The sequence below is a fragment of the Mesorhizobium sp. M0019 genome (assembly GCF_040323975.1).
Lineage (GTDB): Bacteria > Pseudomonadota > Alphaproteobacteria > Rhizobiales > Rhizobiaceae > Mesorhizobium.
This window is the reverse complement of the sequence record NZ_JAMYVK010000021.1, coordinates 1-53,087: the sequence shown is the minus strand read 5'-3', so window position 1 is coordinate 53,087 and position 53,087 is coordinate 1. Positions and strand designations below refer to the sequence as shown.

63 protein-coding genes and 1 tRNA gene (1 of these 64 running past the window's edge) are annotated in these 53,087 nt (G+C 63.0%); 36 read left to right on the top strand and 28 right to left on the bottom strand.

What is annotated here, in order from left to right:
- Positions 1-37, top strand: partial view of a hypothetical protein gene (locus tag NKK47_RS16900; protein WP_352577659.1) — the final stretch only. The gene continues 287 nt to the left of window position 1, outside the view; the window shows 37 of its 324 coding nt (coding positions 288-324); its start codon lies off the left edge, out of view; its stop codon occupies positions 35-37.
- Positions 38-76: 39 nt separating this feature from the next.
- Here NKK47_RS16900 and NKK47_RS16895 read toward each other — a convergent pair whose 3' ends face one another.
- The gene (locus NKK47_RS16895) at positions 77-292 is read right to left on the bottom strand and encodes a hypothetical protein (RefSeq protein ID WP_352577658.1); all 216 of its coding nucleotides are present in this window, start codon (positions 290-292) and stop codon (positions 77-79) included.
- A 17-nt stretch (positions 293-309) separates the two neighbouring features.
- On the bottom strand, positions 310-549 hold the full coding sequence (locus NKK47_RS16890) for a SpoIIAA family protein (protein ID WP_352577691.1): 240 nt from the start codon (positions 547-549) through the stop codon (positions 310-312).
- Between the two features lie 10 nt (positions 550-559).
- Here NKK47_RS16890 and NKK47_RS16885 point away from each other — a divergent pair, with 10 nt between their 5' ends.
- Complete coding sequence (locus NKK47_RS16885) at positions 560-775, top strand: hypothetical protein (protein WP_352577657.1); 216 nt, start codon at positions 560-562, stop codon at positions 773-775.
- Here the strand turns inward: NKK47_RS16885 and NKK47_RS16880 are convergent.
- Positions 767-1,960, bottom strand: coding sequence for a DUF3182 family protein (locus NKK47_RS16880; RefSeq protein WP_352577656.1), 1,194 nt, complete (start codon positions 1,958-1,960; stop codon positions 767-769). The two genes, NKK47_RS16885 and NKK47_RS16880, sit on opposite strands and share 9 nt — an antisense overlap.
- 154 nt (positions 1,961-2,114) lie before the next feature.
- Between NKK47_RS16880 and NKK47_RS16875 the strand changes: the two genes are divergently transcribed.
- Positions 2,115-2,582, top strand: coding sequence for a YbhB/YbcL family Raf kinase inhibitor-like protein (locus NKK47_RS16875; protein ID WP_352577655.1), 468 nt, complete (start codon positions 2,115-2,117; stop codon positions 2,580-2,582).
- Positions 2,583-2,735: 153 nt separating this feature from the next.
- On the opposite strand, the gene cyoD is transcribed toward NKK47_RS16875, so the two are convergent.
- The 4 genes from cyoD to cyoA are packed head-to-tail and all read right to left on the bottom strand — an operon-like array spanning position 2,736 to position 6,740.
- Positions 2,736-3,164, bottom strand: a complete 429-nt coding sequence (gene cyoD, locus NKK47_RS16870; protein ID WP_352577654.1) for a cytochrome o ubiquinol oxidase subunit IV — start codon at positions 3,162-3,164, stop codon at positions 2,736-2,738.
- Complete coding sequence (gene cyoC / locus NKK47_RS16865; protein ID WP_352455884.1) at positions 3,161-3,811, bottom strand: cytochrome o ubiquinol oxidase subunit III; 651 nt, start codon at positions 3,809-3,811, stop codon at positions 3,161-3,163. Before cyoC ends, cyoD begins: the two co-directional genes overlap by 4 nt.
- Positions 3,808-5,814 carry a cytochrome o ubiquinol oxidase subunit I gene (gene cyoB / locus NKK47_RS16860; protein WP_352577653.1) on the bottom strand — a complete coding sequence of 669 codons (2,007 nt, stop codon included), beginning with the start codon at positions 5,812-5,814 and terminating at the stop codon, positions 3,808-3,810. Before cyoB ends, cyoC begins: the two co-directional genes overlap by 4 nt.
- A gap of 2 nt (positions 5,815-5,816) precedes the next feature.
- Positions 5,817-6,740 (bottom strand): ubiquinol oxidase subunit II, encoded by a 924-nt coding sequence (gene cyoA / locus NKK47_RS16855; RefSeq protein ID WP_352577652.1) that lies wholly within the window; start codon positions 6,738-6,740, stop codon positions 5,817-5,819.
- A 611-nt stretch (positions 6,741-7,351) separates the two neighbouring features.
- On the opposite strand from cyoA, the gene NKK47_RS16850 reads away from it, so the two are divergent.
- From NKK47_RS16850 to NKK47_RS16800, 11 genes are all read left to right on the top strand, one after another.
- Positions 7,352-8,494, top strand: coding sequence for an extracellular solute-binding protein (locus NKK47_RS16850; protein ID WP_352577651.1), 1,143 nt, complete (start codon positions 7,352-7,354; stop codon positions 8,492-8,494).
- On the top strand, positions 8,494-9,345 hold the full coding sequence (locus NKK47_RS16845; protein WP_352577650.1) for an IclR family transcriptional regulator: 852 nt from the start codon (positions 8,494-8,496) through the stop codon (positions 9,343-9,345). The genes NKK47_RS16850 and NKK47_RS16845 overlap by 1 nt, the downstream gene beginning before the upstream one ends.
- Before the next feature lie 23 nt (positions 9,346-9,368).
- Positions 9,369-10,400: a sugar ABC transporter substrate-binding protein gene (locus NKK47_RS16840; protein ID WP_352577649.1), complete on the top strand. Its 1,032-nt coding sequence runs from the start codon at positions 9,369-9,371 to the stop codon at positions 10,398-10,400.
- 138 nt (positions 10,401-10,538) lie between these two features.
- A complete protein-coding gene (locus NKK47_RS16835; protein WP_352577648.1) occupies positions 10,539-11,522 on the top strand; it encodes an ABC transporter permease in 984 nt (327 codons plus the stop codon).
- Entirely contained in the window at positions 11,512-13,044 is a 1,533-nt protein-coding gene (locus tag NKK47_RS16830) for a sugar ABC transporter ATP-binding protein (RefSeq protein ID WP_352577647.1), read from the top strand. The genes NKK47_RS16835 and NKK47_RS16830 overlap by 11 nt, the downstream gene beginning before the upstream one ends.
- A gap of 30 nt (positions 13,045-13,074) precedes the next feature.
- On the top strand, positions 13,075-14,070 hold the full coding sequence (locus NKK47_RS16825) for an ABC transporter permease (RefSeq protein ID WP_023677039.1): 996 nt from the start codon (positions 13,075-13,077) through the stop codon (positions 14,068-14,070).
- A 1-nt stretch (position 14,071) separates the two neighbouring features.
- The gene (locus tag NKK47_RS16820; RefSeq protein WP_023677038.1) at positions 14,072-14,857 is read left to right on the top strand and encodes an SDR family NAD(P)-dependent oxidoreductase; all 786 of its coding nucleotides are present in this window, start codon (positions 14,072-14,074) and stop codon (positions 14,855-14,857) included.
- Between the two features lie 18 nt (positions 14,858-14,875).
- The gene (locus tag NKK47_RS16815) at positions 14,876-16,081 is read left to right on the top strand and encodes a CaiB/BaiF CoA transferase family protein (RefSeq protein WP_352577646.1); all 1,206 of its coding nucleotides are present in this window, start codon (positions 14,876-14,878) and stop codon (positions 16,079-16,081) included.
- Positions 16,082-16,083: 2 nt separating this feature from the next.
- On the top strand, positions 16,084-16,869 hold the full coding sequence (locus NKK47_RS16810) for an enoyl-CoA hydratase/isomerase family protein (protein WP_352577645.1): 786 nt from the start codon (positions 16,084-16,086) through the stop codon (positions 16,867-16,869).
- Positions 16,866-18,641 carry a CoA-transferase gene (locus NKK47_RS16805; protein ID WP_352577644.1) on the top strand — a complete coding sequence of 592 codons (1,776 nt, stop codon included), beginning with the start codon at positions 16,866-16,868 and terminating at the stop codon, positions 18,639-18,641. The genes NKK47_RS16810 and NKK47_RS16805 overlap by 4 nt, the downstream gene beginning before the upstream one ends.
- 13 nt (positions 18,642-18,654) lie before the next feature.
- On the top strand, positions 18,655-19,488 hold the full coding sequence (locus NKK47_RS16800) for an SMP-30/gluconolactonase/LRE family protein (protein ID WP_352577643.1): 834 nt from the start codon (positions 18,655-18,657) through the stop codon (positions 19,486-19,488).
- Between the two features lie 26 nt (positions 19,489-19,514).
- Here NKK47_RS16800 and NKK47_RS16795 read toward each other — a convergent pair whose 3' ends face one another.
- The gene (locus NKK47_RS16795) at positions 19,515-19,844 is read right to left on the bottom strand and encodes a hypothetical protein (RefSeq protein ID WP_352577642.1); all 330 of its coding nucleotides are present in this window, start codon (positions 19,842-19,844) and stop codon (positions 19,515-19,517) included.
- A 155-nt stretch (positions 19,845-19,999) separates the two neighbouring features.
- A complete protein-coding gene (locus tag NKK47_RS16790) occupies positions 20,000-20,518 on the bottom strand; it encodes an EF-hand domain-containing protein (protein WP_352577641.1) in 519 nt (172 codons plus the stop codon).
- A 176-nt stretch (positions 20,519-20,694) separates the two neighbouring features.
- Between NKK47_RS16790 and NKK47_RS16785 the strand changes: the two genes are divergently transcribed.
- A complete protein-coding gene (locus tag NKK47_RS16785; protein WP_352577640.1) occupies positions 20,695-20,961 on the top strand; it encodes a DUF3606 domain-containing protein in 267 nt (88 codons plus the stop codon).
- A 35-nt stretch (positions 20,962-20,996) separates the two neighbouring features.
- Here the strand turns inward: NKK47_RS16785 and NKK47_RS16780 are convergent, their stop codons facing one another.
- Together NKK47_RS16780 and NKK47_RS16775 are read right to left on the bottom strand one after the other, a co-directional pair.
- The gene (locus NKK47_RS16780; protein ID WP_502905005.1) at positions 20,997-21,545 is read right to left on the bottom strand and encodes a DNA-3-methyladenine glycosylase; all 549 of its coding nucleotides are present in this window, start codon (positions 21,543-21,545) and stop codon (positions 20,997-20,999) included.
- A 105-nt stretch (positions 21,546-21,650) separates the two neighbouring features.
- The gene (locus NKK47_RS16775; protein WP_352577639.1) at positions 21,651-21,980 is read right to left on the bottom strand and encodes a hypothetical protein; all 330 of its coding nucleotides are present in this window, start codon (positions 21,978-21,980) and stop codon (positions 21,651-21,653) included.
- Positions 21,981-22,146: 166 nt separating this feature from the next.
- Between NKK47_RS16775 and NKK47_RS16770 the strand changes: the two genes are divergently transcribed.
- Positions 22,147-22,674 (top strand): metallophosphoesterase, encoded by a 528-nt coding sequence (locus tag NKK47_RS16770; RefSeq protein ID WP_352577638.1) that lies wholly within the window; start codon positions 22,147-22,149, stop codon positions 22,672-22,674.
- 50 nt (positions 22,675-22,724) lie between these two features.
- Positions 22,725-23,924 carry a cytochrome P450 gene (locus tag NKK47_RS16765; protein WP_352577637.1) on the top strand — a complete coding sequence of 400 codons (1,200 nt, stop codon included), beginning with the start codon at positions 22,725-22,727 and terminating at the stop codon, positions 23,922-23,924.
- Positions 23,925-24,509: 585 nt separating this feature from the next.
- Here the strand turns inward: NKK47_RS16765 and NKK47_RS16760 are convergent.
- The 7 genes from NKK47_RS16760 to NKK47_RS16730 all read right to left on the bottom strand — a co-directional run bounded on the left by NKK47_RS16760 (position 24,510) and on the right by NKK47_RS16730 (position 30,288).
- Entirely contained in the window at positions 24,510-24,743 is a 234-nt protein-coding gene (locus tag NKK47_RS16760; RefSeq protein WP_023677026.1) for a hypothetical protein, read from the bottom strand.
- Between the two features lie 38 nt (positions 24,744-24,781).
- Complete coding sequence (locus NKK47_RS16755; RefSeq protein ID WP_352474763.1) at positions 24,782-24,991, bottom strand: hypothetical protein; 210 nt, start codon at positions 24,989-24,991, stop codon at positions 24,782-24,784.
- The gene (locus NKK47_RS16750; RefSeq protein WP_352577636.1) at positions 24,984-26,255 is read right to left on the bottom strand and encodes a DUF2332 domain-containing protein; all 1,272 of its coding nucleotides are present in this window, start codon (positions 26,253-26,255) and stop codon (positions 24,984-24,986) included. Before NKK47_RS16750 ends, NKK47_RS16755 begins: the two co-directional genes overlap by 8 nt.
- A gap of 472 nt (positions 26,256-26,727) precedes the next feature.
- A complete protein-coding gene (locus tag NKK47_RS16745) occupies positions 26,728-27,957 on the bottom strand; it encodes an RDD family protein (protein WP_352577635.1) in 1,230 nt (409 codons plus the stop codon).
- A gap of 389 nt (positions 27,958-28,346) precedes the next feature.
- Positions 28,347-29,093 carry a hypothetical protein gene (locus NKK47_RS16740; RefSeq protein ID WP_352577634.1) on the bottom strand — a complete coding sequence of 249 codons (747 nt, stop codon included), beginning with the start codon at positions 29,091-29,093 and terminating at the stop codon, positions 28,347-28,349.
- Complete coding sequence (locus NKK47_RS16735; RefSeq protein ID WP_352577633.1) at positions 29,090-29,467, bottom strand: hypothetical protein; 378 nt, start codon at positions 29,465-29,467, stop codon at positions 29,090-29,092. Before NKK47_RS16735 ends, NKK47_RS16740 begins: the two co-directional genes overlap by 4 nt.
- Positions 29,464-30,288 carry a ParA family protein gene (locus NKK47_RS16730; RefSeq protein ID WP_352577632.1) on the bottom strand — a complete coding sequence of 275 codons (825 nt, stop codon included), beginning with the start codon at positions 30,286-30,288 and terminating at the stop codon, positions 29,464-29,466. The genes NKK47_RS16735 and NKK47_RS16730 overlap by 4 nt, the downstream gene beginning before the upstream one ends.
- A 182-nt stretch (positions 30,289-30,470) precedes the next feature.
- On the opposite strand from NKK47_RS16730, the gene NKK47_RS16725 reads away from it, so the two are divergent.
- The gene (locus NKK47_RS16725) at positions 30,471-31,244 is read left to right on the top strand and encodes a recombinase family protein (RefSeq protein WP_352577631.1); all 774 of its coding nucleotides are present in this window, start codon (positions 30,471-30,473) and stop codon (positions 31,242-31,244) included.
- A 991-nt stretch (positions 31,245-32,235) separates the two neighbouring features.
- Positions 32,236-32,904: a hypothetical protein gene (locus tag NKK47_RS16720; protein ID WP_352577630.1), complete on the top strand. Its 669-nt coding sequence runs from the start codon at positions 32,236-32,238 to the stop codon at positions 32,902-32,904.
- A gap of 82 nt (positions 32,905-32,986) precedes the next feature.
- Here the strand turns inward: NKK47_RS16720 and NKK47_RS16715 are convergent, their stop codons facing one another.
- The 3 genes from NKK47_RS16715 to NKK47_RS16705 form a co-directional block, all read right to left on the bottom strand.
- Entirely contained in the window at positions 32,987-34,840 is a 1,854-nt protein-coding gene (locus NKK47_RS16715; RefSeq protein ID WP_352577629.1) for a site-specific integrase, read from the bottom strand.
- 99 nt (positions 34,841-34,939) lie between these two features.
- Positions 34,940-35,016, bottom strand: a tRNA-Arg gene (locus NKK47_RS16710).
- Positions 35,017-35,180: 164 nt separating this feature from the next.
- A complete protein-coding gene (locus NKK47_RS16705) occupies positions 35,181-36,101 on the bottom strand; it encodes a zinc-binding dehydrogenase (RefSeq protein ID WP_352577628.1) in 921 nt (306 codons plus the stop codon).
- Positions 36,102-36,303: 202 nt separating this feature from the next.
- On the opposite strand from NKK47_RS16705, the gene NKK47_RS16700 reads away from it, so the two are divergent.
- Positions 36,304-37,110: an AraC family transcriptional regulator gene (locus NKK47_RS16700; RefSeq protein ID WP_352577627.1), complete on the top strand. Its 807-nt coding sequence runs from the start codon at positions 36,304-36,306 to the stop codon at positions 37,108-37,110.
- Between the two features lie 33 nt (positions 37,111-37,143).
- Here the strand turns inward: NKK47_RS16700 and NKK47_RS16695 are convergent, their stop codons facing one another.
- Positions 37,144-38,034: a D-alanyl-D-alanine carboxypeptidase family protein gene (locus tag NKK47_RS16695; protein ID WP_352577626.1), complete on the bottom strand. Its 891-nt coding sequence runs from the start codon at positions 38,032-38,034 to the stop codon at positions 37,144-37,146.
- A 237-nt stretch (positions 38,035-38,271) separates the two neighbouring features.
- On the opposite strand from NKK47_RS16695, the gene NKK47_RS16690 reads away from it, so the two are divergent.
- From NKK47_RS16690 to NKK47_RS16675, 4 genes are all read left to right on the top strand, one after another.
- Positions 38,272-39,378, top strand: a complete 1,107-nt coding sequence (locus NKK47_RS16690) for a hypothetical protein (RefSeq protein WP_352577625.1) — start codon at positions 38,272-38,274, stop codon at positions 39,376-39,378.
- Between the two features lie 76 nt (positions 39,379-39,454).
- Entirely contained in the window at positions 39,455-40,075 is a 621-nt protein-coding gene (locus NKK47_RS16685) for a nucleoside triphosphate hydrolase (RefSeq protein WP_352568551.1), read from the top strand.
- Between the two features lie 70 nt (positions 40,076-40,145).
- Positions 40,146-40,406, top strand: coding sequence for a hypothetical protein (locus tag NKK47_RS16680; RefSeq protein WP_352568550.1), 261 nt, complete (start codon positions 40,146-40,148; stop codon positions 40,404-40,406).
- Positions 40,393-40,521 carry a hypothetical protein gene (locus NKK47_RS16675; protein WP_302893450.1) on the top strand — a complete coding sequence of 43 codons (129 nt, stop codon included), beginning with the start codon at positions 40,393-40,395 and terminating at the stop codon, positions 40,519-40,521. Before NKK47_RS16680 ends, NKK47_RS16675 begins: the two co-directional genes overlap by 14 nt.
- A gap of 21 nt (positions 40,522-40,542) precedes the next feature.
- On the opposite strand, the gene NKK47_RS16670 is transcribed toward NKK47_RS16675, so the two are convergent.
- The 3 genes from NKK47_RS16670 to NKK47_RS16660 form a co-directional block, all read right to left on the bottom strand.
- Positions 40,543-41,247: a glutathione S-transferase family protein gene (locus tag NKK47_RS16670; protein ID WP_352577624.1), complete on the bottom strand. Its 705-nt coding sequence runs from the start codon at positions 41,245-41,247 to the stop codon at positions 40,543-40,545.
- A gap of 136 nt (positions 41,248-41,383) precedes the next feature.
- On the bottom strand, positions 41,384-42,592 hold the full coding sequence (locus tag NKK47_RS16665) for a beta-ketoacyl-[acyl-carrier-protein] synthase family protein (RefSeq protein ID WP_023677014.1): 1,209 nt from the start codon (positions 42,590-42,592) through the stop codon (positions 41,384-41,386).
- A gap of 4 nt (positions 42,593-42,596) precedes the next feature.
- Positions 42,597-42,851, bottom strand: coding sequence for an acyl carrier protein (locus tag NKK47_RS16660; protein ID WP_023677013.1), 255 nt, complete (start codon positions 42,849-42,851; stop codon positions 42,597-42,599).
- 202 nt (positions 42,852-43,053) lie between these two features.
- Here NKK47_RS16660 and NKK47_RS16655 point away from each other — a divergent pair, with 202 nt between their 5' ends.
- Genes NKK47_RS16655 through NKK47_RS16640 form a run of 4 tightly spaced genes read left to right on the top strand, consistent with a single transcriptional unit; the run spans position 43,054 to position 44,836 of the window.
- Positions 43,054-43,896, top strand: a complete 843-nt coding sequence (locus NKK47_RS16655) for an urease accessory protein UreD (protein ID WP_352577623.1) — start codon at positions 43,054-43,056, stop codon at positions 43,894-43,896.
- A gap of 28 nt (positions 43,897-43,924) precedes the next feature.
- On the top strand, positions 43,925-44,227 hold the full coding sequence (locus tag NKK47_RS16650) for an urease subunit gamma (RefSeq protein WP_352577622.1): 303 nt from the start codon (positions 43,925-43,927) through the stop codon (positions 44,225-44,227).
- Between the two features lie 19 nt (positions 44,228-44,246).
- On the top strand, positions 44,247-44,501 hold the full coding sequence (locus NKK47_RS16645) for a DUF1272 domain-containing protein (protein ID WP_352577621.1): 255 nt from the start codon (positions 44,247-44,249) through the stop codon (positions 44,499-44,501).
- Between the two features lie 29 nt (positions 44,502-44,530).
- On the top strand, positions 44,531-44,836 hold the full coding sequence (locus NKK47_RS16640) for an urease subunit beta (RefSeq protein WP_352577620.1): 306 nt from the start codon (positions 44,531-44,533) through the stop codon (positions 44,834-44,836).
- A 26-nt stretch (positions 44,837-44,862) separates the two neighbouring features.
- Here the strand turns inward: NKK47_RS16640 and NKK47_RS16635 are convergent, their stop codons facing one another.
- Complete coding sequence (locus NKK47_RS16635; protein WP_352577619.1) at positions 44,863-45,357, bottom strand: hypothetical protein; 495 nt, start codon at positions 45,355-45,357, stop codon at positions 44,863-44,865.
- Positions 45,358-45,483: 126 nt separating this feature from the next.
- Positions 45,484-45,867: a hypothetical protein gene (locus NKK47_RS16630; protein WP_023677006.1), complete on the bottom strand. Its 384-nt coding sequence runs from the start codon at positions 45,865-45,867 to the stop codon at positions 45,484-45,486.
- 179 nt (positions 45,868-46,046) lie between these two features.
- Here NKK47_RS16630 and ureC point away from each other — a divergent pair, with 179 nt between their 5' ends.
- The 7 genes from ureC to NKK47_RS16595 all read left to right on the top strand — a co-directional run bounded on the left by ureC (position 46,047) and on the right by NKK47_RS16595 (position 51,647).
- Positions 46,047-47,759 carry an urease subunit alpha gene (gene ureC / locus NKK47_RS16625; RefSeq protein ID WP_502905004.1) on the top strand — a complete coding sequence of 571 codons (1,713 nt, stop codon included), beginning with the start codon at positions 46,047-46,049 and terminating at the stop codon, positions 47,757-47,759.
- A gap of 47 nt (positions 47,760-47,806) precedes the next feature.
- On the top strand, positions 47,807-48,400 hold the full coding sequence (locus NKK47_RS16620; RefSeq protein WP_023677004.1) for a hypothetical protein: 594 nt from the start codon (positions 47,807-47,809) through the stop codon (positions 48,398-48,400).
- Positions 48,401-48,457: 57 nt separating this feature from the next.
- Positions 48,458-49,042 (top strand): urease accessory protein UreE, encoded by a 585-nt coding sequence (locus NKK47_RS16615; protein WP_352577618.1) that lies wholly within the window; start codon positions 48,458-48,460, stop codon positions 49,040-49,042.
- Positions 49,035-49,724, top strand: coding sequence for an urease accessory protein UreF (locus NKK47_RS16610; protein ID WP_352577617.1), 690 nt, complete (start codon positions 49,035-49,037; stop codon positions 49,722-49,724). Before NKK47_RS16615 ends, NKK47_RS16610 begins: the two co-directional genes overlap by 8 nt.
- Entirely contained in the window at positions 49,721-50,161 is a 441-nt protein-coding gene (locus NKK47_RS16605; protein WP_352577616.1) for a DUF3995 domain-containing protein, read from the top strand. Before NKK47_RS16610 ends, NKK47_RS16605 begins: the two co-directional genes overlap by 4 nt.
- The gene (ureG, locus tag NKK47_RS16600; protein WP_352577615.1) at positions 50,158-50,799 is read left to right on the top strand and encodes an urease accessory protein UreG; all 642 of its coding nucleotides are present in this window, start codon (positions 50,158-50,160) and stop codon (positions 50,797-50,799) included. The genes NKK47_RS16605 and ureG overlap by 4 nt, the downstream gene beginning before the upstream one ends.
- Before the next feature lie 80 nt (positions 50,800-50,879).
- Complete coding sequence (locus NKK47_RS16595) at positions 50,880-51,647, top strand: class II aldolase and adducin N-terminal domain-containing protein (RefSeq protein ID WP_352577614.1); 768 nt, start codon at positions 50,880-50,882, stop codon at positions 51,645-51,647.
- Between the two features lie 22 nt (positions 51,648-51,669).
- On the opposite strand, the gene NKK47_RS16590 is transcribed toward NKK47_RS16595, so the two are convergent.
- Positions 51,670-52,302, bottom strand: coding sequence for an HAD family hydrolase (locus tag NKK47_RS16590; RefSeq protein ID WP_023676998.1), 633 nt, complete (start codon positions 52,300-52,302; stop codon positions 51,670-51,672).
- Positions 52,303-52,664: 362 nt separating this feature from the next.
- Between NKK47_RS16590 and NKK47_RS16585 the strand changes: the two genes are divergently transcribed.
- A partial coding sequence (locus tag NKK47_RS16585; RefSeq protein WP_352577613.1) for a helix-turn-helix domain-containing protein occupies positions 52,665-53,087 on the top strand: 423 nt, incomplete at its 3' end.

Sequence of the window (53,087 nt, the reverse complement as noted above, 5' to 3'; positions counted from 1 at the left end):
CAAAGCCCGCAAGTTGGGGGTCAAGGCCTCGTCGTAGATCCGCGACCGGTCCTCGGTGACGTCCGTCAGGCTGTCATCACAAACCGTCCTTGGTCGGAGGCCACCCTGACCGAACCGTCTCAGGGATGTTGTCCGACGTCAGATCGCCCCGATTGAGCTTTTCGATCGCTTCATCGGCTTCGCTTTCGTCGAGACCGGAAAGCGGCAACCCGCCGACCACGACGGCTTCGTCGCTCTCGCTGTCATAGACCTCCCAGAGGCCGTCTGAATCCTGTCGTTTGTCGAACGGCATGGCACTCCCCAACACCGCTATTGTACGCCTGCCACCCATTTCAGGGCCTGGGCTTTTTCGTCCTCCGGGAACACCCGCGCCTCGATTTGCGGAAACAGCGCGTCCGTCATTTCCGTAGCTGCCTTGATCCACTGCTTGTCGGAAATCACGGCGGCACGTTTGAAGCGGTGGAGCTCGCCAAGTTTGCTCAGCCCATACTGCAGGTCGCGCCGCAAGGCGCCAGCCGTTATGTCCTCGAAATCGGTAAGATCGGTCAGGACGCTCCTTATGGTCGCTCAGTTTCGCTTCGATTGCCGGGATGACTCTGTCGTAGTCGTCCGCCGTCACAGTGCCGGTGACACGAAAGGCGGCGACGTTCTGGGGAGCGGAAATCATCTCGATCATTTTTTCCTCCGGTTTCTGACTGGCTGGCTGCCTGAAACAAACTCGGGCCATTCGCGGATGTTCCTTGCCAAAGGCGTGTTTCACTTCGACCTAAAATGACGATCGGCCGGCTTCCCCGACCGGCCCTCGGATCACCTGGGTGACGACGGTGTAACGCGTGATTTGGCCCTCCTCGGGGTCCTCTCCGTCGAAGTGGATTTCTGCATTCAGCGGCAGCTGCGCGGTGTTGCCGAACTGCTTGACGGCGGAGACATGCACAATCTGCACGTCGGGGTCACGCGTCATGGCGTCCATTGCCGCAAGCTCGGCCGTGCTGCTGCCGCCGATCCGCCAACTGGCTTCCAGCACTCCCGATCGCCAGATGCCCGAGGAATCGACACCTTGGCCGATGTCGTAGTTGCGCCGTGAGGCGAAAAATCCGGGATAGCCATCCATCGCCGCGTCGTAGGTCCTCGCCTGCGCCACAGCCAAACTTAGCGCCGGAGAAAGCTGCAGCCTGTCGAGCGCCTCCCATCCGCCGCGCACGACGACCAGATCGGATCCGCCGTAAACGGGCTGTCCGGCATTGTCGGCCGTCATCCGCTGCACGCCATAATAGGCGACCGATGTTCCGTCGATCGCCGTTCTGCCAATGCTCAGCGTGACGATGTCGCGAAGCTCCGTTTCGAGAACAAGGCCGTATTCCCTCAGGTCGGAGGATGGATATCGATCCAGCAGCCTTTCGATATCGGCGACGGTCGCGGCGGTGTGCTGGTCGCGGCCCCTCGAAGCGCGCGGTGGCTTGAACCGGACCAGCCCGAGCTCCAGCAGACGTTCCGCTGCGCGCAGCGCGTCATCGCGTGAAAATGCGGTATAGCCGGGCAGTACGGCCGCGCCGACGGCTCTGCCGAAGCCGGCTGGCCATTCTTTTGGCCGTGCCGCCGACCCGTCCACCAGCTCGTGGGTTATGGCCTTGGTGGTTGCGAGGCGCCAGGGCACCACACCGCCGAAGAGGTCGTCCGGCCCGTTTATGCCCAGTTGGAGCGCATCGACGGCAAGCAGGCTGTCGTCCGGCACGAAATACAGTCGGCCACTGTCACCGCCGCCGTCACTCAGGCCCTGGCGGAAGGCAAAGCCCTTCAACGCCGCAATCGTGCGCGCAACGGCAGCGACGGTTTCCCGCTCGTGGGTATAGATTGTCTCGCCGCCCGGCACGGAGAACGCGATCACAACACCTTTTGCCCCGCTTGGTTGCTTACCGCTTAGCCCGGTCATGTCGCGCCCTTCGTCCATTGCCGAGCCCATTGCCGGTTCCGCGGCGATGCGTCCGAACCGAAAAACCCGTTCACGCGGCGAATGTTCCGGCCAACGGCCGGCTGCGGGTTCGACCAGGTGGCTGCCCGGAACATCGGCGGCTCGCGGTTGTTATGCGGGAACCTCAGCCAGGGAGATCGAGACCATGACCTTCACGCTCAAAAGCCCTGCCTTTGCAGATGGCAAAAAAATACCGCCGCGCTATTCCCGCGACGGCGGCAACGTTTCACCACCATTGGAGTGGACGGACGCCCCGCAAGGAACCAAAAGCTTCGCCCTGGCCGTCGAGGACCCCGACGCCCCTTCGGTCACGTTCCGCCACTGGGCGGTCTACGACATCGACGCACAGCGCAATTTTCTTCCCGAAGCAACGACCGCCGGCACCAAGACCGAGAGCCTCGGACACGGCGTCAACGATTTCGGCAATCCTCATTATGACGGTCCCCAGCCGCCGACTGGGCATGGGCTTCATCATTACCATTTCCGGCTTCTTGCGCTCGACGTCGAGACGCTGGGTCTCGGCGAGAAGGCTGCCGTGGACGACGTGCTGAAGGAGGCCGCGCCGCACGTCCTGGGAGAGGCAGAGCTCGTTGGCACATTCGAACGGGCTTGAGACCGGAGCTCGCTGTCGCATGAACTGCGGCGAACGGCCGGAATAATCGCTAAAGCGCGTCGCGTTCGATCGGCCTCATGCGACGCGCTTTAGATTCTTGTTTTTACGCATGTCGTTATCACAAAACCGCTGCACACTTTTGCGCGACATGCATCAGCGGTTCATGTTCATGATCGCGTTCATCGGCATCAAATTGTGGTCGAGGTTGGCCATGATCCAGATCGAGCCGCCAATCACCAGAACTACGATCAGCACGCCGAAGGCAAGCGCCAGGGCGTTGTTGGTGTTGTCCGGCCCCGTCGTGATGTGCAGGAAGAAGACGAGATGCACGCCCATCTGGGCGATCGCCAGCACGACCAGCGCCACCGGAATGCCGGGTGCCCATATCAGGTTGGTTCCGAGCAACCAGAACGAGGCGATGGTCAACAGCGTTGCCAGCCCGAGGCCGATCACATAGCCGCGTAGCCCGGATCCGACTTCGGTGTCGCCGAGGTATTCGTCACCCGGCGCCGTATCGATGTCGTAGCGCTCCAGCCCATCGGCGTCGCGCCGTTGCGCGTGGCGATCGTCCGCATTGCTCATCGACTTGCTCCCAGGAGATAGACCACCGTGAACAGGGCGACCCAGATGATGTCGAGGGCGTGCCAGAACAGGCTGAAGCACATGAAACGCCGAAGAATATCGTCGCGGAACCCCTTGGCGAAGATCTGCGCCATCATCGTGAGCAGCCACAGCAGCCCCGCCGTGACGTGAAGGCCATGGCATCCAACCAGCGTGAAGAACGCCGACAGGAAAGCGCTGCGCGTCGGTCCGGCACCGCTGGCAACCATATGCGCGAACTCGCGCAACTCGAGCAGGATGAAGGTGGCGCCGAGCACGAAGGTGACAGCCATCGCGACATAGAACCAGGAGCTTCGCCGCGCTGTCACGGCGAGGCTGGCGAGACCGCAGGTGAAGCTCGACAACAGCAAAGCCGCCGTCTCGATCGCAACGTTGCGCAGGTCGAACAGCTCGGCCCCGCTCGGCCCGCCCGCCGTCTTGCCCGCCAGCACGGCATAGGCGGCAAAGAAGGCCGAGAACATCACGATGTCGCTCAGAAGGAAGATCCAGAAGCCGTAGCCGACGACGATCCGGATCGGTGCCGGGCCGCCGTCGCCGTGGCCGGGTGCATGGCCGTGCCCGCCATGGAGGCGGTAAGGGTCACGCTCTCTGACGTCGATCGCGGTCATGGCCTTGGTCCCGTGTAAGTGACCAGCGCCTCGCGGCGGGCACTTCGGTTGGCGCGGTCGATCCGGGCGACTTCGGCGGCGGGAATGACGTATTCGGGGATGTCGCGCCACGCGAATACGACGAAGGTGGCCAAAGCACCGAGCGCGCCGAGCGCCACCATCCACCAGATGTGCCAGATGAGGGCAAAACCCATCACGGTCGCAAAGAAGGCGCAGATGAACCCGGTGGGACTGTTGCGCGGCATCTCGATCGGCTCGTAGTCAGGCTCGTCGCGCAGCCGGTTTTGCTCGCGTGCCCGCTGCTTGATGCTCCAGTAGGGCTCTTCGCCCTCGACATGCGGAAGCGCGGCGAAGTTGAAGACCGGCGGCGGCGAGGGCGTGGCCCATTCCAGCGAGCGGCCGTCCCAGGGATCTCCGGTGGCGTCGCGAAGCGCCGCGCGCTGCCGGATGCTGACGACGAGCTGTACGATCTGCGCGACCACGCCGGCGGTAGTGATTAACATGCCGACGCCGGCAGCCAGCACCCAGGGATGCCATGCCGGCACGTCGAAATGCTGCATGCGGCGGGTCATGCCGAGCAGGCCGACAGCGTAGAGCGGCACGAAGGTGGCGTAGAAGCCGATCAGCGTCAGCCAGAAGGCCAGCTTGCCCCAGCCCTCGTGCAGCCGGAAGCCGAATGCCTTGGGAAACCAGTAGGTATATCCCGCGAAGGCGCCGAACAGCACACCGCCGATAATAACGTTGTGGAAATGCGCCACCAGGAACAGGCTGTTGTGAAGCAGGAAATCGGCCGGCGGCACGGCCAGCAACACGCCCGTCATGCCGCCGATGACGAACGTCACCATAAAGCCCAGCGACCACAGCATTGGGGTCGCGAAGCGGATGCGGCCGCCATACATGGTGAACATCCAGTTGTAGATCTTCACGCCGGTACCGACAGCGATGATGCTGGTGGCGATGCCGAACGCGGCGTTGACGTCGGCCCCGGCGCCCATGGTGAAGAAGTGGTGCAGCCACACCATGAAGGAGACGATGCAGATGAAGAGCGTCGCGGCCACCATCGAGCGGTAGCCGAACAGCGGCTTGCTGGAGAAGGTGGAGATGACCTCCGAGAAGATGCCGAACGCCGGCAGGACGAGGATATAGACCTCGGGATGGCCCCAGGCCCAGATCAGGTTCACGAACATCAGCATGTTGCCGCCGGCTTCATTGGTGAAGAAATGAAAGCCGAAATAGCGGTCGAGCGTCAGCATCGCGAGCGTGGCGGTGAGGATCGGGAAGGCGGCGACGATGAGCAGGCTGGCGGCGAGTGAGGTCCAGCAGAACATCGACATCCTGAGGTAGCTCATGCCGGGCGCCCGCATCTTCAGGATCGTGGTGACGAAATTGATCCCGGTGAGCAGCGTTCCGACGCCCGCTATCTGCACCGCCCACAGATAATAGTCGACGCCGACGCCCGGTGAGTAGGCGGTCTCGCTGAGCGGCGGGTAGGGCAGCCATCCGGTACGGGCGAATTCTCCGATCACCAGCGAGATGTTGACCAGCAGCGCGCCGGTGGCGGTGAGCCAGAAGCTCACCGAGTTGAGCGTCGGAAAGGCAACGTCGCGGACGCCGAGCTGCAGCGGCACGACCAGGTTCATCAGTCCGATGACGAACGGCATCGCCCCGAAAAAGATCATGATGGTGCCGTGGGCGGAAAAGACCTGGTTGAAGTGATCGGGCGGCAGATAGCCGGGCGCCTGGAAGGCGAGGGCTTGCTGGGACCGCATCATGACGGCGTCGCTGAAGCCGCGCAGCAGCATCAGCAGCGCCAGCAGCGTGTACATGACGCCGATCCGCTTATGATCGACGCTGGTGATCCATTCGCGCCACAGATAGGGGAAATGGCCGGCCAGGAAGACCCAGGCCAGCACGCCGAGGATTGCCAGGGCGACGACCGCCGAGGCGATCATCGGCAGAGGCTGATCGAACGGAATGACGTCCCAGCTCAATTTTCCGAGCATTGTCAGCCTCCTGCCTTGGGCGATACGCTCGGCCCGGGGCGACCGGCCTGGGGGCCGGGCGCGGGCGGAACGCCCTGCGTCGCGATTTCATGAAAAAGGTCCGGCTCCACCGAGCGATAGGTCGAAGGCGGCACGTCCAGGCTCTGTCTGGCCAGTTCCTGGTAGCTCGTCCTGTCGAGTGCTTGTCCCTCGTTTCGCGCCGAATTGACGAACGCGTCGAAGGCATCCGCTGCGACTGCATGCAGCACGAATTGCATGCCTGGAAAACCGTCACCGCTGAAATGGGCCGACCGCCCATAAAATTCGCCCGGCTGATCCGCCTGCAGGTGAAGCTGCGTCGTCATGCCGTTCATCGTATAGATCATGCCGCCGAGCTGAGGCACGAAGAACGCGTTCATGACGCTTGCCGAGGTAAGCGAGAAATGCACCGGCCTGCCCGCCGGCACCACGAGCTGGTTGATGCTCGCGACATTCTGCTCGGGGTAGATGAACAGCCATTTCCAGTCGAGCGAGACGACCTGCACCTCAAGCGGCTTTTGCTGCGAATCCAGCGGCTTCATTGGATCGAGGTCATGCGACCCGATCCAGATGATGCCGCTCAGAAACAGGATGACGAGGATGGGGATCGACCAGACCACCAGTTCGATTCGTCCGGAATAGGCCCATTCCGGCAGGTACCGCGCTCTTGTGTTGGTTTCCCGGAACCACCAGGCAAAGCCGAGCGTCGCCACGATCGTCGGGATGACGATGGCCAGCATGATAGCAACCGAATTGAGCAGGATCGTTCGCTGCGCCGCCCCCACCGGCCCTTGCGGATCGAGCACGCCGCCCTGGCAGCCGGCAAGCAGCCCGACCAGCAAAATCGTCGCGCCGAGGCAGCCAAGACGGATGGCGGCACAGTTTCGAACGGTCACCCTCAGCAGCATGAGATCTCGCCGTTTCCTGAAAACCGATTGGAACGTTGCAGGCAGCGTGGCTGCCAACCCCGGATGTGCGCGCCGGTGTGCTCCTGGCGACAGTTTCTTCACGCACGCGGCTCCGGCTGGCAGTACCGCATGCCGTGGATGTTGTCGTTAAGCGGTCGACCTGTCGAGAACCCCTCCAAATCCTAACAAACCAGAGCCAAATCCTGAAAAACCAGAGCCAAATCTTAAGAAACCAGCGACAGGACCCAGATCGAAGTTATCGCCAGAAACGTGGCGAATGCCAAGGCGGTAAACCGGTTCATGGCCGCGCCCACGGTTGGTCCATTTAGTCCGCTCCCTGCGACGTGGCTGCTGATTCCAGTGATGCTGCTCCAGATGGCTGCGCCAACCGAACGAATGTTCGTCGCGAAAGTTCCCCAAAAGCCAGATCCATCGCAGCTTTTGGTTGCAGGCCGGCGGCTACGCGATGCGCACCAAGGATGGTTGGGCGGCTTTCTCGCCAAACGGAAGCGAGGACTGGCTTGCGTATGTAAAAACTACTTGTCTAGGTGAAAATAGTTGCTACTAATCGGCTGGGCCGGCGCATGGCCGCCTCTGGGAGGAATTTCGGCATGACAAGGCTGCGCGGCCTCGCGTGGGATCACCGACGCTGCTGGGGTCCGCTCGACGCCAGCATCGGGCCGTATTGTGCCGCCAATCCCGGTCTTGAGATCGAATGGGACCGCCGCAGCCTCTACGAGTTCGGCGAGGGCGCGCTTGGTCCGGTGCTCGGCGCCTATGACCTTGTCGTGTTCGACCATCCGTTCATCGGCGATATTGCCGAAGGCGGGCTGATGGTGCCGTTCAATTTGTCGGCCGAGCAGCGCCGCGGCTTCGAACGGGATTCGGTTGGCGCGTCCTGGCAATCCTACGCAAGGGACGGGCTTCAATGGGCGTTGCCGATCGATGCTGCCTGTCAGGTTGCCTCGTATCGCCCCGATCTGCTGGAGCGCTACGGACCGCTGCCGCGCAGCCATGACGAGGTGCTGGAGCTCGGCCGGCGCGCCTTGAAGGACGGCAAATGGCTTGGGCTGCCGTTGGTGCCGACTGACGCCATGTGTCTGCTTTTGACCCTGGGTGAGCCCCGGGAAGACGGCGACGAGTTCATCGCCGGGGAAAAAATCGAGCGGGCCGTCGGGCAATTGCGCCAGCTTGCGGCGCTGTCGCATCCGAACTCGCCGAAATGGAACCCGATCCGTTGCTACGATCACATGATCGCGCATGACGACGTGGTCTACGTGCCGTTCGCCTTCGGCTATGTGAACTACGCCTCTAAGGCAGACAGGCCGCATCTGCGCTTCGCCGACGTGCCGACGCCGCGATCCGCCGGCGCCTTGCTCGGCGGCGCCGGCATCGGCGTCAGCGCCCAATCGCAACACAAGCAAGCCGCCATCGACTACGCGCTGTTTCTGTGCTCGCCCGGCTATCAGCGCGGCGACTATGTGAAATCCGGCGGACAGCCGGGATCGCTGGCGGCGTGGCAGGATACCGAGGTCAACGCTCTCTCGGGCGGCTTCTTCGCCTCGACGCTGGCGACGATCGAAGCCTCCTATCTGCGCCCGACCCATCCGGGCTTCATCAGCTTCTTCCGCCAATGCGCCCCTCATGCCGCGGCGGCGATCGCCGGCGAATTGCAGGCGGCCGAGCTCGCAGACCGGCTGAACCGGCTCTATCGCGAGACCAGGCATGGCCAGCCGCAACGGAGCGTCGCGTAATGGCCGCCGATATTGCCCAGATCGTCGACGAAGGCGAAAGCGGCCGCAACGGCTATCGGGTGCCGGCGGTGGAGAAGGCGCTCGACATACTGGAATTCATGGCTGCCAGCGGCGAACCGCTGACCCAAACCGAGATCGCCACCGGAATGGGGCGCTCCATTCACGAGATCTACCGCATCCTGCTGCTGCTGGAGAAGCGCGGCTACATTTTCCGGACGCAATCGGACCGCTTCCGCCTGTCGCTGAAGCTGTTCGAACTGGCGCATATGCATCCCCCGGTGAACCGCCTGGTCGAATGTGCGCTGCCGGTGATGCGCGGCCTCGCCGCCAATGCCGACCAGAGCTGCCATCTGGTCGTGCGCGAAGGCGAGAGCGCACTGGTCGTGCTGCAGATCGATTCGCCTTTGCCGATGCGTTATTCGGTTGCCCTTGGCTCGCATTTCCCGATACTCGAAACGAGCTCCGGCGTGGTGCTGCTGGCGCATTCGAGCCGCGCCGAGCGTGACCGCATCGTCGAACGGATCGTCGCCGCAGGCGAAGGCCAAGGCAGCCGGGCGGAAATCGAAGCGCGGCTGAACGAGGTCGCAAGGCTCGGCTATGAAATGCGCGCCTCGCTGGCTGTCGAGGGCTGCACCAACATCTCGATGCCGGTGCGCGACCATACCGGCGCCGTCATTGCCGCGCTCACCGTCCCCTTCCTGCCGCAAAAGGCCGCCCGCTTCGATCGCAGCACCGTATTCGAGCGGACGAAGGCAGCGGCCGAGACGATATCGGCGGCGCTGGGCGCGGGCGAAGCTGCCGCCTCTTCACGTGCCGACCCGGAACGGCGGGACTATCCGTTCAGCAACTGACAAGAAATACAGGGAGAAGAAACATGAACTGGTCCAAATCGATGCTGTTTGCCTCGGCGGCGGTGCTGGCTCTGAGCGCCGCCGCGGCACACGCCGAAAACATGCCGAAGCGCATCGGCTACGTCACCAACTACGCCACGCATGAGTGGTATCAGAACGTCATCAAGGGCATGCAGTCCCGCGCCAAAGAACTCGGTATCAAGCTCGAGGTGCAGGACGCCAATCTGGACGTTGCCAAGGAGGTCTCCGCCGCCGAAGATTTCATGGCCAAGGGCGTCGACGTCCTGATCATCACGCCCGTCAACGAGGAAGGCGTCGTGCCGCTGCTGCGCCAGGCGAAATCCAACAACGTTCCAGTCGTGCTCGAAGGCAATCCGGTCAAGGGCATGACCACAATGGTCGCGATCTGCGACTACGACACCGGCTACACCGCCGGCGTCGAAGCCGGCAAATACGCCAAGGAAAAGCTCGAAGGCAAAGCCAAGGTGATGAATGTCGGCCTGCCGCTGCTGTCCGCCACGGTGCTGCGGTCGCAGGGTTTCATGGATGGCCTCAAGACCATCATCCCCGACGCGGTCATGGTCCACGACCTCGACGGTGGCGGCAATCCCGATCGCGCGCTCGAGGTCTCTTCGGCGGCACTTGCCAAGAACGCCGACATCAACATCATCTACGGCATCAACGATTCCTCCTCGCTCGGCGGCCTTCAGGCCTGGAAAGCGGCCGGCAAGTCGCAGGACGGCCTGTTGACGGTCGGCACCGGCGGCGAAGGCCTCGCCTTCATGAATGCAATGCAGAACGAGCCGTCCTATCGCATCGAAGCCGCGATGTTCCCTGAAAAGGAAGGCTACACCGCCATCGATGCAGCGGTTAAGCTCTTCAACGGCGAACAGGTGCCGGAACACATCGTCAGCCCGACCGCGCCGATGAACGGCGACGACTGGAAGAAGTTCTACGACTACGATGGCACCACACGCAAAATCAAATGGGATGCCGTCAATGCGCTTCAGCCACCGGAAAAATGCATGAAAACTTCCGCCGATCTGAAGAAGTAAGGATTCCGGCTAGCCCTTCCCGCGCGGCGGGAAGGGCATCGGATCGGATGCCGACGGCAAAACAGGTCAACCGCCCTGTTTTGGCCGGCAGTTTCCAGACGGCGACGGCACCCGATGCGGCCCGGAAATGAAATGGACATGAGCGAGCTTACGCAATCCTCCGCGCCAAGGCGTTTCATTGGCGGCCAGCTGCTGGGCAGCAGCCAGCTGGTGCTCGGCGTGATCCTGGCCGTGCTCTGCATGGCCATCTCGATTGCCGCGCCGCAATTCTATTCCGAGGCCAACATCATCGCCATCCTGCGCCAATGCGCGCTGGTGCTGATCGTCGCCTCCGGCATGACGATGCTGATCATCACCGCGGAAGTCGACCTGTCGGTCGGTGCATCGCTGGCTTTTGTCGGCTGCATCGGCATGGCCGTGCTCAATTCAACGCACAGCCTGACGCTCGGCCTGCTGGCGGCGCTCGCCTTTGCCGGTGCCGTCGGGCTGTTCAACGGGCTGGTCGTCACCAGGCTCAAGGTGAACTCGCTGATCGCCACGATCGGCACCATGATGATGCTGCAGGGCGGCGTCTATCTGTTCACCCGCGAGGCGGTGCAGAACCACCACCGGCTTGCAAGCTTCACCGATCTCGGCGCCGGCTATCTCGGCGCGATCCCGCTGCCCGTGGTCGTTGCCGCGCTGATTTTCGCGCTGGCCGCGGCAACGCTGCGCTTCACCACGCTCGGCCGTTATCTCTACGCTGTCGGCGCCAATGAGCGAGCGGTCCGCCTCTCCGGCGTGCGCTCGCAACGGCTGAAGCTGTTCGCCTTCGTCGTCACCGGCCTGTGCGTCGGCGTCGCCGGCATGATCCTGTCGTCGCTGATGAATGCCGGCCAGCCGACCGCCGGCCGCGGCTTCGAGCTGACGGTGATTGCCGCCGTCATCCTCGGCGGCACCAGCCTGCTTGGCGGCCGCGGTTCGCTGCTCGGCACGTTGCTTGGAGTGCTCGTGCTGAAGGTCATCGACAACGGCATCATCATCCTCGGCTGGAACCAGGATCTGCAGATGGTGGTGCCTGGAATCGTCATCATCCTGGCGACCTATCTCGACATCGTGCGGAACAGAGCCAATGTCGGTTGATTTCCTTCACCCCGGCGAAACCGTGGCTGTCGACAAAAGCGTGCCGGCGCTGGAGATGCGCGGTATCGGCAAGCGTTTTCCCGGCGTGGTGGCGCTGGACAATGTCGATCTGACCTTGGAACCCGGCAAAATCCATGCCCTGATGGGCGAGAACGGCGCCGGCAAGTCGACGCTGATCAAGATCATGGCCGGGGTCTACGGCAAGGATGCCGGCACCATCCGCCTGCGCGGCCGAGAGGCCGACGTCAAGTCGCCGCGCGATAGCCTGAAAGAGGGCATCAAGGTGGTGTTCCAGGAGATCGCGCTGATCGCCGAATTCAGCGTCGCCGAAAACATCTTCCTCGAAGGCTATCCGACCGGCAAAGGCGGCTCGATCGACTGGAAGAAGATCCGTGCCGATGCGGCCGCTCTGTTCAAGCGTATCGGGTTCAATGTCGACCCGGCGGCGCGCACGGGATCGCTGCCGGTCAGCCAGCAGCAGATGGTCGAGATCGCCCGCGCACTCGCCCATGAGGCCCGCGTCGTGGCGATGGACGAGCCGACCTCCTCGCTGACGCCGAACGAGGTCTCGCTGCTGTTCACCGTCATCCGCCGGCTGGCCGCGCTCGGCATCGCGGTGCTCTATGTCAGCCACAAGCTCGACGAGGTCTTCGAGATCGCCGACACCGTGACCGTGCTGCGCGATGGCCGCCATGTCTCGACCAGGCCGATCGGCGAGCACACCAACGACACGCTGATCCAGGACATGATCGGCCGGCGCATCGAAAACCTGTTCCCTCGTAAGCGCGGCGCGCCGGGCAGCAAGGTCGCGCTTTCCGTTGAAGGGCTCAGCACCGCCAAGAAGCTGAAGGATGTGTCGTTCGAGGCGCATGCCGGCGAGGTCCTCGGCTTCTTCGGCCTGATGGGGGCCGGCCGGACCGAGCTCGCCAAGGCCATCGTCGGCTACGACCCGATCACTTCCGGCGTCATTTCGGTCGATGGCAGCCGGCTGCTGCCGCACGAAACGCACACCGGCGTCCGGCTCGGCATCGGCCTGCTCACCGAGGACCGCAAGAGCGAGGGGCTGATGGGCGAGTTGCCGGTCTACCAGAATGCCAGCCTCGCCTCACTCGGCGCCTTCGCCAGAATGGGCTTCGTCGACAAGGTCAGCGAACGCAAGGCGGTGCAGGACTATGTCGACCGTTTCCGCATCCGGACGCCCAGCCTGTTCCAGCAGGTCAAGAATCTGTCCGGCGGCAATCAGCAGAAAGTGCTGATCTCGCGCTGGCTGATGCGCGGTCTCAAGGTGATCGTCGTCGACGAGCCGACCCGCGGCATCGACGTCGGCGCCAAGTCGGAGATTTTTGCGCTCATCGACCGGCTCGCCGGCGAGGGCCTGGCGGTCGTCATGATGACGTCCGAAATGCCCGAGCTGCTGGGGCTTGCCGACCGCATCGCGGTGATGTGCGAAGGCCGCCTCACCGCGATCATGCCTCGCGACGAGGCCACGCAGGAGAACATCCTCAATGCGGCAATCGGCTAAGACGATGACGCTTCGCAAAGGGACCAAGCGATGAGCCTGGCAAGCACCGACACCATGAAAGCTGGGCCGTCCATGCTGGCGCGGCTCGTCGCGCGGCAGGAATTGGCATTGCTCCTCTGCCTCATCCTGGTGATCGCGTTCTTTTCCTTCACCGCCGAGAATTTCTTCTCCGTGCGCAACATCACCAATGTGCTCGGTCAGGCTTCGCTGGCGCTGACAGCCGGCATCGGCTGCGCCATCGTCTTCATATCAGGCGAGGTCGACATCTCGATCGGCTCGCTGCTGGCGACGATCGCGCTGCCGCTGATCATCATCATGAACGACACCAACTCGCTTGTGCTCGGCATCAGTGGCGCGCTGCTGTTCGGGCTGATCATCGGCGTCGTGAATGGCTATCTGACGGCCTATGCCGGCATCAACTCGCTGATCGTGACCCTGGGCACGATGTTCATCATGCGCGGCGGCGTTTATCTCTATACCGGCCAGCGCGCTATTCCAGACGATGCCGCGCTCGACAGCTTCATCGCGCTGTCGGACGGCCGCCTGTTCAACGTCGTTCCCTATTCGGCTGTCATCGCCATCGTCCTGCTCGCCGTCTTCGCCTACGTGATGCAGCACCGGCCGTTCGGGCGGCAGATCTATGCCGTCGGCGGCAATCCGGAAGTGGCACGGCTGGCGGGTTACGACGTGCGCCGCGTCAAGTTCACCTGCTTCATCATCAGCGCGCTGCTGGCGACGGTAGCCGGCATCATCCTGGCAGCCCGCGTCGGTTCGGCGCAGCATACGGCCGGGCTGAATTTCGAGTTCCAGGTCGTTGCCGCCACCGTGCTCGGCGGGGTGAGCCTTGCCGGCGGCATAGGCAGCCTGACCGGCATGGCGCTCGGCGTGCTGATCCTGCAGTTCCTGTCCAACGGGCTGCGCGGCCTCGGCCTGCCGACCGAGTGGCAACTGGTCATCACCGGCATGATCATCATTGCCGCCGTCGCCTTCGACGAAGCAAAGCGCCGGCGCGCCATTGGAGGCTGATATGGATCGTCTCAAGGGGAAAACCGCAATCGTCACCGGCGCCGCCGACGGCATCGGCCACGCGATCAGCGAGGCGATGGCAAGGGAAGGCGCGCACGTCTTCCTCGGCGACATCGCCGACGAGAAGGGTGAAAAATTCGCAGCCGAGCTGCGCGCCGCCGGCCACCGCGCCGACTACATCCATTGCGACGTGGCGGAGGAGGCCGACATCGCCGCCCTGATCGACGCAGCCGTCGGCAAGACCGGCCATCTCGATATTCTCGTCAACAATGCCGCCATCGCCATCGGCGGCATGCCGGTTCACGAAATGAGCGACGAGCAGTGGCACCGGCTGATCGCGGTCAACCTCACCAGCGTGTTCCGCGGCTGCAAATATGCGCTGCCGCACATGATCGCGCAGAAATCCGGCTCGATCATCAACATGGCCTCGGCGCAAGGTCATATCGGGCTCGACGGCTGGACCGCCTATGCCGGCGCCAAGGGTGCGGTGATGGCGATGACGCGCCAGATGGCGGTCGAGTTCGGCCCGCTCAACATCCGCGTCAACTCGATCTCGCCCGGCACCATCAACACGCCGATGAACGACAAATTGGTCAAGGAGATCGGCGGCAATCTCGCCAAGGCCTGGGTCAAGATGCATCCGCTCGGCCGCATCGGCAAACCGTCCGAGGTGGCCGAAGCCGCCGTCTATCTGGCCTCCGACGCCGCCGGCTTCACCACCGGTACCGACCTGCGCGTCGACGGCGGCCTCACCGCAGCACCCCGCTACGTACCCGACCTGCTTTGACAACCAACGAGACATGAAATGAACAAAGCCCTCGAAGGCGTCCGCATTCTCGATTTCAGCCATCTGCTGCAAGGGCCGTTCGCCACGCAGCTGCTCGGCGACATGGGCGCCGACATCATCAAGATCGAGCGTGCCGGCGCCGGCGACATGTTCCGCGGCATGACCTTCTTCGCCAAATGGGTCGGCGGCTCCGAAAGCCCGAATTTCCTCGCCTGGAACCGCAACAAGCGCTCCATCGCGCTCAACCTGAAAAGTCGCAAGGTGCATGCCATCATCATGGACATGGCCAAGAAGGCGGATGTGGTGGTGCAGAATTTCCGCCCCGGCGTGCTCGCCAGGCTCGGCTATGGCTACGAGGACTTCAAGGCAGTCAATCCCGGCATCATCTACTGCTCGGGCTCCGGCTATGGCGAGGAAGGCCCCTATGTCGAGCGCCCCGGCCAGGACATGCTGATCCAGGGATTGTCCGGGCTGATCTCCAACACCGGCCGCGGCGATCAGGCTCCTGTTCCGGCCGGTGCCGGCCTGGCCGACCAGATCGGCGCCATGAACATGGTCTACGGCATCCTGTCGGCGCTCTACTATCGCGAGAAGACCGGCAAGGGCCAGAAGATCGAGGTCAATCTGCTCGCCGGCATGCTGGCGCATCTCAATCAGGAATATGTCGCCGTGCTCAATCTCGGCGAGGATTTCGTGCGCCCGAATTCCGGCATCGGCCACCCCGGCATGCAGGCGCCGTTCGGTGTCTATGAAGCGAAGGACGGCGGCTATGTGTCGATCGCCATGAGCCCGTTCAAGACGCTGTATGAAGTGCTGGAGGCGCCGCAGCTTGCTGTCTACGATGATCTGAAGACGCTGTTCGACAGGCGCGACGAGGTGTTCGACAAGGTCAACGCCGAAACCAGGAAGTTTGCCACGCAGGACCTGCTGGCGCGGCTGCTGGCAGCCGACATCTGGTGTGCCGAGGTGAAGGACATAAGGCGCGCAGCCGAGGACCCGCAGGTCAAGCACCTGGGCATGATCACCAGCTACGATCATCCGCGCGGCGGCAAGGTCAGGGTGGTCGCGCCGGCGGTCAAGATGAGCGAGACGCCGCCTACCATAGAGCGGCCGGCACCGCTGGTCGGCCAGCATGGCCGCGAGATACTGGCCGAGTTCGGCCTCTCCAGCGGCGAGATTGCAGCGCTTGAGGCGTCCGGCGACATGACCGTGGATGCTGTCTGACGATGAGCGTTTACCAGACACTCAGCTTGGAAATATCCGGGCGCGTCGCAGTCGTCACCTTCCGGCGCGCCGATCAGCTCAACGCCATGAACCGGCTGATGCAAAGCGAGATCACCGAGGTTTTCGAGGCGCTGTCGCAGGATGACAGCGTCAGCGCGATCGTGGTGACCGGCGAGGGGCGCGGCTTCATGGCCGGCGCCGACATCAAGGAATACGCTGCCCAGACAGCTATCGAGTTCGACGCCTTCCAGGCCGCCGGCACGCGCATGTATGCGGCGGTCGAGAACAACCGCAAACCGGTCATCGCCGCGGTCAACGGCTTTGCGCTCGGCGGCGGCATGGAGCTGGTGCTGTGCTGCGACATCGTCATCGCCAACCAGTTCGCGAAGCTCGGCCTGCCCGAGATCAAGCTCGGGCTGGTCCCCGGCGGCGGCGGCACCCAGCGCAGCGTCCAGAAGCTCGGCCGCAACCGCGCCAATTTTCTGCTGATGACCGGCGCCATCGTGCCGGCTTCCGAGTTCGTCGGCGCCGGTCTGGTCAACGAGATCGTCAATGCCGAAAGGCTGATGCCGCGGGTGCTGGACCTTGCCGAGATGATCGCCGCCGAACCGGCCGCAGCGATCGAAGGGCTGAAAGCGCTGACCGCGCATGCCGTGTCGGGCGATCTGGCCGACGGCCTTGCCATGGAGCGCGATGTCCTGGGTGGCCTGTACCGCAGCGAGACCGGCCAGCGGCGCGTCAAGGAATTTGCTGAAAAGAGCGCGACGCGGCCGAAGGCTGCGAAATGACGTCCCTGGTCAAGCAAAACCGGCCGCGCTTCACCGATGTCGAGGGCCTGGCCGCGATGGTCGGCGGCGGCGACGTCTTCGGTGTCGGTGGCCATCATTTTGCCCGGCTGCCGATCGCCTTGTTGCGGGCCATCGCCCGCTTGGGCGTCAAGGATCTTCGCTATGTCTGCTGGGCCGGCGGCCTGCCGCTCGAACTGCTTCTCGAAGCGAATGCCGTGGCGGAGGTCGATATCTGCTTTTCCAGCCTCGATATTTTTGGCTTGCCGCCGCGCTTCCGCGCGGCTGCCGAGACCAATGCCGTGCCGGTCCGCGACTGGACGGCGCTGGCCATGATCCAGGCGCTGCGGGCGGGGCAGCAGAACCTGCCGTTGATGCCGTTTCAGCTTCCGGAGGGTTCGGACATGCTGGCGCGCGTGCCGGGTGCGATCGCCGCGCCCGATCCGATCGCGGGAATCACGACCGGGATCATCCCGGCCTTGCGGCTCGATACGTTCGTCGTCCATGCCCAGCGTGCCGACGAGAGCGGCAATGTCCAGATCATCGGACCACGGGCGCTGGATTTCGCCATGGCCGGCGCGGCGCGCGAGGTGCTGGTGACGGTCGAGGAGATCGTCCCGGTCGGAGCGCTGCGGCATGATGGTCGGCAGAGCATTTTGACCCGCAACCAGGTGTCGGCGATCGCGCTGGCACCAGGCGGCGCCTATCCCGCCTCCTGCCTGCCATTCTATGTGACGGATTATCAGGCGTTGGCGGGGGCGTTCGCGGCCAAGGAAATACCTTTGTCGGACAGCCTGAGCATGCCTTCGGAAGGCGTGCCGGAGCGGGTTCAAGACGCTGCAAAAGTCCGCGCTGAAACAGTCCTCGCAATGCCCAGGCTCGTGCACGGCAACAAGGAGGCGTCCATCGACGAGATCATCGCCGCCCGCATCGCCGCTGAGCTCGACAATGAGAGCTTTGCCAGTGCCGGCGCGGTGTCGCCGCTCGCCAATGTCGCCTACCGGCTGGCCAAAGCGACGCACGCGCCGGACATGATCATCGCCACCATGAGTTGCGGCCATCTCGACATAGCACCGAGCCCGATGATCCTGTCGCTGATCGAAAGCCTCGATTGCGAGACGGCGGTGGCGCATGCCGGCGGCGACGACACCTATTCGACCTACTACCAGGCCGGCGCGGTGACGCATGAGATCGTCGGTGCCGCGCAGGTCGACCGCCGTGGGCGCGTCAACACCATTGCGCTGCGCAAGCGTGACGGCAGCCTTATCCGGCTGCCCGGGCAAGGCGGCATGGCCGACGTCGCCAACATGCATCGCGATTATCTGCTCTACGTCCCCCGCCATTCCGTGCAGTCGCTGGTCGAGACGGTCGAGATTGCCAGCTCGGCGCGCGGCCTGTTGACTGAGGCCGAACGCGAGCCGATGGGCTATCGGACCGGCGCGGCATTGGTGTTCACCGACCTTTGCGTGTTTCGGCTCGACGGCGAGAGCCGGCAATTGGCCGTCATCGAGACCATGCCGTGCGTGACGCGCCAGCAGCTCCAGGATGCCACCGGCTTTGCCCTGACATTCGATGCCGATTGCCGCGAAGTTGCGCTACCCTCGAACGAGACGCTCGACATCCTGCGAAACCGCATCGACCCGCTCGGCCTGCGACGCCTCGAATTCGTCAGCGCCAGGGAGCGCAGCGCGCTGATCGCCGAGATCCTGGCCACCGACCGGCGGATGGTCGAGCGCTGCATCGCCGCACAGCGGTCGCATGCTGCACCGGATTGAAGAGGGGTGGCGCATGGCAAAGCCGTTGCTCGAAATGTCGGCCGCGAGGGTCTTCTTCGATGGCATCTTCACCAGCCCGCGCGTTGCCCATCCGGAAGGCGTGGCCATCCATCGCGACGGCTCGATCTGGTGCGGCACCGAAACCGGCGACCTGCTGCGCTTGGCCGCCGATGGCGGCTCGGTCGAACGCATGGGCGGTACGGAGGGCTTTCTGCTCGGCATCGCCTTCGATAGCGCGGACAACTGCTTCGCGTGCGATCTCAGACATGCGGCGATCTTTCGCTGGGATGCCGCGACGGCTGGTATGACGCGCTTCGCCTCGGCCGGCATCCGCGTGCCGAACTATCCGATCGTCGACGAGACACGCGGCTGGCTCTACGTGTCGGACAGCGTAGGCGAAGACAACCGCTCCGGCATCTTTCGCTACGATTTGAAGACCGGCGAAGGCGGCCTGTGGTGCAGCGAGACCATGGCCTTCGCCAACGGCATGGCGATGGCGCCGGGTGGCGATGGGCTTTACGTCGTGGAAAGCCATGCGGCCTGCCTCAGCTATGTGCCGATCCTTGCCGACGGCACGGCAGGGTCTCGCCAGCTCGTCGTGGAGGGCGTGAACAACGTTCCCGATGGCGTCGCCTTGGCGCCGGACGGTTCGCTGTTCATCTCATGCTACGAGCCGAGCCGCATCTATCGCTGGCGAAAGGATAGCGGGCTCGAGGTGCTGATCGAGGATCCGGCGGCAACGACGCTCGCCCACCCAACCAACATTGCCTTCAAGGACGACAAGCTCTACACCGCAAATCTCGGCCGCTGGCACATCACCGAAATCGACTTGACGGCGATTTCTTAGATCGGGCCGAACCGGGCGGCGCTGCCCTATCCCAGCCGCCCGTGACTCGATCGGATGCGCAACACCTGCACCCGCGACGGCAGCTCGATCAGGAACTCTTCGTCCCGCTCGAGATGGTGGATTGTCGTCGGATCGCCGCCGGTGAAGGCCGCCATCGCCTCGACATTTTCCCAATAGGAAATCGTCACGAACTCCGAATGGGTCGGCGTGTCCTCGCGAAAAGTCTGCACGCCCAGCGCCTTCTCGATCAGCGGCTTGATGCCGGCCTCGTAATTGTAACTCTCATAGGCATCCGCCTTTTCAGGCACGGTTCTGCCGCGCCAGACACGGGCGATGGTTGGAGTTTTCTCTGTCATCGCCATTGAATTCCTGCTGTCTCGAATCGTTCCGACCCGGCATTCGGCTTGGCAAGGCCAGCCAGGGAATGCATCTGCCAGCGACGGTTTTCGCCCTCCCCGGTCGTTATAGGGGCGCCGCCTCAGCTAGGGCCTCCTTGCCGACCGTAGGAGACTTACTCCTGATCCTCGGCGCCTCCTCCATGGAAGAAGGATCGGATTTCCTGCATGTCGACGCTACCGTCACCGTTCTCATCGACGGCGTTGAATATTCGCCCGACGAAATCCTGGACTTCGCTTTGAGAAACCGCGCCATCGCCGTCCGCATCTACTATGGCGAACATCATGCGCATCCTCGCGCCATGCATCCCGCGTGCAATGCCACCGCGGCCTCCCATCTCCCAACCTCGGTCAGGCGGGCCCATCCTGTAGCCACGATGCCAGCGGTCGGGACCTCGCCGTTCTGCCCGGGGCGCGCGATCTTCCTGCATTCTCTCCTCCAGCATCTCAGTCATCATCTGGCGCATCATTTCGCGCATGGCATCCTGGCTCTGCCCGCTCATTCCGGGCGACGGTTCGGCGCCACGATCCGGTGCCGGCGCGACGGGCGCAGGTGGGCTCGTCTGGCCGAATGCCGGCGCGGCCAACATGGCCAGCGCCGCGGCAATTGCAGTGGTTTTGCTTGCGAGCGTCATCGTATTCTCCATCGGTATGAATTGGAGGCTGAACGTGTCTGCATCCAAGCCAAACCGGCTGCTCGCCTCATGGTTCCTGGGCAGTCGGCACGGCGGCGGAAAAGTCCGCCTGATCGCGGCAACGAAAGCGGCTCACCCACGTTGCCGTTGATGCAAAGCTCCATCAGGAGGAAAAAATGGCCGACGATAAGAGCAAGCGAGATTTCCGCGAGCGCGACCGCGTTTCTGCGGAAGACGAACGTCAAGTCGAGTATTTTGCCCAACAGAACGGCGTCACGGCCGACCAGGTCCGCCAGCTGATCAAGAGCTTCGGCAATGATCGCGGGCGTCTGACCGAAGCCGCGAAGGCGTTGCGAGGGATTTCACCTGCCGGAGCCGACGAGGTGACCAGGGAAGCCCGCCAGCAGGCGACACCCATGCATCTCGGCAAACCCGACGAGTGATGCCGGGGGCAACTGCTCTGCCGCTGCCGCGGGCATCAGAACTTGCGGCTCAGATAATCCGAGCCGCGCAGGCCGAACCGCCACTCGGCATCGACAGCCTTGGAAATGCCGATCCGGCGGCCTGTCAGAACGGCGCCGGCTTCGCTCGGCGGCCTGAATTCGAATGGCGGCAGGTCCACGGGCAGCCCGTCATGGGATTTGTCGATTGCCAGCGCCTGGCAAAGGCGACCCGGTCCCGAGCAAAGCAGCCGGGGATCGTCAAGGCCGCGATTGGCCCGCATCACCTCCAGCCCTAATCGCGGTTCGATTGCGCGGATAAGCACGGCACTGCCGGGCAGGCACACGGCATTGAGGCACCAATGCAGGCCATAGGAGCGATAGACATACGCGCTGCCTGGGGCGCCGAACATTGCGCCGTTGCGCACCGTCCTGCCACCGAAAGCATGCGAAGCCGGGTCATCCGGGCGATAGGCCTCGGTCTCGACGATAATGCCCCCAACGCCGTGCACAAGCAGCGTGGCGCCGATCATGTCGCGCGCCACGGTGGTGGCGTCACGGGCAAAGAATTGATGGTTGATGGTCAATGTGTGCAGCAGACTCGATCACGCCTGAACTTGGCGCGTCAGAAAGGTCCCGGAACGGAAGCAAAATGTCCAGCCTCTGCGCGCCGCTGAACTTGGATGCGATATTCAGCGCAGCATGGCTGCGCCGATGAAAACCGCCGCGGCCAGCACGACGATGGCGGCAATCACCATGACTGGCCCATATCTGCTCGGTTGGACGTCGGGCTCATCCTTCAGCGGGCGCATCGCATTGGCATAGCTCGCCTGGTTGGTAAACTTCGGCGTTTCATGGCGCGGGGCAGGGCTCTTCGGCGGAGCGTTGCCGGCGGATTCCGCGTCCGTTTCCATGGGAGCCGCAGCCGGATCGATGCCCGGGGTCTTGTCCCCTTCGCGCCCGGCATCGATATCGCCCCGCGCTTGAGCCGGGCTTCGCCCAAGAGGATCTGCGTCGGTCATCGTCGAGGTCCTTTCAGAGCATCGGCCTCAAGCATTCTAACCTGCGTCTCATTTCAAAGTTCCGGCGAGCGGAAACCGTCTAAGCCTGCTTACAGGAACAACTGGCGATCGAGCGGGTTGAGCAAGCACCGGGCGGCAGGTCGACGACAGGCCCCAGCGAGCGCGCATGATCTACTTCACCGCCGACACGCATTTCAGCGACCCGCGCATTTTGCGCATCGACCGCCGCCCGTTCGGCTCGCTGGCGGAACATGACCGGTCGCTCATTGCGTTCTGGAACGAGACTGTCGGGCCGGGCGACGAGGTCTGGCATCTCGGCGATTTTGCCAGGGGATCGGCCGCATTCGTGTCGTCGCTTCTGGCGTCTCTTCATGGCAGCAAGCATTTGATCATCGGCAACAACGATGCTGCGGCCACCATCGAGGCCACAGGTTGGGCGAGCACGCAACACTACAAGGAGCTGGCGCTCGACGGCAGCCTGCTGATCCTTTGCCACTACCCTTTTCGCACCTGGAACCAGATCGGCAGGAAATCGATCGACCTGCATGGCCATTCCCACGGCAGGCTGACCCCGGTGACGCGCCAGTATGACGTCGGCGTCGACAGCTGGGATTTTCGTCCGGTCACGCTGACCACCATCCTTGCCGGCCGCGGCCGAAGGGCGGCGCGGCAAAGCCGTCAAAAAGTCGAGTGATCGAAAGTGCCGGCCGTGCGTTGAGGAATTTCAACGCCAGGGAGCACGCCATGAACAGACGTGAACTGATCGATGCCGACGGCGGCAATCATGCCGCAAAACCCATTCCGCGCGCCGCGTTCGATAGCACCTTGGCCCTGCTGCGCGAAGGCTATGACTTCATTTCGGCCCGCTGCCGGCGCATGAACACCGACATCTTTGCCACGCGCCTGATGCTGCGGCCGGCAATCTGCGTCCGCGGTGCCGAGGCTGCCGAGATGTTTTATGGCGGCGACCACTTCACCCGAATTGGTGCGATGCCGCAGACCACGCTGCGTCTGCTGCAGGACAAGGGCAGCGTCCAGGCGCTCGACGGCGCCGCTCACCGCCACCGCAAGGCGCTTTTCCTGTCGATCCTGTTGGATGGTGACCAGATCGAGCGGCTCCGCGCAACCTTCCGTCGCGCCTGGCTCGACCGACTGGAAGACTGGCAGCGGCGTGACGAGGTCGTCCTGTTCGACGCCGTAAACCTCGTCCTGACCCAGGCGGCAGCGGATTGGGCCGGCATCCCCGCCGACAAGGATCGCGCCGAACTCTGCCGCGAGCTCAGCGGCATGGTCGAGAACGCCGGCGGCATTGGGCCGTCGACCATGCTGGCGCTGTGGCGGCGACGCCGGACCGAACGCACTATCGGCGACCTTGTACGGCGCGTTCCAAGCGGCGCGCTTGATTTGCCGGCAAACAGCCCGGTCCGCCTGGTCAGCGAATATGTCGATGCCGAGGGAATGCCGCTCGATCTTGCCAGTGCTGCGGTCGAGATCATCAACATCATCCGGCCGGTTGTCGCCATCGGCCGCTTCATCATGTTTGCGGCGCTGGCGCTTCACCAGCACCGCCAATGGTACGATAAGTTCGCCGCCGGCGATGACGACGGGCTGGAAGCCTTCGCCGAGGAGGTTCGCCGGCTCTATCCGTTCTTCCCGTTCATCGGCGGCCGCGCCCGCCACCCCTTCGAATGGAAGGGCTACCGTTTCCACCAAGGCGACTGGGTCCTGCTCGACCTGCACGGCACCAACCATGATTCGCGCCTGTTTGTGGAGCCGGACCGATTTATCCCGGAGCGCGGCTTGAGCTGGAAAACCCACGGCTTCGACTTCATCCCGCATGGCGGCGGAGATCCGGCGACTACCCATCGCTGCCCCGGAGAAGCCGTCACCGTCGCGCTGATCATGGAAGCGGTTCGCCTGCTGACGCGGTCGATGGCCTACTAGGTGCCTGATCAGGATATGACCGTCTCGCTTGCCCGCATGCCGGCGCGGCCGAAATCCGGGTTCAGGATAGATAATGTGCGGCGACAACCCGGCTGAAAGGCTGCCGGTCGAACCGGAACCTCTGCGCAGCTGAGGCGTTCGAAAATTGCAAGGCGTAAAGGCAAACGCAATGGCTCAGAAGATCACGACAGGCGCGAACGACCGGCCGCGCAATGAAACCATCGGCCAATCCGGCGAAGGCCTGCCGGACGACAGCAGCAGGCCGCTCGAGGTCGACGAAGGCTGGGTCGCCCGGCTGAGAAACAAAGCTGCAGGGCAAGCCCCGGCAAGCGGGTCAGACCAACACGGACGAAGTCCCCGCAGGCACTCCAGGCGCTGGCGAGAATATCTGCCGCCGCTGTGCAGGGGCAGGCATGATCGACGGCCGCACCTGCCCCGAATGCGGCGGAACCGGCAAGGTGACGACGCCGATAGGCGGAGGCTGAGCAATTCCAGGAAAAGTGTGAAGCGGTTTCCCGTCCTGCGTCAAACAATAAGATCGACCGGTTCTGCGTTTCCGCGGAATGATGAACCGTCCAGCGCCGGTCAGATCGCCGGCACCCACTTCCAGAACACGCCTTCCTTGCGTTCGGGGTAGTGTTTGAACTCGCATTCGAAGCGCCAGCCGTAGTTCTTGGCGGTGGCAAGCGCTTCCTTGCTGACCGGGTTCATGCCGGTTCCCGGCGCAAACCAGTCCTCCAGCAAATCATCGGGAATATAGGCGCCGATCCTCAACGGCAGCTTTTCGAGGACGACATCCATTTCAGGTGGTGCAGGCACGGGGGCGCTCCTTTGAAACCTATTCACGAAGAGGCCGTTCAACGCCAAGCGGGTTCATTCTTCTGTTCATAGTCCTGGAACGCCTTCTGGAGACCGCCGATCACCTCGGCGGACGTCTCGAACATCGCCTTGAGCTGCGGCTCATCGACCTTCTCGATGTCCTCGCGAAGGTGCTGCTTCACCTCCTCCAACTTTTTCTGCATTTTCTGCGTGTGGTGGCGCGGATCGCGGTCGGCAGCGCTAGTCATGATCAATCTCCAATTTGTGGGTCTCGGAGAACTCGCCCGGCTCTGAGGATCGACAGGCGGGTTTGCAGCGTAAACGGCTTGCCGATAGCTGTGGTTCCCGACTGCGGATGCGGTCTTCGCGCGCCCAGCGCGCCGTTCCTTCGTTCAACCGCCCGGTAGCAAGTCCGAAGGGCGCTTGCCGCGAATTCAAGACGCAAGCAGTGGCAAACGAGCATAGATGAAACTGAGAACGGATGGCGTCTCTGGCCAAGGACGGCAACCCACCACCTATAGCCCACGCCTCGTCCGCGATCCATTCGAGCGAGGCGCCATGCGGGTCAGTCCAAGCTACAGGGGAGCCGTTCGCAGATAGGAGGAAGCGGCCAGGCGGCCAGCTTGTTCCGGCGCGTGTGGCGATGGACGGGAAGACGCGAGGGAACTCGTTCGATACCCAATAAGGCGAGAGACGCATCGCCTGCTCGGCGAAAGCTTCTCTGTCACCAAGGTCGGAGACATAGTCGAGGACGGCTGTGTGAAAGATGACGAGTGTAGCGTCGTTTGGCGCTTCGTTGCAGAGTTGCACGAGGTCGCTCCCGCGCAGGTCGCCCTTCACCACCCGAGGCTTGACTGTGGCAGCGATCTTTAGGGCCGCCCGCAGATTGGCAAGCCGTGCTGTCTGTTCCGGCCAGACCAGTGTCTCAAGCCATGCGACTTGCGAGTCGTCCGAAGCATCTATCGGGCGCAGGTCCAATCCCGCCCGCCAGACGACTTGTGGCAAGGTCGTCGGCAATGGCGTTGTTTCGCTGGCGAGGCATCGGAAGACAGGCGGCTCCAAGGCCATCGCGGGTGCGCGGATCACCTTGCGTCCGTAGTCATAGCCGTAGAGGTCGGGCATGAGGCAGAGCCCTGCGGAGGTCCCGACCTCGATGAGGGCCAGCGGCTGCGGCAAACGCGCCAGCACGGGGAGCAGGGTGGCGCATCTTCCCGGCTCGTTGGTTTGCGTTGAGCGCTCGAGCATGAGCGAGCGGATAGCGTCGGGATTAGTCTGAAGCGCCTGGCGAAACTCGGTCCACCCTGCCGGCGTGCCGAACAGGTGACGCACCGCGGCAAGTAGAAGATTCGGTTGCTGCTTTAGGTCCGGGAGGGTCGACAGGAAACCGAGCGCCTCCCGGTTCCCAGCGACTGCCCGAGCCAACTCCTCGTAGAGCGGCGAGCGACCGCGAGCTTCGGTATCGGCGAAGCGAATATATCGGGCTGAGATCTCGGCCAAGCCCTCCTCGTCCATATCCGCTGATCCTCGGTCCCGACGTCTCATCACAGTACACGATCCACGGATCTGATTGGAGCCAGGCCCGGCGTTTTTACACAGGCTTGACCCCAGCGGACTTGCCGCGGTCGCCTACTTAACCGTTGCGTTATGAGGTCGTACGCAATCCAAAATCTGGGGAACTGTCCCTATTGGTGTCTCACCCAGGGATGCGGTCCACCATGTCTCCGGTATTAACCGCTACCCATGTGTCCGGGCCGTACAATTTGAAATTTGGCGCACCCGACAGGAGACGCTCTAAATCACGCAAAGCACTTGAACCAAAAGGGCTTTTTGGAAAGCCGCCTGCCCTGTGTGTACCACTGACGGGGGGAGGAGCGGAAGCCCCGCAAGAGATTTTGGGTCAGCTATTTGAGGTCCTGTCACGAAAGAAAGCCAAGCTAGACTTCCCCCCGTGAGTGCCGATGGGACCCGTTACGCATAGTAAGCCCTAGATCGAGGAAAACGCGGCCTCGACAAATGCCTTGCCTAAGGGTGTTTCGTCTACCTTCCTGCCGCGGGTGAACACCAAGGTTCGCCAAGCGTCCGTGCCGTCGATTGTGACAGTGACTTGGAACGCGACGTTGGCATCGGTCCTTGACGTCCCGTTCGCTCGCAGTGCTGCTCGCTGCCGGACGGTCACAGGCAACCAGTCTGTTGTGACAGTGAAATCCTTTGAGATAGCTTGCTGAAGAGCGGTGGCGTAGGCCTGCGGATCAATGCCGCTTTCCCTCAATTTCTCGTGCCCGAATAGCGCTTCTGCAAGGAGGCTGTCGGCAGCGAAATAGAAGAGGTCGCCACCTTTGGCCTCAATGTCAGCCGGATGCCAAACGCCAGGAAAGAGCGTTGATCGCTGGGTAACCGGGTTCCGCCAAGAGAACGACGCAAGGTCCCGCCGATCCTGTTCCTCCGAATATACGATGAGGGACACGAAGCCTCCGACTAGGGCCACAAGCATCAAAACCCCCAGCAATTTGCGGATGACGGAGATAGGTCGGGCTTCAACCCTACCTCGGCCCACATCGTAGCTAGCTGGTTGGCCGGCAGCCACCTTTCTGTACTGAAAGCCTTGCGTAAACAGAGCTATCAAAGGGATGCCAAGGGCGAAAGCCGTGACCCAGACTTGAAGCTCTCTACGCAAGAAGAACCTCAATGATCCATGTTGGCTAAGGTTTCGAACCTTAATGCCGAAGAGAGCTTTGCCTATCGTGTTGCCAAATACGGCGGAGCAAAGAGCAAGCATGAGCAATGTGATGGGGAGGAAGATTAGGCCAATGGCGCTTTCGTTTGCCCCTGTGACCGCAAGGAAGGCGGAGGGAAAATAGATAGCAAGGATCACACCACCGACCACGATTATCACTATAGTAGCGACCCAAACATCGAGACTTCGGGCAAAGAACCTCAGCCACGGGCTCGCCAGCGGTAGCTCTTGAAGTTGCGAAACGGCGGTGCTCGTTGGCGGTGCAACTACCGCCGAGACTGGCCTAGACGCCGGTAGTGGCGGCGGCCTCTTTGGGATGAGTTCGAGTAGTGAAGGCACCTCCGAAAGTCGCGCCCAATTCGACATGTCTTCTTTCCAGACAAGTGTCGCCGCAGTGACCTCCCCGCCCCTGATTAGCGCAGAAAGCTCCTCTTCGGACAGCGGCCCCACGTGCTCACTGCCTTTCGCATAGTACCACATCGACCGATCCCTCTCCCAAGCCTATGAAGCGCCAAGATGGGTCTACTTGCAAGGGGCTCAAACTTGTAAGGCGCGACAACAGCCCTCCGACTAAAACTGAGGGTCAGTTGTTTGAGAGGTCGTATAAGGAATGGGACCCGAATTTGATTTTCCCCCCGCCGGGGGTATATAGGACCCACTCAGGCTCCGAGGGGTACCCTCTCTTCAACGTAGCGTAAGCCATCTGATCAGCGCCGGTCTTGGGATCGAAGTGCAGGAGGCGGGCTAGCGCGGCCTTGAGAGGGGTCGACCGATAGCGGTGGGAATAGCCTGCACCTGCCTGTGTAGCCGCCTTCATTGAATAGTGCAGTTATCACGAAGCCCCAGAGATCGTTCCGGCCTTTCCGGCATCAAGGAGCCGGTATGGTGACCGAAAGGTGCTTCTTGATAGCTGCACGCTTAGAGCTTCCAATCGAGAAATAAAGGACGGAACGTAAACTTGCCGCCGCGGTCCCCTTCAAGTCTTCTGCGTGCAAAGTGACCATTAGTTGCGATATGGCTTGCACCGTCTTTCGATGTCTGGTCGACCACATGCTCAATCTGGCATTGTCAGTACTCCAGAGCAAAACCAGCCCAGCGCTATCGGTCATGCGGAACATTTTCGCCGAAGAGTGGACAGCTTTTGACAAGGTGGCGTACTCGGACTTTAGATCGGCTAAGGTCTTCAAGTGGTTCTCGTGCGGACCGATACGGGGGTGAAACAGCGCGTATTTGAAGAGATCACTGAAAGATATCCGGAAGTCGCCGTTGGTCCATTGCTCAAGCTCGATGGGATGATCCTTGTAGTAGATGGCTGCTAACGAATTCTCGATTGCGCTTCGGAGCGCCTGAAGAGACAAGCGCCATGCGCCGAAAGATGCCGACACGTGCGAAGTAAGCGTGTCGTTATGGGCCTCATAGAAGAATTCGGCGCTTCCAGGGCTATATTTCTTGGCAACAATGCCGGCCTTGAGAGCCTGTATGGCCGTCAAACGCTGGTAGCTGTCTACCAAATGCGAGTTGCCTGCCAAGGCCGCCATATTGCTGGACATCTCGTCGGCCCAGTTCTTAGCGAACTGGACACCGTTGGCATCGATCTCAGACTGTAGCAGCGTCATTTGAGAAGAAATTGCAGGGCCCGCATCAACTCGGGAGAAGTATCTGACGGACTGTGACGCGCCGCGTTCGACATCGACTTACGAGCGGCGGGGTTCTTCTCAAGATATGTGAGAATTTTGCCCAAGATGTCCCGCGAAGCATCCCGCGGGCGGACCTCAATGGGCAGCCGAAAGTCCGTTATAAATTGCTGCCACTGCGATTTATCGAATTCGGACAGCGCCAGCAGCGTACTCAACGCCATCGGAACGTCCTTGGCGTCAACGGGCGCTCGTGCCGGCTTCGGCTCAGAAAGCTCATCCAAGGTTTGATTGGGCGCTTTCCGAAGCGCCTGCGCAAGCGTGTTTAAAATCTTGGCGATATCATGTGTTTTCATTGTTTTTTGTAGCCTATTGCGTTCAACAATTCCTTGCTGAACCTCGAAAATTCATCAGCTGCCAAGCCGTCCCCCATGTCGTAGATGGGCTTATTCTTAGCCGCGCTTTCGCTTACTGCCGAGCGCTCTTTTATCTCTGTGTCAAAGACCCTGTCCGCGAAGGTCTGGCGGAGCGTTCCAATGGTCTGCGTCCGGAAATAGGATTGCCGTCCAACTCTCGACATTACAATCCCTGCGTTCTCGATTGGGTTCTCAAGCGCCTCCGAAAGCTTCTGTATGCGATTAAGCAGAAGCGCAATTCCCAGGCTAGACAAAAAATCCGGAGAAACCGGCACCACGTAGTGGGTGCTTAACGCAAGCGCGTTTTGGGTCGGGATGGTCAGGTTAGGGGGGCAATCGCACACAACTATTTCGTAGTTCGGAACGACATCCTTTAACGCGCGTCGAAGCCTCGTCTCTCGCGCAACCTCTGAGCCCAGTTCTAGATCGACCGTAAAGAGATCAAGGTGAGATGGGATTAGATCCACACCTTGAAAAACCCCTCCGATAATTGTTTCTTCGGCAAGCTTAGGTTTCCCTTCAGCCGAAGTGTGGTTTCGAACGCCAAGCAAATTGGCAACAGTACCGTGCTCGACCGCATGCGCTTCCCAGCGTTCTATCGGGATACAGCTGAATGTTGCGTTCGTTTGCGGATCGAGATCAACAAGAAGCGTCTTGATGTTCTGCCGACCGCAGTATGCAGCGAAATTGACTGCTATCGCCGTCTTGCCGACACCGCCCTTGAGATTAACGCAAGAAACGATGATTGGGTTTTTTGCCATTGTCCACTCCCCCAGAAGGCGAACACTTGGCTTGGCTTTAGCACAAGGTCAAGCGATCATTCGTCGCGGGCAGGATAGCGCGGGCAAGGGCTAACTCCGTGCCGCTAGCAACAAGCAAAATAGCCTATTCACAAATTGCCTAACCCTCGTTAGACTGTTTGGGATTAGCCGGGAGCTGACCCATGTCCAACACCATCACCGCCCCTCTCTTCGTTTCCTATCTGCGCGTCTCAACGGCCAGACAAGGCGCATCAGGTCTTGGCCTCGAGGCCCAGCGCGAAGCCGTCGCGGCTCACATACGCAACCGGGCAGGAACCGATGCCGAGCCCTTGAGGGAATATGTCGAGGTCGAGAGCGGCAAGGCCAACGACCGGCCCCAGCTTCAAGCCGCTCTGAGGCACGCCAAGCATGCACAGGCCACTCTCATCATCGCCAAGCTGGACAGGCTCAGCCGCAATGCCGCCTTCCTGCTCACCCTGAGGGACAGCGGTGCGAGGTTCGTCGCTGCCGATATGCCTGATGCCTGCGATCTCACTATCGGGGTCTTGGCGTTGGTGGCGGAACATGAGCGCAAGATGATCCAGAGCCGCACCAAGGCTGCCCTAGCGGTAAAGCGGGACGCGCTGGCACGAGAGGCAGCGGCATTGGTAGCGCAAGGCCAAGAGCCCGTGAGGCGGCTTGAGGACGGAACTGCGCGGCCTCTTCGCCTCGGCAATCCTAACGGAGCCGACTGCCTGCGCGGCCTTGGCAATGTGGCGGCGGTGGCGACTGTGAAGCGGGGCGCTCAGGACCGGGCAGAGGAGTTCCGTGATGTTCTCCGCGATGTCGATCCGGCAGGCGCATTGTCGGCGCGGGGGCTGGCGGGGGCTCTCAACCAGCGGGGCTTTAGGTCACCTCGCGGTGGGCGCTGGACGGCACAAAGCGTCATCAGGCTGAGGGCGAGATTGGCGGCATGACGTAGCAGGCCAGAGGAGGCGCTACAGGGGTCTGCGTATCTGCGCTGGCACAAGCCGGCAATGCGTGGCAAGCGCTCTCCCAGGGGCTTCATGGGGCTTCTGGTAGCTTGTAGGCCTAGTGCTTTCAGATGAGTTCTATGGGCGAGAAAATTAGGCTGCCTTACGGAAGTAGGCCGACCCCGCCGTGCTCCTCTAGGTTCCAGCAGAGCCGCGCTATTTGCCTTCAAGGTGCGACATTCTGTCCATAGTTAGGCGACAGTATAGGAAGGAGCCCGCCGAGTTACTCCCTGCATTGCGGAAAAGAGAAGCCGCCCGCCCCGCTGCCCTTAGGGTTCCTTGTAGCCGCACGAACGGTCTCAGGAAAGTTAGGGGGGCATATAGGAAGGGGTTTCCGTAGTGCTACCTGTAGGTCCCAGCAGAGCCGCGCTAACCGCCTTCAGGAAAGTTAGGGCCGGGTATAGGAAGGGGACCCCGTAGTGCTACCTAGAAGGAGACCTAGTGGTCTAGCCCCTTCATTCCTTGCAGTCATCCTCCCCGCCTCCTGCACCCTTGTGCCGGCCTAAACCCCTGGCGATGGGGTCCATTGGTCTGTTCATAAAGCCACCTCTTCGGACCCCTCAGCGCACCACCACGCCACCGGCGAGGGAGGGCTAGACCCATCTAAGCATCGTGCATCCCAATGCCACCACTTGGCCAGCATCAGGCACAGATGCGCGGGAGGCAGCCAGCTATCACCCCAAGGCGACAGGGCAGCCTCAGGCCTACCCGTCTGATCACATCATTGCCTTCGCTATCGGGTAGCACCCCTAGGCCACACCATCGGTTGCCCTCTGCCCTCTGAGGCACCCTAGCGCACTCACCGCACTGCGCTCCTCGCCAGCCCACATCAACGATGCCAGCCCTCCGAGGCCAACCTCGAAGGGCACCCCTATGCCGAACCCGGCTTAACCCCGGCCCGCCATGGGCCACCCACCAGGAAGGAAGAACCCCTATGACACGTTCAGTCACCAACTACCCACCCACCACCCCCGAGGCTCTCAAGGCCATCCTCGACTACTGCAATCAAGCCGCCCTGCACCTGAGGAACCCATCAGCCCCTGAGGCCGACCCTGCGCTCCTCCTCGTGGGCCTGCCACAAGGCCCCATCAAGTCAGCCAGGGTCATCACTGACAGGGCAGCGACAACCCCCGCCATCGCCGTCACGATCAATGAGCGCAAGCCAAGGCTTATCGATCCCGAGGGGTTCTTCATGCTCCGTGCTCTGGTCCTCTTCGGCATGGGGCTTCACATCGACAAGAACCAGAAGGGCGGAGCAGGGCGGCGCGACTATGTTGAGGTTGGCTCGGAAGGGGGCATCACGCTCCTGCGCTTGCTAGCGGATGCCCAACAGGGTGAAATCGTTAAGCAGCAATGGGATCATCACGACCTCAGGGCCGCAGCACTCACGATCGTGGGCGGGTCGCTCAGCGCCGTACGGGGGAGGAGGGAGGCCTTAGCCGAGGCATTGAACTCTTACGACCAGAACGCATTGAAGTGGGGGCTATCAACCTCGCTCAGCCGGAAGGACTACCAAGCCCTCGTGCGGGGGAGCTTCCGCCTCTTCGACATCACGCACGGCCACGTGTTCATGACGGCGCTGCCTCCGTTTCGCTGCCAGTAAGGCTCACCCGAAGTCTTCTTAAGGGACAGGGGCGGGGAGCGGGGGAGAGGAAGTCTAAAGGGTTCGGCCCCTTTCTCCCGTCTCACTTATCGGAAGCTCCGTGCTGCCGTCTTGCACGGCCTCGCGGGGACCACTGCGGCACGGCTCGGACTGCCTTTGGGGCCGTGATGCTGCGCATGGCATCGGCCAGCGCCTTGAGCCCGAAGCCGCCCCCGTAGCCTCGGCCAATCCCGCCCCCGCCGACGTGGCCCGTAAGGGCGTCATGTGTCTCTTCTAGGACCCCCGCGTCCCGCGCCATGCGCTTGAAGCTGTGGCGGAAGGAATGAAACACTAGGTTTCTATCTGTGACGCCGGCCTCAATGCGCAGGAAGCGGCCAAACCATTTGGACCAAGCCGTCGATCTGTAGAACGGGTCAGCCGACTTGATGTCTGGCCACAAGCTGGCCTCGTGGCCGCCCTTAGGCTTCCCATCAAGCAGCCTTTGCCGGTAGCGCAGCAAGCCCAACCTTTCCAACTCAGGGTGAACCGGCACGTAGCGCCTTGAGCTGGCCGTCTTGATCGCCCTGCCGCCCTCGGTGCCGATGTCGAACAGCCAGGTCTTGGTCTCCGGGTCCTGCCTGAGGTCCTTAATGCGAAGCTGAGCGATCTCGTTAAGCCGAGCCCCCGAGAGGAGGGCGATCAGCGGAAACCAGAAAGCAGCATCACCGCCGCCACCGGCAGGCCTCTCCCCTGCGGCATAGACACCGGTCCCGAAGATGGCTTTGAGGTCTGCCTCAGCGAAGGGTGCCCGCCTGCCATCCTCTCCGCGCCGATCCACCGTGAGGGCGAGACCCTTGAAGGGGTTGGTGAAGCCCGGCACCTTATCGACCAGCCCCTCCTTCTCCGTCGCGCTGATGATCGCCGAGAGCAGGTTGAGATACTTATTCACACTGGCTGCATGCACAGGCTCATGAGCCCCAAGGTTCCCGGCAAGCAACTCCCTAAGCGGCAAGGCCCTCTGCTTATCCGCCATCCTCGTCGGCATCTTGGCGAGGGCATTGCGGAAGTCTCGGGCCTTCTCCTTCGTGGTGTCCCCGAGCCTCAGGTCGCCATGCCATTGGGTGAAGTAGCGCACGGCCCTCTCCGCCTCGCGCAGCGTGTGGGGGGAGGATTGCTTTCCGCCCCGAGCAGGGCTGCCCTTTTGCCATAGGGCATAGGCTTCTGAGAGGAGCGGCCCCTTGCCGGCGCTAGGCTGAGGCGTAGGGATGTCATCGCCAGCCTGCCTTCTCCCCATCATCTCATAGGCCTTTACGTGCCCCCTAAGCACAGCAAGGCCGGCCTCACGGTAGAAGGGTGAGGAGGGGTCTATCGGAAGCTGATGCGCCTTGAGATAGGCGTGAAGCTCTGCCCTGACGATCTCGGGCTTTCGCCTCGCCAGTGCACTGCGATACTCCCCTACCAACTCAGCGATATGCAGGTCTAGAAGCTCAAGGTGACCTTCCGCCATCCCCTTCGTGCCGAAGCCGGGGTCTGTGAGATCAGGCCATGCTGCCCGCTCTTCGGGGGTCTGTAGCTGCCGCCTCGGGTCTCCCTCCTCGCGCTCCTCCTCGTCGGCCCTGAGCAAGGCGGTGATGATGTCCGCCTCAATCTGTTCGGGAGAGGGGCTAGCGCTCACCTCTTCCAACTCCCCGCCATTCATCAGGCGCGAGGCCAGCGCTAGGAGGTCCGTGACCCGCACGGCCTCCCTCAAGTCAAGTCTCTTGGCCAGCCGATAGTCAGCCGTCTTGAGGGAAACCGTAAGCTCCCGCTTGAAGTGACCGGTGGTGGGATTCACCAATTCGGCCAGTATGGGGCGGAGATGCGGGGGCACAGGCTTGGCGGCAAGCTCCAGCGGGAGCCGCTTGCGAAACTCATAGATGCCGGAAGTCCGCCGCTGCATGTAGCTCAAAGCCGCCATGATGAACCGCCCAAGTGGGACCCCTTTGTGTACAAGGCGGCTTTGTCTAAGGTCCTGAAACCTTATACCTTTTGGCTTTTCAATGCGCTAGGGAGAAACTGGCGCACCCGACAGGATTCGAACCTGTGACCTCTGCCTTCGGAGGGCAGCGCTCTATCCAGCTGAGCTACGGGTGCCTTCAGGATCGGTGATCCCAAAAACGAACCAGCCGGTAAACCGGCCAGCCACGGCTTCTTAGCGGAAGCAGGCGCCGGCTTCAACGGGCAATCGCCAGCGGGCTCAAGTTGCCGTAGCAGCCCGGGGGGAGACAGACACCGTCCCGTCTGGCGCCACCGCCTGCTCATTCGGTCACGGTAAGCACTGCCTTGCCGCTGATGCTGCGCTGCCGCAGCGCGTCGAGGGCTTGGCCGACGTCCCGCCACGGCACGGTGAGGACCACGCGCGTTTCGAGCCGGCCGGCTGCGATCAGCGCGAGCAGCGAGGCGATGTCGGCGCCAACCTCCGGACCGGAAGCGTAGTAGGCGAAGGTCTGCAGCCGCGCACCTTCGTGCCCCGGAACGAACTGGCGGAAGCCGATGGGCGTGAGTTCGCCGCTGCTCGAGCCGAACATGACGACGGTCCCGCCGGGCGCGATCCGTTCGATCGCGTGGGCGAGGCTATCGCCGCCCACCGATTCGGTAATCAGCGAGAACAGTCCTTCGGCCAGCTCGATCGTTTCGACGACCCGCTCGGCTCCGAGGCCGCGGAGATCGTCGGCATGCCGTTCAGCGGCGACCGCCACCACCGACGCGCCCTGCTGGCGGGCGATCTGGATCTGGAAACGGCCGACCGCGCCGCTTGCGCCGGTAATCAGGACCCGCTGGCCGGCCAGGTCGCCGCCGAGGCGCAGGGTCCGCAGCGCGGTCGTGCCCGCGACCGGAACAGTGGCGCCGGAGACGAAGCTGACGGCGTCCGGCAGGACGGCGAGGTGGTCGGTCGGAACGGCGACCCGTTCGGCCCACCCGGCCTCGTCGACCAGAGCCGCAACCCGGGCGCCGACGGCCGGCCCGGAGCCGTCGGCCGCGGCGCGCTCGACAATTCCGGCGACGTCCTGGCCAGGCACCCAGCCGTTCGGACGGATGTTGAGCAGGCGCAGTTCGCCGCGGTTCAGCGAGACTGCCCGGACCGAGACCAGCGCCTCATGCGGGGCGGGCTCGGGCTCACCAAGCTCGGCGAGCCGCAACCCGGTGGCGCTGTCGGAAGATGTGACCAAGGCGAGCATTGGTATCGTCCCTTCTTGCTGCGTGGCGGACGCCAGCCTGTTTTCGTGCGCCGGGCTTGTTGGTCCGACGTTCAGAACGCGAGCAGGGCATGACAAAATGGAAGCCCGCCTGTCGGCTTCTGAGTTACTCATCCCTAAACTATCGACTTTCCTGTGTAAGTAATTTAGATATCTTGGCAGTCGATCGCTAAAATCAGTCAATATGAGACAGCCTCTCCGCTGCCCCTGGCCTTTCGATCCGGATGATGTCCTCGCCCCGGCAATCGCCGTGCGCGTTGACGTTACCGAAACCAGGGCGGAGGTGCCGGACCACCACCACCGCAAAGGGCAACTCGTCTTCGCGCTGGGCGGTGGCGTCATATGTCGCGTCCCCAGCGGCCTGTGGATGGTGCCGCCGCATTGCGCGGTGTGGATTCCCGGCGACATGGAGCACAGCAATATCGCGACCGCCAATGCCCGGATTTTCTTCGTCTATATCGAACCGGGAGCTACCGACCTGCCGGACCGGTGCTGCACGCTTTCGATCACGCCGTTGCTGCGCGAGCTCATCATAGAGCTGACGGATCGCGTTGAGGACGATGACGCGAGGGGCGAGCTCCTGACCAGGGCTCTGCTCACCGAACTGCCGCGCATGCCTGTCCAGCAGCTGCATTTGCCGATCTCGTCCGAGCCGCGCTTGAGGCGCATCGCAGCGGCGTTGGCGCAAGATCCTGCCGATCGCAGCACCCTGGCGGAATGGGCCAGTCGTGTCGCGCTCAGCGAGAGCAGTCTCGCACGTCTCGTGGTGAAAGAGACAGGGCTGACCTTCGGGCGCTGGCGCCAGCAACTGCACCTGATCGTCGCAATGCGCGAGCTGGCCTCCGGCGCCAGCGTGCAGCAGGTTTCGGCCGATCTCGGTTACGAATCGGTCACCGCCTTCATCACCATGTTCAAGAAAGCGCTTGGCAAGCCGCCGGCAAAGTATCTCAGCAGTGCCGCGCAAAACGGCGGCTCTGCGTTTGTCGCCTGAACCCGCACGCGGTCAACACTCGGACTTCAACTGTCACTGCTCCTCGGCATACAGCAGCCGCGTCTTTGCCTCGGAGGTCGGCAACAGGCTGCGCTGGATCAGCGCCTCGACGTGGTCGTTGCGCTGGCGCGCGCTGTCGGCGCCCATCACCACGATGATCAGCCTGTGCCCGTCCGCATCATAGGAGGTGACGATGTTGAAGCCCGAAGCCCTGATGTAGCCGGTCTTGATGCCGTCGACCCCGCGCACCCGGCCGAGCATGTCGTTGTGGCCGCGCACCAGCCTGCCGCGGAACATGAAGTCGCTTTCGGAGAAATAGTGGAAATGCTGCGGGAAGCGGGCGTGCAGCGCCATGCCGAGCACCGCCATGTCGCGCGCGCTGGTGTGCTGGTCGCCGTCCGGCAGGCCCGAGGCATTGCGGAACACGGTGCTGCTCATGCCGATCTGGCGCGCCTTGGCTGTCATCATGCCGGCGAACGCCCCTTCGCTGCCGCCGAGATATTCGGCGACGGCGACCGCCACGTCATTGGCCGATTTGACGACGATGGCGCGGATCGCCGAATCGACGTCGATCGTCTCGCCGCGCCTGAACCGCAGCTTGGTCGGCGGCTGCCGGGCGGCGTTGTCCGACACCGGAATTTGCGTCTCCTTGCTGATGCGGCCCTGGTCCAGCGCCTCGAACAGAAGGTAGAGCGTCATCATCTTGGTCAGTGACGCCGGATAACGCGGCGCCGTCGAATTGACCTCGAACAGCGTCTTGCCGGTGCCTGCATCGATGACCATGGCGGCATATTTCTGCGGCGGCGCCGGTACCGCCAGCACGCTGTCGGGCGGCGTGACTGTCGTGCAGCCGGCAGCAAACAGCAGCAGCGCCAGCACAGCGACGCTTTTGTGGATGGACGAAAAGAACCGGAAGGCGGACAAGTCAGTTCCGAAGGCAGGCAGTTTCTGGGACGAGGCGAAGCTATCTTAACGCAAAGGCACAGTCCATTTGGTTAATATCGGTCTGCCCCTCGAACGGTGCCCTGTCCACAGGCCGACGTGGCGCCGCCTGAGGTGAATTGCCGGCCACCGCGCTTGCGCAACCGGCGGCGAGTGGGCTTTGCTGGCGCCGGCAGAATCGGGCCGCCAGAATCGGGCTGGCAGAATCGGTAGGTGCACATGGATACGGTCACGATCACGGCGAAGGGCATTTCGGTATCGGTCGATCTTGCCGTCGGCCATCTCGCCGACATGACGGTCGATATCGATGGCCGCCGGCTGAAGCCGCTGCATCGCGCACCCTGGGTCGGCGAGCCGCGCGAGATGCTGCCGAAAGATCTGCCCGAAGGGACGGTCCACCTGTCCGGCGATTTCCTGTGCGCACCGTTCTCGAGCAGCGACGTCGAAGCGGCACCTTTGCATGGCTGGCCGGCAAATAGTCGCTGGGACGTCGTCGACAGCGCGGCAACGACCGACGGCTGGCGCGCCGTCTTCCGCCTGCAGCGCCCGGTCATGGGCGCAACCGTCGACAAGATCCTGACCTTGCGCGACGATCATCCCTTTCTCTATCAGGAGCACGTCTTTTCCGGCGGCGCCGGCGCCATTCCCGTCGCCCACCACCCGATGACGGTGATGACGGCCGGCGGCAGGCTGGCCTTCTCGCCCAAGCGCTTTGCCGCGACGCCCAACGAGGCGCCGGAGCCCAATCCCGCCCGCGGCCGCTCGTTGCTCGCCTACCCGGCGCGAACCGCCGACCTGACGCGCTTTCCCGCCGCCAACGGCGGCACGATCGACCTGACCACCTATCGCATGGACCAGCTGCGTGAGGACTTCGTGACGCTGGTCGAGGCCGATCATGGCGGGCCGGGCTGGACCGCGCTGGCGCGCCAGGCGGAAGCCGATCTCGTGCTGGTGCTGAAGAACCCGGCCGAACTGCCGGTCACCATGCTGTGGGTCAGCAATGGCGGGCGCGATTATGCGCCATGGAGTGGCCGCCACCGCGGCGTGCTCGGCATCGAGGACGGCCGCACGGCCGTCGGCCACGCCGCATCGCTCGGCGACAATTGGCTGAAGCGCGAAGGCGTGGCGACCGCCTTTGCCCTTTCCGAAGGGCGCCGCTTTTCGTTCCGCCATGTCATCGGCGCACTGCCATGGCCATCCGGCGAGCCGCCGCACGACGTCACGACCTCGCCGGGCCGCATGCGCATCCTGGCGGCTGACGGTGCCGTGCGCGACATCGCCTTCGACAGCGATTTCCTGCGGACCGGTCAATCCAGGCCCGATTGAAGGCTTGGCACAATCCGGCGTTTGAAATTTTCGAAAACTGCCGCCAAAATGCGCCAGAACCACCGTAAGGGGGCCAATGTCAGAAATCGCCCATATCGCTGCTGCCATTTTCAAGCGCGCCGGCAAGGCGCCGCGCTTCATCGTTGCCATTGCCGGTCCGCCCGGCGCCGGCAAGTCGACATTGTCGGCAGGCTTGCACGACCTGCTGCCGGAAGGCACGGCGGAAGTCGTGCCGATGGATGGCTTCCATTACGATGACGCCGTTCTCGATCGACGCGGCCTTCGCGCGCGAAAAGGTGCTCCGGAAACCTTTGATTTTGCCGGCTTCGAAGCGCTGCTGAAGCGCATCCGCGCCGGCGAGCCGGATATCGCCATCCCGGTCTTCGACCGCAGCATGGAGCTGTCGCGCGCCGCCGCTGCGATTGTCGCCGCCGACACCAAATTCATCCTGGTCGAAGGCAATTATCTCCTGCTCGACGAGGAACCCTGGACGCGGCTGGCGCCGCTGTTCGACTTCTCGATCTTCGTCGATGTGCCGCGCGCCGAGCTCGAGCGCCGACTGCTGGCGCGATGGCACGAGCACGGCCGCTCCGACGAGGACGCGCGCGCCTGGATCGCCTCTAACGATATGCCGAACATCGACCGCGTGCTTGCCCGTCGGCGGCCCGCCGACCTGGTGGTCGGCGACCTGGCCTGACTTGCAAGGAACCGCCCGGCCGGAACCTTGACAGTTTCAGGCCGTTATCCCGGACACGGCAATTGTGCCCATGAGGGAACCGTTCGATGGAAACCATGGCAAGAAAGCCTGCGCCCGCCAAGGGCAGGGCAACACGATCAAAAGCAACTCGAGCGAAAACCAGCGCCGGCCCGGCAGCGGCGGCCCGCTCCAAGGATGCGGCAAAGCCCAGCTTTGGCAAGGCGGCGCCGAAAAAGGTGATGCCTGCCGCGGCCAAAGCCGCTGCACCCAAGCCCAAAAGATCGGCAAGCAGCAGAGGATCGATCGCAGGCAGCGCAATGCGCACTGTTAAAGCAACGGCCAATGTCGCCGCCGGTGCCGTGCTTGCCACCGCCAAAGGTGCGGCGTCGCTTGCTGCTTCCGTAGTCGGCAAGGGCGGCTCAAAACCCCGCACCAAGGCAAAATAGCCGAGCGGAATCGACGTAAGATCAGCTTCTGGCCGGAATGGTGAGGCCCCTCTGCACCGCCGGCCGGGCGAGGCCACGCTCCAGCCATGCGCCCACGCTGGGGAAATCGTCGAAACCGACGAGTTCCCGCGCCTCGTAGAAGCCGATCAGATTGCGCACCCACCCAAGCATCGAAATATCGGCGATGGTGTAATCGTCGCCCATGATCCAGCTGCGGCCCTTGAGCCTCGTTTCGAGGACGCCGATCAGCCGTCGCGACTCGTCGCAATAACGTTCCAGCGGGCGCTTGTCGGCGATTTCGCGCCCAGCGAATTTGTGGAAGAATCCGACTTGGCCGAACATCGGCCCGATCGAAGCCATCTGGAAGAACACCCACTGGATCGTCTCATAACGCAGCGTCGCGTCTGCCGGGACCAGCTTGCCGGTCTTGTCGCTGAGGTAAAGCAGGATGGCGCCGGATTCGAACAAGCCGATCGGCTTGCCACCCGGGCCGTCCGGATCGATCATCGCCGGTATCTTGCCGTTCGGGTTCAAAGACAGGAATTCCGGGGTCCAGCTCTCGTTCTTGCCGATATCGACGGCATGCGGCTCGTAAGGCAGGCCAAGTTCCTCCAGCGCGATCGATATCTTCACCCCGTTCGGCGTCGGAAACGAATAAAGCTGGATGCGGTCGGGGTGGCTCGCCGGCCAGCGCCTAGCAATCGGAAACGCGGACAGATCGGTCATCGAAACTCCTGGTAGGAGACCGCGCCGAGCGGCACGGTCATGGCGGGTCGCAGAGAGTTAGGCGCGACGCCTGGCGCGATCAATATGCGCATGGAAAGTTTCGCCGGCCCCGGTGAAGGACCCGCAAGGGGTGCGGTCACACGGCCCTGACCGCCAGCACCGCATTGGTGCCGCCGAAGGCGAAGCTGTTGCTGATCGCGGTGCGCACGGTGCGTTCGCGCGCCACGTTCGGCGTGATGTCGAGATCGCAGTCGGCGTCGGCTTCCCGATAATTGGCGGTCGGCGGCACGATGCCTTCGCGGATCGCCATCACGCAGGCGATCATTTCCAGCGCGCCGGAGGCGCCGAGGCAGTGGGCGTGCATCGATTTGGTCGAGGACACCGAAAGCTTGTAGGCATGGTCGCCGAACACGCGTTTGATCGCCGCCGTCTCGATCTGATCGTTGGCCTTGGTGCCGGTGCCATGCGCGTTGAGATAGTCGACGTCCTCGGGATTGAGCCCGGCATCGACGAGGCAGAAGCGCATCGCCGCCTCAGGCCCTTCGATGGTTGGCGCGACGATATCGGAGGCGTCGGCGGAAAGGCCGACGCCGGCGATTTCGGCAAGGATGGCGGCGCCGCGCGCCATGGCATGCTCATATGTTTCCAGCACCACCATGCCGGCGCCTTCGCCGAGCACGAGCCCCTGGCGGTCGGCCGAAAACGGCCGGCAGGTGTCCGGCGACAGCACCCGCAGGGCCTCCCAGCCCTTGAGGATGCCCCAGACCAGCGGCGCATCGGTGCCGCCGGCGACCATGACGTCGGCCCGGCCGAGCCTGATCTGATCGACCGCCGAGGCAATGGCGTGGTTGGATGACGAGCAGGCAGAGGTGATGCCGAACACCGGCCCGCGCAGACCAAGATTCATGCTGACATGGCCGGCTGCAGCGCCCGGCATTACTTTCGGGACGGTGAAGATGCCGGCGCGGTTCTTGCCTTCGAGCAGGATGGCGCGATAGTTCTCTTCGATTGCCTCCCAGCCGCAGACGCCGACGCCGACGATGGTGCCCATCCGGTAGGTGTTGGCCGCGTGCGGGTTCAATCCCGCCTGCTGTGCCGCCTCCCGCGCGGCGATCGTCGCCAGAAGGCTGAAGCGGTCCATCGACACGACCTGCTTGCGGTCGATGCCGTGCTCGGGAAGCGCCTTGATTTCGCAGCCGACCTTGACCTTCAGATCATGCAGCAGCGGATTGTCGATCGCGCCGATTGCCGAACGGCCGGCGCGCATTTCATTCCAGATTGCCGGTGCATTGGTGCCGAGCCCGCATAATCCGCCGATGCCCGTGATGACGACGCGCTTGTGCATTCAGTCAGGCTTTTTTCGCGATCAGCGCGCGAACCGCCTCGACCATGTCGCCGACATTCTTCAGATTGCTCCAGGCATCGACAGTGTTCATCTCGATTTCGATGCCATACTCTTCCTCGAGATCGAAGATGATCTCCGTCAGTTCCAGCGAATGGATGCCAAGGGCGGTCAGTTCGGTACTGGTGGTGATTTCCTCGCCGCCCGGCTCGGCATGAGCCTTGATCTTGGCGATGATATCGTTTGCCAGCTGGTCAGCCATTCGGTTTCTTCCCCAACTCTGTCGTTTCCCGACGCCAACTGATCAGCGCCCCTTTTGTCCTCGATTACGTCGTCATCGTCGCCTTTTACCCCCGCCAGGCGCCGGTGACCGTACCAAGGTGGCTCCCTCTATAGAAACCGAAACGCTGTCAAGCAACAAGCTATATATCGACAAAGCCGCCGCAGTGCTTAACGTTGGTGTCGTGGATACGATCGCATATAGCTTGACTTCAGTGCCGCCGGCCCAGCGTGTTGCCGGCGTCGCGCGGCTTGGCTGCGACTGGAACGGAGGTCGCACGCGTCTTCGGCGTCTGTACCAGGACGGTTCGGCCAAGATCCGCATGCCGGCGGTCTCGGCCGATCCGCTCGAAGCCGTCCTGATCAACACCGCCGGTGGGCTGACCGGTGGCGACCGTCTCGCCTGGGAGGTCGATGTCGGTGCCGGCGCCTCTGCAACCATAACAACGCAGGCCTGCGAGAAAATCTATCGCGCCGCATCCGACCGCGCCGAAGTGCGGGTGCAGCTGACTGTCGGGGAAGACGGCCACATTACCTGGCTGCCACAGGAAACCATCGTCTTCGACCGCTCGGCCTTTGCCCGCAGCCTTGACGTGGAGCTTGCCAGCGGAGCCGAGGCGCTGATCCTGGAGGCTACCGTCTTCGGCCGCCTGGCCATGGGTGAACGGGCTTCGCAAGGCCATTTCCACGACCGCTGGCGCGTCCGCCAGGACGGGGCGCTGGTCCATGCAGAGGAGTTCCGCATCGGGCCGGACGTTGCGGCCACCTTGAACCGTCCCGCAGCGGCCGGCGGTGCCGTCGCCGTGGCGACCCTGCTGATGGTGTCGCCACGGGCAGAGGCTTTGCTCGAGCCGGCCCGGGGCATAGTCGGCGGCCAGGGCGGCGTCAGTTTCTGGAGCGTGCGGAAATCTGGCAAGCTTCTTGCGAGGCTGTTCGCTGAGGACGGCTACCAGCTCCGCAAGCGGCTGGTGCCGCTTGTCGAATTACTCAACGGACGGGCGGGCCTGCCCAAATTATGGTCACTCTGATTTCGATTGTGCCACCGCAGGAAAAAGCATGAATCTGACGCCGAGGGAGAAAGACAAGCTGCTGATCGCCATGGCGGCGATGGTGGCCCGCAAGCGGCTCGAACGCGGCGTCAAGCTCAATCATCCGGAAGCGATCGCGCTGATCACCGATTTCGTCGTCGAGGGTGCCCGCGACGGCCGCGCGGTGGCCGAGCTGATGGAGGCCGGCGCCCATGTCGTCACCCGGGCCCAGGTGATGGAAGGCATTGCAGAAATGATCCACGATGTGCAGGTCGAGGCGACGTTTCCAGACGGCACCAAGCTGGTGACCGTGCACGAGCCGATCAGATAACACCGCCAAGGAGAGGAAAATGCTTGAGCTGCGTCCCAACTGCGAGTGCTGCGACAAGGATCTGCCGCCCGATGCGACGGATGCGGTGATCTGCACCTTCGAATGCACCTTTTGCGCCGACTGCGCACAAAACGTGCTCGGCGGCGCCTGTCCGAATTGCGGCGGCAACTTCTCGGCCCGCCCGATCCGTCCGGCAGCGCTGCTGAAGAAATATCCGGCCGCCACCAAGCGCGTCCTCAAGGCAGAGGGCTGCGGCCCCCGCAAGGCCGCCTGATCCTGCGACCGTGAAACGGAAGGCAATCAATGATCCCAGGTGAAATCATCACGGCAAGCGGCGAGATCGAACTGAACAAGGGTCTGGCGACGGTCACCTTGAAGGTAGCCAACAGCGGCGACCGGCCGATCCAGGTAGGCAGCCATTATCATTTCTTCGAGACCAATGAGGGACTGAGATTCGATCGCGACAAGGCCCGCGGCATGCGCCTCGACATCGCTGCCGGCACCGCCATGCGTTTCGAGCCCGGCCAAGAGCCCGACGTTACCCTGGTGCCGTTCGGCGGCAAGCGCGAGGTCTACGGATTTCAGCAGAAGATCATGGGCGCGCTGTGAGATCGAAGGCGTCGAGCAGTTTCGGCTCAGCCGGGCGGCTTGGCCGCCGCATAGATGACGACCTTTCCCGGATCGTCGAATTCCACCGCCAGAACGTCCTCGGTTTGCACTCGCCGCGAATCGATGGCGTTGAACAGCAATGCGTTCGCCTCGATCTCCTTGCGCAGCTCAGCGATGTCGTCCCGATGTTGCCTGACCTTGTTTTCGATCGCCGGCGGCGGGCCGCCTTCGGTGCGCGCGGCATCGGTAAGAAACACGATATCGACCTTGTCGAGCTTGGATGTCTTGCGCACGGCGGCGATGTTTTCACGCGTGCGGTCGATCGCCGAACTGACCTTGCCGGCTTCCGCATTTGTCTGGGCCTCTTCCTGGCCGACCTCCGAGCCGACGATCCGGTTGACGGTCTCGGCGCTGTCGAGGCTCTGCGCGTTCAGCGCGGCGTGCGGAATGCTGGCTGCCAGAAACGCGGTCGTGGCAATCCCATGCAGCCATCTGGTGTCGGAGAAGGTGGTGATCGCCATCGCTCGTTCTCAGGGTCCTTTTCGAGGCTCGTGTCAGGGCGACAGGACCGAAACGTAACGTCCCCCGTGAAGGTTCCCTTTGCGATGCGGCGGGCTGGCCGGGCGCCGGCCCGCCGCATCGTCTCGTCAGCTCGCTTTCTTGGTGATCAGCGTCAGCGCGCCATTGGTGCTCATGCTGGCGGCGATCACCTGCGCCGAGGTGAGCCCCTTGGCTTCGAGCGCGGATTTGACCTGCGGTGTCGCGTCGATCGAGCCGCGCAGTTTCTGCAGGTCGGCATCGCTGCGCTTGGCGATCACCTCGTTGACCTTGGCTTGAGTGTCCGCGGGCAGATCCTTGATATCGACGACGTTGATCGCCTGGATGGTGGGCGCCTGCGGCTGCGCCCCGGGCGCGGCAGGAGCAGGCGCAGCCGGCGCCGGACTGGGCTGCTGCGCAGGCTGTTGCTGGGCGCTGGCGGCGGTTGCGAGCACCAGCGTGGCGGCGGCTGCCAGAAGGGTCGTTTTGCGCATGGATGTTCCTTTCCATCGATTGGCAAATGGTCGTTTTGGGGTGGCCCGGCCACCTCAAACGCTAAATGGGATCGGAAAGTGTCGCTCAGCGGGTCATTGCGTGACCATAGGATGGCGGCAATGTGGGGCCCGGCTTCGACAAGCGGTATTTTCGGGCTGTATTTCGGGAGCAATTGCTGATGGCTAAAATCACCCGCGCCGCCTATGCGCAGATGTACGGCCCGACCGTCGGCGACAAGGTCCGGCTCGCCGACACCGAGCTGTTCATCGAGGTCGAAAGGGATCTCACTCTTTACGGCGAGGAGGTGAAGTTCGGCGGCGGCAAGGTCATCCGCGACGGCATGGGCCAGAGCCAGGTGTCGCGCGCGCAAGGCGCGGTCGACACCGTCATCACCAATGCGTTGGTCGTCGATGCCACCGCCGGTATCGTCAAGGCAGATATCGGCCTCAGGGACGGCCGTATCGCCGCGATCGGCAAGGCCGGCAATCCGGATACCCAAGGCGGCGTCACCATCATCATCGGTCCCGGCACCGAGATCATCGCCGGCGAGGGGAAGATCCTGACCGCCGGCGGCTTCGACGCGCATATCCATTTCATCTGCCCGCAGCAGATCGAGGAAGCGCTGATGTCGGGCATCACCACCATGCTCGGCGGCGGCACCGGCCCGGCGCACGGCACGCTGGCCACCACCTGCACGCCTGGGCCGTGGCATCTGGCGCGCATGATCCAGTCTTTCGACGCCTTCCCGATGAATATCGGCCTGTCGGGCAAGGGCAACGCGTCGCTGCCTGCCGCGCTCGAGGAGATGGTGCTCGCCGGCGCCTGCTCGCTGAAGCTGCACGAGGACTGGGGCACGACGCCGGCTGCAATCGACTGCTGCCTGTCGGTCGCCGACGATTACGACGTGCAGGTGATGATCCACACCGACACGCTGAACGAGTCCGGCTTCGTCGAAAACACGGTCGCGGCGATCAAGGGCCGCACCATCCATGCCTTCCACACCGAAGGCGCCGGCGGCGGCCACGCGCCTGATATCATCAAGGTCTGCGGCCTGCCTAACGTCATTCCGTCCTCGACCAACCCGACACGCCCCTACACGATCAACACGCTGGCCGAACACCTCGACATGCTGATGGTCTGTCACCATCTGTCGCCGTCGATCCCCGAAGATATCGCCTTTGCCGAAAGCCGCATCCGCAAGGAAACCATCGCCGCCGAAGACATTCTGCACGACATCGGCGCCTTCTCGATCATCTCGTCGGACAGCCAGGCCATGGGCCGTGTCGGCGAAGTGGCGATCCGCTGCTGGCAGACCGCCGACAAGATGAAGCGCCAGCGCGGTTCGCTGCCGCAGGAGACCGGCGACAACGACAATTTCCGCGTCCGCCGCTACATCGCCAAATACACCATCAATCCGGCCATCGCGCATGGCCTGTCGAAGGACATCGGCTCGGTGGCGGTGGGAAAACGCGCCGACCTCGTGCTGTGGAATCCGGCCTTTTTCGGCGTCAAGCCGGACATGGTGCTGATCGGCGGCATGATCGCCGCCGCCCCGATGGGCGATCCCAACGCCTCGATCCCGACGCCGCAGCCGATGCATTACCGGCCGATGTTCGGGGCCTACGGCAAGGCGATGACCAATTCGTCGGTGACCTTCGTTTCGAAGGCCGCGCTCGACGCAGGCCTGCGCGGCAGGCTCGGCGTCGACAAGCAGATGGTCGCGGTCGAAAACACCCGCGGCGGCATCGGCAAGCATTCGATGGTGCTCAATGACGCCACGCCGCATGTCGAGGTCGACCCCGAAACCTATGAGGTCCGCGCCGACGGCGAACTCCTGACCTGCGAGCCGGCTACCGTGCTGCCGATGGCGCAACGCTACTTCCTGTTCTGAACCATAGGCGTTAGAACGACCGATGTAGAACATGCCGCGCCAGGCTTATGGACCCGCAACTCCCCTACGCCCACGACATTTTCCCGCATATCCGCATCGTCCTGGGCATGGTGATCGGCCTCGGCGTCACCCGCCTGCTGTCGGGGGTCGCCCGCATCGTCCAGCATCCCGGCCAATACCGGCTCTATCCCGTGCACCTCGCCTGGGTTGCGTCGGTGCTTTTAATGCTGGTGCATTTCTGGTGGTGGGAGTTCGGCCTGTTCCAGATCGAGAATTGGACCTTCGGCAAATACCTGTTCATCATCTTCTACGCCGTCACGCTGTTCCTGCTCTGCGCACTGCTGTTTCCGGATTCGATGCTGGACTACACCAGCTATGAGGATTTCTTTTATTCGCGCCGGGCCTGGTTCTTCGGCCTGCTGGCGGCGACCTATCTGCTCGACGTGATCGATACGCTGCTGAAAGGGCCGGAGCATTTCGCCCATTTTGGCGTCGAATATCTGATCCGCACGCCGGTTTTCGTCGCGCTTTGCGTCATTGCGATCCTGCTGCGCGACCGCCGCTTTCACATCGCCTTTGTCGCCGGCGCGCTCGTCTATCAGATATCGTTCATCCTGCGGCTCTTCGACACGATCGTCTGAGCCCCATTGGGGCGGCGGACGCGATAGGCTAGGCTTTTTGGGAGAGGCAGTTTTTACATGAAGCTCGATATTCGCACCGACTTCACCAAATTCCCGCGCGCCGTCTCCGTCCTGGCCGCGGGCGAAGCCGGAACCACCACGCCATACGACAGTGCGGTGCTTGCCCATGACGAGCGGCATCTGCGCCGTCGCGCCATCGAAACGGCCCGTAGCGACAAGGTGCTGGTCGACCTGCCCGAACCGGTGACCTTGAACCATAGTGACCGGCTGGTGCTGGAGGATGGCCGCCACATCGAGATCATCGCGGCCGAGGAGGCGCTCTACGACGTCCGGGCCAGCGACCCTGTCCATCTGGCAGAGCTTGCCTGGCACATCGGCAACCGCCATCTCGCAGCCGCCATCGAAGCTGGGCGCATCCTCATTCTGCGCGACCATGTCATCAAGGCGATGCTGGAGGGATTGGGCGCCACCGTTAGCGACGTCTCCGAGCCGTTCAAGCCGGTGCGCGGCGCCTATTCCGGGCATGGCGGCCACGGCCACGCTCATGCCGAGGCGCATGCGCACAGCCACGCCGAAGCGCATTCCCATGGCCATAGCGAATCGCATTCCCACAGCCATTCGCATGACCATGACCATGACTGACCAGCCTTCCAACGTTGCCCAGCCTTCCAATATTGCTTTGTTGCGGCTGATGGCGTGGCTGTCGCCTTCCTTCCCGGTCGGCGGCTTTTCCTACAGCCATGGTCTCGAGCAAGCCGTGCATGCCGGGCTGGTTGCCGACAGCAAAGAGCTCGCCGCGTGGCTGGAAACGCTGGTCGAGATGGGTTCGGGCTGGAATGATGCGGTGCTGTTTGCCGAAAGCTGGCGCAGGGCGCGCGAAACCGGCGATCTCGATGAAATCGTCGCCCTTGCCGAAGCTCTGGCAGGCTCGCGCGAGCGCCATGCCGAGACCATGCTGCAGGGCGCTGCTTTCCTGAAGGCGGCCTTCGCCTGGCCGTGCCAAGTGCTGGATCGCCTGCCGGCCGAATGCGCCTATTGCGTTGCCGTCGGCGCCGTTGCCGGCGATCACGGCATTGCGCTGCGGGACGCCCTGGCGGCCTTTCTGCAGGCCTTCTTCTCCAATCTCGTCCAGGCTGCGATCCGGCTTGGCATCGTTGGCCAGAGTGCCGCGATGACGCTACTGGCCGCCTTCGAACCGCTTGCCCTGGCCACGGCCGACCGCGCTGCCGGCTCGACCCTCGATGATCTCGGCGGCTGCGCTTTCATCTCCGACGTGACGGCGATGAAGCACGAGGCCCAGTATTCGCGGCTGTTCCGCTCATGATCGTCCTCGCTTTCGCGCTCTCGCTGGTCCTGCTGCTGATCACCACGCTGCATGTTTATTGGGGCATTGGCGGCATCTGGCCGGGCAGGGACGCTGCCTCCTGCGCCCGCGCGGTGGTCGGCTTCCGTGGCGTCGACGAAATGCCGGCGCCCTTCGCCAGCTTCGCCGTCGCCGCCTGCCTCGGCCTGGCGACACTGTGGCCCATGGCGCTCGAAGGTGTGTTTGCCACGCCCTTTCCCAAGGCAGGGCTTGCCGCCACAGCGCTGCTCATCGCACTGGTCTTCCTGGCGCGCGGCATTGCCGGCTTCACGCCTTGGTGGCGCCAGCTGACGCCCGAGCAGCCTTTCGTGCGGCTCGATCTGCGTTATTATTCGCCGCTGTGCCTGCTGATCGGCCTCGGCTTCGCCATCCTTGCCTTCACGGAGTTCCCCGCATGATAACCCCGAATGGTCCTCTTCGCATCGGCATTGGCGGTCCCGTCGGCTCCGGCAAGACGACGCTCACCGAAAAGCTCTGCAAGGCGCTGCGCGACGAGTTCTCGATCGCCGTCGTCACCAACGACATCTACACCAAGGAAGACGCCATGATGCTGGCGCGCCTCCAGGCGCTGCCCGAGGATCGCATCATCGGCGTCGAGACCGGCGGCTGCCCGCACACCGCCATTCGCGAGGACGCCTCGATCAATCTGCAGGCGATCGCCGAGATGACCAAAAAATTCCCGGATCTCGACATCGTCTTCATCGAATCGGGCGGCGACAACCTCGCCGCCACTTTCTCGCCGGACCTTGCCGACCTGACGCTCTATGTCATCTCGGTTTGCCAGGGCGAGGAGATTCCGCGCAAGGGCGGACCGGCGATCACCCGGTCCGATTTCCTGGTCATCAACAAGAGCGACCTTGCGCCCTATGTGAACGTCAATCTCGACATCATGGAACGCGACGCTGCCCGCATGCGCGGCAAACGGCCGTTCGGCTTCACCGACCTGTCGCGCGGCAAGGGACTTCAGGAGGTGATAGATTTCATCGTCGAGCATGGCGGGCTGAGGGTCGGCGCGGCCACCAGCACGGCGGCATAACGGCGCTCGCCTGTACCAAACGAAACCGGTTGCGCGTGTTCCAGCCGCGCGGCATCCTTGCTTCTTTCACGGAGGTTACGATGAGCATCACGCGCCTGCAGAAGGAAGTGCTGACCAACCTGCCGTTCTATGAGGAGCGCGTCGATCTGGCTTGCGCCTTCCGCTGGACGGCGCGGCTTAACATGCATGAGGCGGTGGCCAATCATTTTTCGCTGGCGGTCAACGACGATGGCTCGCAATTCCTGATGAACCCTAACCAGGTGCATTTCTCGCGCATCAAGGCGAGCGATCTGCTTCTGATCGACGCCAATGATCCCGACACGCTGGTCGGCCCGAATGCGCCCGACCCGACGGCGTGGGGCCTGCATGGTGCCATCCATCGCAACGTGCGTCATGCACGCTGCGTCATGCATGTCCACTCGATCCACGCCACCGTGCTTGCCTCGCTCGCCGACTCGACGTTGCCGCCGATCGACCAGAACTCGGCGATCTTCTTCAACCGCCATGTCGTCGACGCTCATTATGGCGGGCTGGCCTTCGAGGAAGAGGGCGAGCGCTGCTCCCAGCTTCTTGTCGACCCGAAGGTCAAGGTGATGATGATGGGCAACCATGGCGTGCTGGTCATCGGCGACAGCGTCGCCGACACCTTCAACCGCATGTTCTATTTCGAGCGCGCCGCCGAAACCTATATCAAGGCGCTGTGGACCGGCCGGCCGCTGCGGGTACTGTCGGATGAGATCGCGGAGAAAGCGGCAAGGGAACAGGAAGACTATCCCGGCCAGGCCGAGCGCCACCTTTCCGAACTGAAGGCGATCCTCGACGAGCAGGAGCCTGCCTACCGGAGTTGAGCGCGGTCCCGCCGGGCCTGGCTTAAAGCCCGAGTTCGGCCCGCAATTCGCCGGCGCTGTTGATGACAATCGCCCCCGGCGGCCCCTCCATGGGCACCTCTGGCCAGAAAATCGTCTTCATTCCAGCTGCCAGCCCCGCCGTGGCGCCGGTCACGCTGTCGTCGACCGCCACGGCCTCGGCGGGATCGACGTCGGCCAACCAGGCGGCGCGCAGGAAAGGTTCGGCATGCGGCTTGCCTTCACGCACGTCGTTGCGGCTGACCGTCTTCATGCCGGGATATACGAGGCCTACGGCGCGCAGATTGGCATCGACGATCAGCCTGTCCGAGTTGGACACCACCGCTTGCGGCACGCCAAGCGCGAGCAGCTCATTGAAAATCTCGATCGCGCCGGTGCGTGGCGTCAGCGTTTCGGCCATCGGCAGATAGTGATCGTATTTGCGCACGATCCAGTCGTCGAAAGGCAGGTCGAGGCCGAACTCGTCGCGCAGCATTTCGTAGACCGGCCATGCGGCGATGCCGAGCACGCGCTCATGCAGGTCGGCCGGCGGCGCGATGCCGACGCTGTGCAGCGCCGCAATCAGCGCCGCCTCGTGCAGCGGCTCGCTGTCGACCAGCGTGCCGTCCATATCCCAGAAAACCGCTTTCGGCGTCATGCAAGGCTCCATTCTCAAAAAATTCCTTAAGGCGTTTAGAGCGCGAGATAAACCGCCGCATCCCCGCTAATGCATGTCGCGCAAAGTGTGCAGCGGTTTTGCGATGACGACATGCATAAAAAAAGGAACCTAAAACGCGTCGCATGAGGCCGATCGAACGCAACGCGCTTTAGAACCGGGATTGGTGCGACCTCGACAGCCTTGCTGTTGCAACGAGACTGGGTCGACCTGTCACTTCGCTCCAAACACCAAGTTTCATCACTAAGCAATTGCTCTTACAATAGGCAATTGCGCGCAAGTTCATTCCCTGCGAAACTACTGCGCTCCGCCTCTTATGCTCGGCGGGGTTGGGAGGCAGGAACTTGAATTCGCGGCAGGACAGCGGCGGCAACAGGCTGGACGACGCGGCGCGTGCCGGCTGGCTCTATTATGTCGCAGGCAACACCCAGGACCAGATCGCCGCCACGCTTGGCATCTCGCGGCAGACGGCGCAGCGGCTGGTGTCGCTCGCAGTCTCCGAAGGGCTGATCAAGGTGCGCGTCGACCATCCGATCGCCAATTGCCTCGACCTTGCGGCACGGCTGAAATCGCGCTTTGCGCTTGATCTGGTCGAGGTGGTGCCGAGTGACCCTTCTTCTTCCTCCACCGTCATCGGCGTCGCCGAGGCGGCGGCGGCCGAGATCGAACGGCGGCTGCGGTCGCGGGGGGGGCGGGGGGAGGCGGGGGGGCGCCCCCGCCCGCCCGCGGCGCGCGCCGCGCCCCAGCGAGAGGGAGTTGTTAGTAAA

Bases quoted from the DNA above. Each gene is read 5' to 3' on its own strand.
- NKK47_RS16680 (WP_352568550.1), top strand. From the start codon at position 40,146: ATGAGGGAACCGTTCGATGGAAACCATGGCAAGAAAGCCTGCGCCCGC.
- NKK47_RS16700 (WP_352577627.1), top strand. From the start codon at position 36,304: ATGAGACAGCCTCTCCGCTGCCCCTGGCCTTTCGATCCGGATGATGTC.
- NKK47_RS16640 (WP_352577620.1), top strand. From the start codon at position 44,531: ATGATCCCAGGTGAAATCATCACGGCAAGCGGCGAGATCGAACTGAAC.
- NKK47_RS16840 (WP_352577649.1), top strand. From the start codon at position 9,369: ATGAACTGGTCCAAATCGATGCTGTTTGCCTCGGCGGCGGTGCTGGCT.
- NKK47_RS16650 (WP_352577622.1), top strand. From the start codon at position 43,925: ATGAATCTGACGCCGAGGGAGAAAGACAAGCTGCTGATCGCCATGGCG.
- NKK47_RS16740 (WP_352577634.1), bottom strand. From the start codon at position 29,093: ATGACGCTGCTACAGTCTGAGATCGATGCCAACGGTGTCCAGTTCGCT.
- NKK47_RS16720 (WP_352577630.1), top strand. From the start codon at position 32,236: ATGACACGTTCAGTCACCAACTACCCACCCACCACCCCCGAGGCTCTC.
- NKK47_RS16745 (WP_352577635.1), bottom strand. From the start codon at position 27,957: ATGTGGTACTATGCGAAAGGCAGTGAGCACGTGGGGCCGCTGTCCGAA.
- NKK47_RS16880 (WP_352577656.1), bottom strand. From the start codon at position 1,960: ATGGGCTCGGCAATGGACGAAGGGCGCGACATGACCGGGCTAAGCGGT.
- NKK47_RS16590 (WP_023676998.1), bottom strand. From the start codon at position 52,302: ATGACGCCGAAAGCGGTTTTCTGGGATATGGACGGCACGCTGGTCGAC.
- NKK47_RS16665 (WP_023677014.1), bottom strand. From the start codon at position 42,592: ATGCACAAGCGCGTCGTCATCACGGGCATCGGCGGATTATGCGGGCTC.
- ureC (WP_502905004.1), top strand. From the start codon at position 46,047: ATGGCTAAAATCACCCGCGCCGCCTATGCGCAGATGTACGGCCCGACC.
- NKK47_RS16635 (WP_352577619.1), bottom strand. From the start codon at position 45,357: ATGGCGATCACCACCTTCTCCGACACCAGATGGCTGCATGGGATTGCC.
- NKK47_RS16685 (WP_352568551.1), top strand. From the start codon at position 39,455: ATGTCAGAAATCGCCCATATCGCTGCTGCCATTTTCAAGCGCGCCGGC.
- cyoA (WP_352577652.1), bottom strand. From the start codon at position 6,740: ATGCTGCTGAGGGTGACCGTTCGAAACTGTGCCGCCATCCGTCTTGGC.
- NKK47_RS16670 (WP_352577624.1), bottom strand. From the start codon at position 41,247: ATGACCGATCTGTCCGCGTTTCCGATTGCTAGGCGCTGGCCGGCGAGC.
- NKK47_RS16785 (WP_352577640.1), top strand. From the start codon at position 20,695: ATGGCCGACGATAAGAGCAAGCGAGATTTCCGCGAGCGCGACCGCGTT.
- ureG (WP_352577615.1), top strand. From the start codon at position 50,158: ATGATAACCCCGAATGGTCCTCTTCGCATCGGCATTGGCGGTCCCGTC.
- NKK47_RS16725 (WP_352577631.1), top strand. From the start codon at position 30,471: ATGTCCAACACCATCACCGCCCCTCTCTTCGTTTCCTATCTGCGCGTC.
- NKK47_RS16660 (WP_023677013.1), bottom strand. From the start codon at position 42,851: ATGGCTGACCAGCTGGCAAACGATATCATCGCCAAGATCAAGGCTCAT.
- NKK47_RS16750 (WP_352577636.1), bottom strand. From the start codon at position 26,255: ATGGACGAGGAGGGCTTGGCCGAGATCTCAGCCCGATATATTCGCTTC.
- NKK47_RS16845 (WP_352577650.1), top strand. From the start codon at position 8,494: ATGGCCGCCGATATTGCCCAGATCGTCGACGAAGGCGAAAGCGGCCGC.
- cyoC (WP_352455884.1), bottom strand. From the start codon at position 3,811: ATGACCGCGATCGACGTCAGAGAGCGTGACCCTTACCGCCTCCATGGC.
- NKK47_RS16620 (WP_023677004.1), top strand. From the start codon at position 47,807: ATGGACCCGCAACTCCCCTACGCCCACGACATTTTCCCGCATATCCGC.
- NKK47_RS16765 (WP_352577637.1), top strand. From the start codon at position 22,725: ATGAACAGACGTGAACTGATCGATGCCGACGGCGGCAATCATGCCGCA.
- NKK47_RS16835 (WP_352577648.1), top strand. From the start codon at position 10,539: ATGAGCGAGCTTACGCAATCCTCCGCGCCAAGGCGTTTCATTGGCGGC.
- NKK47_RS16805 (WP_352577644.1), top strand. From the start codon at position 16,866: ATGACGTCCCTGGTCAAGCAAAACCGGCCGCGCTTCACCGATGTCGAG.
- NKK47_RS16705 (WP_352577628.1), bottom strand. From the start codon at position 36,101: ATGCTCGCCTTGGTCACATCTTCCGACAGCGCCACCGGGTTGCGGCTC.
- NKK47_RS16790 (WP_352577641.1), bottom strand. From the start codon at position 20,518: ATGACGCTCGCAAGCAAAACCACTGCAATTGCCGCGGCGCTGGCCATG.
- NKK47_RS16675 (WP_302893450.1), top strand. From the start codon at position 40,393: ATGCGCACTGTTAAAGCAACGGCCAATGTCGCCGCCGGTGCCGTGCTT.
- NKK47_RS16735 (WP_352577633.1), bottom strand. From the start codon at position 29,467: ATGAAAACACATGATATCGCCAAGATTTTAAACACGCTTGCGCAGGCG.
- NKK47_RS16715 (WP_352577629.1), bottom strand. From the start codon at position 34,840: ATGGCGGCTTTGAGCTACATGCAGCGGCGGACTTCCGGCATCTATGAG.
- NKK47_RS16810 (WP_352577645.1), top strand. From the start codon at position 16,084: ATGAGCGTTTACCAGACACTCAGCTTGGAAATATCCGGGCGCGTCGCA.
- NKK47_RS16775 (WP_352577639.1), bottom strand. From the start codon at position 21,980: ATGACCGACGCAGATCCTCTTGGGCGAAGCCCGGCTCAAGCGCGGGGC.
- NKK47_RS16885 (WP_352577657.1), top strand. From the start codon at position 560: ATGGTCGCTCAGTTTCGCTTCGATTGCCGGGATGACTCTGTCGTAGTC.
- NKK47_RS16730 (WP_352577632.1), bottom strand. From the start codon at position 30,288: ATGGCAAAAAACCCAATCATCGTTTCTTGCGTTAATCTCAAGGGCGGT.
- NKK47_RS16825 (WP_023677039.1), top strand. From the start codon at position 13,075: ATGAGCCTGGCAAGCACCGACACCATGAAAGCTGGGCCGTCCATGCTG.
- NKK47_RS16645 (WP_352577621.1), top strand. From the start codon at position 44,247: ATGCTTGAGCTGCGTCCCAACTGCGAGTGCTGCGACAAGGATCTGCCG.
- NKK47_RS16610 (WP_352577617.1), top strand. From the start codon at position 49,035: ATGACTGACCAGCCTTCCAACGTTGCCCAGCCTTCCAATATTGCTTTG.
- NKK47_RS16830 (WP_352577647.1), top strand. From the start codon at position 11,512: ATGTCGGTTGATTTCCTTCACCCCGGCGAAACCGTGGCTGTCGACAAA.
- NKK47_RS16875 (WP_352577655.1), top strand. From the start codon at position 2,115: ATGACCTTCACGCTCAAAAGCCCTGCCTTTGCAGATGGCAAAAAAATA.
- NKK47_RS16815 (WP_352577646.1), top strand. From the start codon at position 14,876: ATGAACAAAGCCCTCGAAGGCGTCCGCATTCTCGATTTCAGCCATCTG.
- NKK47_RS16595 (WP_352577614.1), top strand. From the start codon at position 50,880: ATGAGCATCACGCGCCTGCAGAAGGAAGTGCTGACCAACCTGCCGTTC.
- NKK47_RS16795 (WP_352577642.1), bottom strand. From the start codon at position 19,844: ATGACAGAGAAAACTCCAACCATCGCCCGTGTCTGGCGCGGCAGAACC.
- NKK47_RS16605 (WP_352577616.1), top strand. From the start codon at position 49,721: ATGATCGTCCTCGCTTTCGCGCTCTCGCTGGTCCTGCTGCTGATCACC.
- NKK47_RS16690 (WP_352577625.1), top strand. From the start codon at position 38,272: ATGGATACGGTCACGATCACGGCGAAGGGCATTTCGGTATCGGTCGAT.
- NKK47_RS16850 (WP_352577651.1), top strand. From the start codon at position 7,352: ATGACAAGGCTGCGCGGCCTCGCGTGGGATCACCGACGCTGCTGGGGT.
- NKK47_RS16800 (WP_352577643.1), top strand. From the start codon at position 18,655: ATGGCAAAGCCGTTGCTCGAAATGTCGGCCGCGAGGGTCTTCTTCGAT.
- NKK47_RS16755 (WP_352474763.1), bottom strand. From the start codon at position 24,991: ATGACTAGCGCTGCCGACCGCGATCCGCGCCACCACACGCAGAAAATG.
- NKK47_RS16630 (WP_023677006.1), bottom strand. From the start codon at position 45,867: ATGCGCAAAACGACCCTTCTGGCAGCCGCCGCCACGCTGGTGCTCGCA.
- cyoD (WP_352577654.1), bottom strand. From the start codon at position 3,164: ATGAGCAATGCGGACGATCGCCACGCGCAACGGCGCGACGCCGATGGG.
- cyoB (WP_352577653.1), bottom strand. From the start codon at position 5,814: ATGCTCGGAAAATTGAGCTGGGACGTCATTCCGTTCGATCAGCCTCTG.
- NKK47_RS16615 (WP_352577618.1), top strand. From the start codon at position 48,458: ATGAAGCTCGATATTCGCACCGACTTCACCAAATTCCCGCGCGCCGTC.
- NKK47_RS16820 (WP_023677038.1), top strand. From the start codon at position 14,072: ATGGATCGTCTCAAGGGGAAAACCGCAATCGTCACCGGCGCCGCCGAC.
- NKK47_RS16895 (WP_352577658.1), bottom strand. From the start codon at position 292: ATGCCGTTCGACAAACGACAGGATTCAGACGGCCTCTGGGAGGTCTAT.
- NKK47_RS16770 (WP_352577638.1), top strand. From the start codon at position 22,147: ATGATCTACTTCACCGCCGACACGCATTTCAGCGACCCGCGCATTTTG.